The sequence below is a fragment of the Clostridioides sp. ZZV15-6597 genome, assembly GCF_020657815.1.
Classification (GTDB): domain Bacteria; phylum Bacillota; class Clostridia; order Peptostreptococcales; family Peptostreptococcaceae; genus Clostridioides.
Window position 1 is genome coordinate 1 of the sequence record NZ_JAGWCT010000011.1, and the last position, 57,671, is coordinate 57,671.

At 29.4% G+C, this 57,671-nt stretch carries 51 protein-coding genes and 2 riboswitches (1 of these 53 running past the window's edge); of the genes, 7 read left to right on the forward strand and 44 right to left on the reverse strand.

Annotation, left to right across the window (positions count from 1 at the left end):
• The coding region (locus tag KGF52_RS04310) for an arylsulfotransferase family protein (protein WP_227839253.1) at window positions 1–1,472 on the forward strand (1,472 nt) is incomplete at its 5' end.
• Window positions 1,473–1,979: 507 nt separating this feature from the next.
• On the opposite strand, the gene KGF52_RS04315 is transcribed toward KGF52_RS04310, so the two are convergent.
• From KGF52_RS04315 to KGF52_RS04345, 7 genes are all read right to left on the reverse strand, one after another.
• Window positions 1,980–4,904 (reverse strand): sigma 54-interacting transcriptional regulator, encoded by a 2,925-nt coding sequence (locus KGF52_RS04315; RefSeq protein WP_227839254.1) that lies wholly within the window; start codon window positions 4,902–4,904, stop codon window positions 1,980–1,982.
• Window positions 4,905–5,040: 136 nt separating this feature from the next.
• Window positions 5,041–5,691, reverse strand: coding sequence for a fructose-6-phosphate aldolase (gene fsa, locus KGF52_RS04320; RefSeq protein WP_003423115.1), 651 nt, complete (start codon window positions 5,689–5,691; stop codon window positions 5,041–5,043).
• Window positions 5,692–5,748: 57 nt separating this feature from the next.
• Window positions 5,749–6,321, reverse strand: coding sequence for a xanthine phosphoribosyltransferase (locus KGF52_RS04325; RefSeq protein ID WP_227829237.1), 573 nt, complete (start codon window positions 6,319–6,321; stop codon window positions 5,749–5,751).
• Window positions 6,322–6,508: 187 nt separating this feature from the next.
• A riboswitch (purine riboswitch) is annotated at window positions 6,509–6,610 on the reverse strand.
• A gap of 106 nt (window positions 6,611–6,716) precedes the next feature.
• On the reverse strand, window positions 6,717–7,868 hold the full coding sequence (locus KGF52_RS04330; RefSeq protein WP_227829238.1) for a mannitol-1-phosphate 5-dehydrogenase: 1,152 nt from the start codon (window positions 7,866–7,868) through the stop codon (window positions 6,717–6,719).
• 18 nt (window positions 7,869–7,886) lie between these two features.
• A complete protein-coding gene (locus KGF52_RS04335; protein WP_227432702.1) occupies window positions 7,887–8,309 on the reverse strand; it encodes a PTS sugar transporter subunit IIA in 423 nt (140 codons plus the stop codon).
• A 30-nt stretch (window positions 8,310–8,339) separates the two neighbouring features.
• Window positions 8,340–10,469: a BglG family transcription antiterminator gene (locus KGF52_RS04340; protein ID WP_227839255.1), complete on the reverse strand. Its 2,130-nt coding sequence runs from the start codon at window positions 10,467–10,469 to the stop codon at window positions 8,340–8,342.
• A gap of 36 nt (window positions 10,470–10,505) precedes the next feature.
• Window positions 10,506–11,927: a PTS mannitol transporter subunit IICBA gene (locus KGF52_RS04345; RefSeq protein WP_227829240.1), complete on the reverse strand. Its 1,422-nt coding sequence runs from the start codon at window positions 11,925–11,927 to the stop codon at window positions 10,506–10,508.
• 621 nt (window positions 11,928–12,548) lie between these two features.
• Here KGF52_RS04345 and KGF52_RS04350 point away from each other — a divergent pair.
• Complete coding sequence (locus KGF52_RS04350; protein ID WP_227829241.1) at window positions 12,549–14,048, forward strand: IMP dehydrogenase; 1,500 nt, start codon at window positions 12,549–12,551, stop codon at window positions 14,046–14,048.
• Window positions 14,049–14,125: 77 nt separating this feature from the next.
• On the opposite strand, the gene KGF52_RS04355 is transcribed toward KGF52_RS04350, so the two are convergent.
• The 9 genes from KGF52_RS04355 to KGF52_RS04395 all read right to left on the reverse strand — a co-directional run bounded on the left by KGF52_RS04355 (window position 14,126) and on the right by KGF52_RS04395 (window position 25,546).
• The gene (locus KGF52_RS04355) at window positions 14,126–15,283 is read right to left on the reverse strand and encodes a toxic anion resistance protein (RefSeq protein WP_227829242.1); all 1,158 of its coding nucleotides are present in this window, start codon (window positions 15,281–15,283) and stop codon (window positions 14,126–14,128) included.
• Between the two features lie 118 nt (window positions 15,284–15,401).
• Entirely contained in the window at window positions 15,402–16,319 is a 918-nt protein-coding gene (locus KGF52_RS04360) for a 5-bromo-4-chloroindolyl phosphate hydrolysis family protein (RefSeq protein ID WP_227829243.1), read from the reverse strand.
• Between the two features lie 283 nt (window positions 16,320–16,602).
• Window positions 16,603–17,721 (reverse strand): 4-hydroxybutyrate dehydrogenase, encoded by a 1,119-nt coding sequence (locus KGF52_RS04365; RefSeq protein WP_227829244.1) that lies wholly within the window; start codon window positions 17,719–17,721, stop codon window positions 16,603–16,605.
• A gap of 19 nt (window positions 17,722–17,740) precedes the next feature.
• A complete protein-coding gene (locus KGF52_RS04370) occupies window positions 17,741–19,048 on the reverse strand; it encodes an acetyl-CoA hydrolase/transferase C-terminal domain-containing protein (RefSeq protein WP_227839256.1) in 1,308 nt (435 codons plus the stop codon).
• 25 nt (window positions 19,049–19,073) lie between these two features.
• Window positions 19,074–19,349: a hypothetical protein gene (locus tag KGF52_RS04375; protein ID WP_227839257.1), complete on the reverse strand. Its 276-nt coding sequence runs from the start codon at window positions 19,347–19,349 to the stop codon at window positions 19,074–19,076.
• Window positions 19,350–19,476: 127 nt separating this feature from the next.
• Window positions 19,477–20,973: a 4-hydroxyphenylacetate 3-hydroxylase family protein gene (gene abfD / locus KGF52_RS04380; RefSeq protein WP_227839258.1), complete on the reverse strand. Its 1,497-nt coding sequence runs from the start codon at window positions 20,971–20,973 to the stop codon at window positions 19,477–19,479.
• Between the two features lie 175 nt (window positions 20,974–21,148).
• Window positions 21,149–22,540: an aldehyde dehydrogenase family protein gene (locus KGF52_RS04385; RefSeq protein ID WP_227829247.1), complete on the reverse strand. Its 1,392-nt coding sequence runs from the start codon at window positions 22,538–22,540 to the stop codon at window positions 21,149–21,151.
• Window positions 22,541–22,571: 31 nt separating this feature from the next.
• Window positions 22,572–24,116 carry an acetyl-CoA hydrolase/transferase family protein gene (locus KGF52_RS04390; RefSeq protein WP_227839259.1) on the reverse strand — a complete coding sequence of 515 codons (1,545 nt, stop codon included), beginning with the start codon at window positions 24,114–24,116 and terminating at the stop codon, window positions 22,572–22,574.
• Between the two features lie 26 nt (window positions 24,117–24,142).
• The gene (locus KGF52_RS04395; protein ID WP_227829249.1) at window positions 24,143–25,546 is read right to left on the reverse strand and encodes a hypothetical protein; all 1,404 of its coding nucleotides are present in this window, start codon (window positions 25,544–25,546) and stop codon (window positions 24,143–24,145) included.
• A gap of 427 nt (window positions 25,547–25,973) precedes the next feature.
• Here KGF52_RS04395 and KGF52_RS04400 point away from each other — a divergent pair, with 427 nt between their 5' ends.
• Window positions 25,974–26,846: a LysR family transcriptional regulator gene (locus KGF52_RS04400; protein WP_227829250.1), complete on the forward strand. Its 873-nt coding sequence runs from the start codon at window positions 25,974–25,976 to the stop codon at window positions 26,844–26,846.
• Between the two features lie 186 nt (window positions 26,847–27,032).
• On the opposite strand, the gene KGF52_RS04405 is transcribed toward KGF52_RS04400, so the two are convergent.
• The 11 genes from KGF52_RS04405 to KGF52_RS04455 all read right to left on the reverse strand — a co-directional run bounded on the left by KGF52_RS04405 (window position 27,033) and on the right by KGF52_RS04455 (window position 39,672).
• Window positions 27,033–27,641 carry a hypothetical protein gene (locus KGF52_RS04405; protein ID WP_227829251.1) on the reverse strand — a complete coding sequence of 203 codons (609 nt, stop codon included), beginning with the start codon at window positions 27,639–27,641 and terminating at the stop codon, window positions 27,033–27,035.
• 113 nt (window positions 27,642–27,754) lie between these two features.
• Window positions 27,755–28,834 carry a M24 family metallopeptidase gene (locus KGF52_RS04410; RefSeq protein ID WP_227829252.1) on the reverse strand — a complete coding sequence of 360 codons (1,080 nt, stop codon included), beginning with the start codon at window positions 28,832–28,834 and terminating at the stop codon, window positions 27,755–27,757.
• 353 nt (window positions 28,835–29,187) lie between these two features.
• A complete protein-coding gene (gene grdD, locus KGF52_RS04415; protein WP_227829253.1) occupies window positions 29,188–30,333 on the reverse strand; it encodes a glycine/sarcosine/betaine reductase complex component C subunit alpha in 1,146 nt (381 codons plus the stop codon).
• A gap of 10 nt (window positions 30,334–30,343) precedes the next feature.
• On the reverse strand, window positions 30,344–31,876 hold the full coding sequence (gene grdC / locus KGF52_RS04420; RefSeq protein ID WP_227839260.1) for a glycine/sarcosine/betaine reductase complex component C subunit beta: 1,533 nt from the start codon (window positions 31,874–31,876) through the stop codon (window positions 30,344–30,346).
• 252 nt (window positions 31,877–32,128) lie between these two features.
• Window positions 32,129–33,439 (reverse strand): glycine reductase complex selenoprotein B, encoded by a 1,311-nt coding sequence (gene grdB, locus KGF52_RS04425; protein ID WP_227839261.1) that lies wholly within the window; start codon window positions 33,437–33,439, stop codon window positions 32,129–32,131.
• A 31-nt stretch (window positions 33,440–33,470) separates the two neighbouring features.
• Window positions 33,471–33,944, reverse strand: coding sequence for a glycine/sarcosine/betaine reductase complex selenoprotein A (grdA, locus tag KGF52_RS04430; RefSeq protein WP_227829256.1), 474 nt, complete (start codon window positions 33,942–33,944; stop codon window positions 33,471–33,473).
• 134 nt (window positions 33,945–34,078) lie between these two features.
• Window positions 34,079–35,365 (reverse strand): glycine/sarcosine/betaine reductase component B subunit, encoded by a 1,287-nt coding sequence (locus KGF52_RS04435; RefSeq protein ID WP_227829257.1) that lies wholly within the window; start codon window positions 35,363–35,365, stop codon window positions 34,079–34,081.
• Between the two features lie 268 nt (window positions 35,366–35,633).
• On the reverse strand, window positions 35,634–35,951 hold the full coding sequence (gene trxA / locus KGF52_RS04440) for a thioredoxin TrxA (protein ID WP_227432681.1): 318 nt from the start codon (window positions 35,949–35,951) through the stop codon (window positions 35,634–35,636).
• A 76-nt stretch (window positions 35,952–36,027) separates the two neighbouring features.
• Window positions 36,028–36,975 (reverse strand): thioredoxin-disulfide reductase, encoded by a 948-nt coding sequence (gene trxB / locus KGF52_RS04445; protein ID WP_227432680.1) that lies wholly within the window; start codon window positions 36,973–36,975, stop codon window positions 36,028–36,030.
• Window positions 36,976–37,072: 97 nt separating this feature from the next.
• A complete protein-coding gene (locus tag KGF52_RS04450) occupies window positions 37,073–37,444 on the reverse strand; it encodes a GrdX family protein (RefSeq protein ID WP_227829258.1) in 372 nt (123 codons plus the stop codon).
• 103 nt (window positions 37,445–37,547) lie between these two features.
• Window positions 37,548–37,659, reverse strand: a riboswitch (glycine riboswitch).
• A gap of 318 nt (window positions 37,660–37,977) precedes the next feature.
• Window positions 37,978–39,672, reverse strand: coding sequence for a M3 family oligoendopeptidase (locus tag KGF52_RS04455; protein ID WP_227839262.1), 1,695 nt, complete (start codon window positions 39,670–39,672; stop codon window positions 37,978–37,980).
• 502 nt (window positions 39,673–40,174) lie between these two features.
• Here KGF52_RS04455 and yidA point away from each other — a divergent pair.
• Window positions 40,175–40,996: a sugar-phosphatase gene (gene yidA / locus KGF52_RS04460; RefSeq protein ID WP_227829260.1), complete on the forward strand. Its 822-nt coding sequence runs from the start codon at window positions 40,175–40,177 to the stop codon at window positions 40,994–40,996.
• A 136-nt stretch (window positions 40,997–41,132) separates the two neighbouring features.
• On the opposite strand, the gene saoL is transcribed toward yidA, so the two are convergent.
• The 12 genes from saoL to nadA form a co-directional block, all read right to left on the reverse strand.
• Window positions 41,133–41,774, reverse strand: a complete 642-nt coding sequence (gene saoL, locus KGF52_RS04470) for a MerB-like organometallic lyase SaoL (RefSeq protein ID WP_255642474.1) — start codon at window positions 41,772–41,774, stop codon at window positions 41,133–41,135.
• 12 nt (window positions 41,775–41,786) lie between these two features.
• Window positions 41,787–42,539, reverse strand: coding sequence for an ABC transporter ATP-binding protein SaoA (gene saoA / locus KGF52_RS04475; protein ID WP_227839264.1), 753 nt, complete (start codon window positions 42,537–42,539; stop codon window positions 41,787–41,789).
• The gene (saoP, locus tag KGF52_RS04480) at window positions 42,539–43,345 is read right to left on the reverse strand and encodes an ABC transporter permease subunit SaoP (RefSeq protein WP_255611287.1); all 807 of its coding nucleotides are present in this window, start codon (window positions 43,343–43,345) and stop codon (window positions 42,539–42,541) included. Before saoP ends, saoA begins: the two co-directional genes overlap by 1 nt.
• On the reverse strand, window positions 43,306–44,103 hold the full coding sequence (saoB, locus tag KGF52_RS04485) for an ABC transporter substrate-binding (seleno)protein SaoB (RefSeq protein ID WP_255642473.1): 798 nt from the start codon (window positions 44,101–44,103) through the stop codon (window positions 43,306–43,308). Before saoB ends, saoP begins: the two co-directional genes overlap by 40 nt.
• Before the next feature lie 4 nt (window positions 44,104–44,107).
• Window positions 44,108–45,196, reverse strand: coding sequence for an ABC transporter substrate-binding subunit SaoX (gene saoX, locus KGF52_RS04495; protein ID WP_227829267.1), 1,089 nt, complete (start codon window positions 45,194–45,196; stop codon window positions 44,108–44,110).
• A gap of 42 nt (window positions 45,197–45,238) precedes the next feature.
• On the reverse strand, window positions 45,239–45,697 hold the full coding sequence (gene saoC, locus KGF52_RS04500; RefSeq protein ID WP_227839268.1) for a Cys-Cys-COOH (seleno)protein SaoC: 459 nt from the start codon (window positions 45,695–45,697) through the stop codon (window positions 45,239–45,241).
• Window positions 45,690–46,775 (reverse strand): efflux transporter SaoE, encoded by a 1,086-nt coding sequence (gene saoE, locus KGF52_RS04505; RefSeq protein WP_227839269.1) that lies wholly within the window; start codon window positions 46,773–46,775, stop codon window positions 45,690–45,692. Before saoE ends, saoC begins: the two co-directional genes overlap by 8 nt.
• A 26-nt stretch (window positions 46,776–46,801) precedes the next feature.
• On the reverse strand, window positions 46,802–47,059 hold the full coding sequence (gene saoT / locus KGF52_RS04510; RefSeq protein ID WP_255642472.1) for a thioredoxin-like (seleno)protein SaoT: 258 nt from the start codon (window positions 47,057–47,059) through the stop codon (window positions 46,802–46,804).
• An 86-nt stretch (window positions 47,060–47,145) separates the two neighbouring features.
• Complete coding sequence (saoD, locus tag KGF52_RS04515; protein ID WP_227829271.1) at window positions 47,146–47,478, reverse strand: DsrE-related protein SaoD; 333 nt, start codon at window positions 47,476–47,478, stop codon at window positions 47,146–47,148.
• 255 nt (window positions 47,479–47,733) lie between these two features.
• The gene (nadC, locus tag KGF52_RS04520; protein WP_227839270.1) at window positions 47,734–48,597 is read right to left on the reverse strand and encodes a carboxylating nicotinate-nucleotide diphosphorylase; all 864 of its coding nucleotides are present in this window, start codon (window positions 48,595–48,597) and stop codon (window positions 47,734–47,736) included.
• The gene (locus KGF52_RS04525; RefSeq protein WP_227839271.1) at window positions 48,578–49,879 is read right to left on the reverse strand and encodes an L-aspartate oxidase; all 1,302 of its coding nucleotides are present in this window, start codon (window positions 49,877–49,879) and stop codon (window positions 48,578–48,580) included. Before KGF52_RS04525 ends, nadC begins: the two co-directional genes overlap by 20 nt.
• Before the next feature lie 12 nt (window positions 49,880–49,891).
• Window positions 49,892–50,806: a quinolinate synthase NadA gene (gene nadA / locus KGF52_RS04530; RefSeq protein ID WP_227839272.1), complete on the reverse strand. Its 915-nt coding sequence runs from the start codon at window positions 50,804–50,806 to the stop codon at window positions 49,892–49,894.
• A 419-nt stretch (window positions 50,807–51,225) separates the two neighbouring features.
• Here nadA and KGF52_RS04535 point away from each other — a divergent pair, with 419 nt between their 5' ends.
• From KGF52_RS04535 to KGF52_RS04545, 3 genes are all read left to right on the forward strand, one after another.
• Entirely contained in the window at window positions 51,226–52,683 is a 1,458-nt protein-coding gene (locus tag KGF52_RS04535) for a carbon starvation CstA family protein (RefSeq protein WP_227839273.1), read from the forward strand.
• Window positions 52,684–52,907: 224 nt separating this feature from the next.
• On the forward strand, window positions 52,908–53,336 hold the full coding sequence (locus KGF52_RS04540) for a hypothetical protein (RefSeq protein ID WP_227839274.1): 429 nt from the start codon (window positions 52,908–52,910) through the stop codon (window positions 53,334–53,336).
• Window positions 53,337–53,397: 61 nt separating this feature from the next.
• Window positions 53,398–53,706 carry a DUF1540 domain-containing protein gene (locus KGF52_RS04545; RefSeq protein ID WP_021385244.1) on the forward strand — a complete coding sequence of 103 codons (309 nt, stop codon included), beginning with the start codon at window positions 53,398–53,400 and terminating at the stop codon, window positions 53,704–53,706.
• Window positions 53,707–53,847: 141 nt separating this feature from the next.
• Here KGF52_RS04545 and KGF52_RS04550 read toward each other — a convergent pair whose 3' ends face one another.
• From KGF52_RS04550 to KGF52_RS04570, 5 genes are all read right to left on the reverse strand, one after another.
• Window positions 53,848–54,870, reverse strand: coding sequence for an AI-2E family transporter (locus KGF52_RS04550; RefSeq protein ID WP_227839275.1), 1,023 nt, complete (start codon window positions 54,868–54,870; stop codon window positions 53,848–53,850).
• A gap of 170 nt (window positions 54,871–55,040) precedes the next feature.
• Window positions 55,041–55,547: an NUDIX domain-containing protein gene (locus KGF52_RS04555; RefSeq protein ID WP_227839276.1), complete on the reverse strand. Its 507-nt coding sequence runs from the start codon at window positions 55,545–55,547 to the stop codon at window positions 55,041–55,043.
• Between the two features lie 60 nt (window positions 55,548–55,607).
• Window positions 55,608–56,309 (reverse strand): YczE/YyaS/YitT family protein, encoded by a 702-nt coding sequence (locus KGF52_RS04560; RefSeq protein ID WP_227829279.1) that lies wholly within the window; start codon window positions 56,307–56,309, stop codon window positions 55,608–55,610.
• A 217-nt stretch (window positions 56,310–56,526) separates the two neighbouring features.
• Window positions 56,527–57,597, reverse strand: a complete 1,071-nt coding sequence (buk, locus tag KGF52_RS04565; protein WP_227829280.1) for a butyrate kinase — start codon at window positions 57,595–57,597, stop codon at window positions 56,527–56,529.
• Between the two features lie 53 nt (window positions 57,598–57,650).
• Window positions 57,651–57,671, reverse strand: partial view of an indolepyruvate oxidoreductase subunit beta gene (locus tag KGF52_RS04570; protein WP_227839277.1) — the end only. It continues 555 nt past the right edge of the window; 21 of the gene's 576 nt are visible here — the last part of the coding sequence; its start codon lies off the right edge, out of view; the stop codon is at window positions 57,651–57,653.

The window sequence follows — 57,671 nt, forward strand, 5'->3', positions numbered from 1 at the left end:
GAAAAAATTTATTAAAGATAGTATTTTTATGTAGTATTCTATTTGTTTCTGGTATTTTCGTAAAACAAGTCTTTGCATCTCAAAGTAATTCGAAAAAAACACTTAATATAACTATAAATGGTTATGATGTAACACTATCTAAGGAAGGGATTTTTAATAGTCAAAACGTAAAACAACTTAATTCAACAAATCAAAATAGTATAACAATAAAAAATCCTAAAAATGTAAACAGTGTCAAAATAGATGATAAAGAAATTAATGTAAATAATAAATCTACTTTTAAGTTAAAAGAAATCAATAGCTCTTCTAAAATAAAAATATCTGTAATATATAATGGTGAAAACTCATATAGAAATTATTATATAAACTCTCTTTCAAAAGATTTTCCAAAGTATACTGTTACTGCAAATAGCCCTTATGATGGTGATTATTATCTTACTACACACAATGAAGAACATAATTTTGTATTTAAATTAAATAACCAAGGAAATATAATTTTTTACAAGGAAGTCGAATCAAATCCTTTTGATTTTAAAAAAATAACTACAGATGATGGTAAAATTAGATATGGATATTTACTTCAAGATAAAGACTCAACAAAGCGAATAAGTTCTGTTGGATACTCCCCATCATATCTTGTAATATTAGATGAAAATTATAATGAAATAAATAAAATTACTATGGAGAAAAGTAAAAACATAGAATCTGGTACTGAGTTAGAAAACCATGACTTTATATACATAGATGATAATCACTATATTGTTTCTAGTTATCAAAAGACTAAGGCGACAAATGTTCCTTCAAAATTGAGTAAAGGAAATTCTCCTTATGTAGTAAATAGTGTATTACAAGAAATAAAGGATGGGAAAGTTGTATGGCAGTGGGAAAGTATTGATTATGAAAAGCTATATGAAGAAAGTGCTGAACAAAATAATTTTAGCGAAAAAAGTGATACATCCTTAGACTATGTACATTTTAATTCTATGACTATCGACCCAAAAGACGGAAATCTAATCTGCTCATTTAGAAATTTAGATGAAGTTATTAAATTAGATAGAAAAACAGGAGAAATTATTTGGACTTTAGGAGGATTGGGTGATGAGTTTGATTTAACAGATAATCAAAAGTTCTCAAGACAACATAATGCTAGAATTACAGATGATGGATATATAACTTTATATGATAATGGTGTAAAAAATAAATCTACAAGAGTTATTAAAATAAAATTGGATGAAGAAAATAAAAAAGTTACTGAATATCACTCATATGACATAAATGACTACTACAAATATATGGGGTCAGTTCAAGAAATAGATAGTGAAAAAGATGTGTTTTTAGTTGGAACTGGTGGAAAGGCTGGAGAAGAACAAGACTTAGTGGCTATGGAAAAAGATTTTTCTAATGATAAAGTTTATTTTAAGTTTTCATTCAAAAGTGGTGAAAGCATGTATAGATGTTATAAAATCAAGTAGCACATATTTAGAAAATATAAATCTCTAAAATATACAATAAATCCTGCAATAACAATGAAAATGTCCATGTTTACCTGCAGGATTATTCATTTTTCATCAATCAGTATTTTTTATAAAACTCACACTTCCTTTAGCTTTCTTCCCTGTAACAGTAATTTTATATGTTCCACTTTCATCAACCTTTACTTGAAATGTACTTGTCTTGAGATTCTTCCCTTCGAAAACAGGCTTTTTATCATCTTCTTGTATGAAATTATTTTCTAAATCATTATGATGACCACTCTGTAATTTTTTAACATAATAACTTATCTTTATTATATCTTCTATATTTTAGTTTTAAAATAGTTTATATATTCTATTTATCAATAAAGAAGGCTAATCCTATAAAATCATATAAATCAATTTCATAGAATTAGCCTTATATCAAGTAATTAACTACTTAGCAATTAAATAATTTTAAATTTTATACTAAAGCAAATTTTTTGTGTCTATCTTTTCTATACTTAGTTAACTTAATATCTTTTTTATTTCGTTTTTATCTTCAGTATTTAATAAAACTTCTAAAGTATGTTGGTCATTAATCTTTGAAAATAAGCTTCGTATTTCTTTCTTATTATTTTCTTTAAGTGCCAGCAGTACCACTAAATCTACCATAAATTTATTGTCCCATACTATGGGCTTATTTAATCTTGCTATAGCTATTGCTGGCTTTATAACATTTTCTGGAAGTCCATGTGGTACAGCAACTTTTGAAGCCATTACAACACTTCCCATAGCCTCTCTTTTATACACACTTAATATATATTTTGAGTCTACATATCCACCTTCTTCAAGCTTTGATACAAGAGTATCGATTATATACTCCTTTGAGATTCCTTCAAAATCATATAAAATCAAATCTTCATGTATTAAATTATTCAATTGATTATCGCTACTCAAAGATGGTTGTTTATTATTTAAATGTTCTAATACCTTGTTAATTCCATTTTTTCCAAGTACCTCATTATAAGAAATAAAAGGTACATTTTTATAATCTATATCAATTGTGCCACAAATAGCAATAATATTATATTCAGCTTCAATGTCATTTAATTCATCTTCTAAATTATTATTTAAAAAAGCAATTGGCTTTACTTCAATTGAAGCATCATATTCCTCAATTTGCTTTTCTATATGTTCCTTTAAGTTTAAAGCTGTGCCTACCCCACTTAAACATAATGTAATAATTACATTTTTCTTTCCATATTCATTTTTTCTATAACTAAATTTATTTGTGTTTACCATAGCATAATTTTTATTTTTCTTTAAATCCGCTATTATACCATCTAAACTTTTTCCTTCAATTGTAGCCAATTTTCCTGCTTCCATTGCTAATAATGTATCCACCCTATTTACAGTCTTGCATCTAATACCAAGTCTTTTTTCAACCTCATCACCAAGGATTACTAAAGAACCCATATCAATTAGAACTAAAATTCCTTTTTGTGCTTCTATCTTTTTAAGTTCTTCTAATACATGTTCTATGCCTTCTGCTGGTGAATCTGTAAGTGCTATTTCTATACCCAATGTACATTCTATACCAAGGATATGATTTACAACATTAGACATTTCAATTCCAACCTTACCATGTGTAACTATAACTACTTTTACTTTATCTTTTATACTTTCTTCATTGTAACAAAATTTATTTATATAATACGCTAAATATCCAAGTTCATCCTCTGGGAATGTAACTTGTGTTAAATCTTCCACTATTCCCATTACATATCTGGATAATTCATATTCCATTGGCATTGATGCTTTTATCTTATCCAAACTTGGATTTATTATAGTTTTTCCATCTTTTATTCTATCTATAGCATGCTCAATATGAATCGCTAAAGCTAAATACAACCCTTGATTTACATGTTTAAATTGCTCTTTAATAAATACAATTACTTTGTCCATTATCTCTAGTGTGTATTCTTTTAACTGTCCTCCCCAATCTATTCGACTTCTTCTATCAGATAAGTTTTTATTGTTTTTAATAGCGTTAAATTTATTATCTAATTTTTCTATAAATGCATTTTTTAATTCTTCTTCTGAAAAACACTTACTTTCTAGAACCTTCAATTCTTTTTCTGCATAATTGTATATTTCACTTATCTCATTATCAGACAAAATTCTATTTTTTCCACTTACTAACTCACTAATATCTATATATATATCTTCAACTGAAAACTCAGAATACTTTTCATCTTCACAATTACAATCATAATATCCACTTTTTATATAATCTCTTAAGCTATCTAAATCTATAATTACCTTGTCACTAGAAAATATTGCCTTACTAAAAGCTCTAGCACAAGTTACTTGTATATCACTCTTTAACTGCCCTATATTCCCAGTACATTTATAATTCATAAGTGCACACATCACTTCTTTAGTTATTATAAAGTTTTTATTTACTCTTTTTGCTTCTCTTTCAAAGAATTTTATTATTATTTCATATCTTTCAGATTTCGGTCTTTCACTCATATTAGGTAAATTTATTACCATTGGTATACGTCTTCTAAATGTTTGAAGTAAATTAGAATCTGGATTTTCTGTTGTAGCACTTATTATGAGAACATTTGCCTTTCTATTAGAACTACTCTCTCCTAATCTCCTAAATTCACCTCTATCTATTAAAGAAAATAATATCTCTTGACCAGCAGCAGGTAATCTATGAATTTCATCCAAAAACAAAATTCCATTATTGGCTTGCTCTACAAGACCCTCTCTATTTGCATCTGCTCCTGTGTATGCACCTTTTACCACTCCAAACAGCTGAGCTATCAATAGGTTAGGATTTTCTGCATAATCTGCACAGTTAAATACTATGAATGGACTATTTTCTTCTTTGATATTATTTTTCACAGCATATTTGTACATACATGTGGCTAACTCACTCTTACCTACACCTGTTTCCCCATATATTATAGTATGAAGACCATTAGGAGGATACATGATTGCTGATTTAGCTAGGTTTACTTTCTCTTTCAAACTGCCTTTTATACCTATTAATTCTTCAAACCCATCCTCTTCTACAGCCTTACTAACTTTTACATGCTTTCCAGAGGATACTAGTTCTTTATCTTTTATTTCAGCTTTCGGTTGGCTTAAATTTTCTTCTTTTAGTAATTTTGATACTGCACTTCTTGATATATTATAGCCATTTTCGGTTAAAATTTCAGTTATTTTTCTTTCAGACATTTGTGGATTCTCATTTACAATCTTAGATATATCTTTTATTAAGATTTGTTTTCTTCTTTCTCTTGAATCTAAAATATTATTTTTTTTTCTAACTGCTATTACTTCAGACCTAGCTACATTTAATATTTCAGCAAGTTCTTGGTCAGTGTATGGATTTTTCTTGTCTTCTCTTTGTATCTCTCTTAATATTTTATCCATATTTCGCCTCCTTACTTTAAATTTTAGTTTATTTCAATATATTATACACCAAAATAAGACTAGGCAAAATAGCCTAGCCTTATTGCTTAGAATTTCCATAAGAACTTCTCTTATACTTATAATCATATTTCTATAATTATAATTTTAAAGAAGCACCTTCCCAATCCTTCATAAAGCTATCTATTCCTTTGTCTGTCAAAGGATGCTTAATCATTTGGTTTATAACTTTAAGAGGAACTGTTGCTATATCTGCTCCCATTCTAGCAGCTTGTAAAACATGTATTGGATTTCTAACACTAGCAACTATTATTTGAGCCTCAATACTATTTACACTAAATATATCAACAATTTCTTCAATTAAATCAAGACCATTTTGTGATATATCATCTAATCTTCCAACAAAAGGACTTACATATGTAGCTCCAGCTCTAGCAGCTAAAAGAGCTTGTCCAGCAGAGAATATAAGTGTAACATTAGTTTTTATACCTTTACTAGATAATACTTTTACTGCCTTTAAACCTTCTGCTGTCATAGGTATTTTTATAACTATATTTTTATGTATCTTAGATAATTTTTCTGCTTCTTCTATCATACCCTTGTGCTCTAAACTTATTACTTCTGCACTTATCGGCCCATCTACTATCTCACTAATTTCTTTAACTACTTCTATAAAATCTCTACCTTCTTTAGCTATTAGAGATGGATTTGTAGTCACTCCACATATTACACCTAAATCATTTGCTTCTTTTATTTCTTCAATATTAGCTGTGTCTATAAAAAATCTCATTTAAAAAATCCTCCATAATTAAAATATGTGCTAAACACAAGTATATAATATCATAAATTATCTAAATTTTACAGTTCCATTATCTATAGATTCAACTACTGCTAAAGATTCTAATCTTACATCATTGGCCTTTAAAAGTGCTCCTCCAGCTTGGAATCCTTTTTCAATAACAATCCCTACTCCAACTAAGTTTGCATTTGCTTGCTCAATTAAATCTTTAAGCCCAAGAGCTGCCCTTCCATTAGCTAAAAAATCATCTACTATCAATATATTTTCACCTTCGTTTATATACTTTTTAGAAACTTTTACTGCATATTCTTTTGCCTTAGTAAATGAATATACATTAGTTTCATACACATCTTTATCTAAATTTTTAGATTCTGATTTTTTTGCAAAAACTACAGGCGCATTATCAAAGTATTGTGAAACAATTGATGCTATAGCTATCCCCGAAGCCTCTATTGTAAATATTTTATCCACTTTTTCTCCACTAAATCTTTCTTTAAACTCTCTTCCTATTTCATTTAAAAAAGCTACATCAATTTGATGATTTAAAAAACTATCGACTTTTAGTATATCATTTCCTGAAACACTACCTTCTCTTAATATCTTTTCCTCTAAAGCCTTCATTGTACTCCCACCTAAACCTTTCTAAATTATATTAATCTTAATAAAAAAAATTATATTCTCTTTAATTTTACTATCTACATTGCTTGTATTTTATCTTAGAATACTAAAAAAGCTCCTGTCTATATCATAGACAGGAGCTTAAAATTCAAAGTAACCAACTTAATATATAATTTAAAATAAGTATAAACTATATCATCTTCACTCCTGTAGTTAAGCTATTATTGGTAGCTTAGTAGAAACATTTGAACCATATTATCAAAAGTATACAGGTAAACATATTAATTTATTCTTTTTAATTATATATTATAATTCTCTATTATTCAACAAATAATTCAAACTGTGTAGAATAAAACATTCATTAGTTACTTGACAAAATCCAACCTTTTTAAGTAAACTTATAGATTTTCCATAAAGATATAACTTTTTTCTATATTATCTAGAAGTACTTCATCATTGCTTATATTAGCTATTTTAGAAATAGCTTTTTTTACTCCATTAGACTTTATTAGTTCTTGCAATTCTACACTTTGAGCATCTTCACTATTATTATAATGAAGTGCTGCACCTATTCCAAGAATTAAATTATCAACTGTTAAACCATATGATTTTGCTGTCATTAGAGGCTTAATCAATCTGTCTTTATCGCTTAATTTTCTAAGCGGCTCTCTTCCAACTCTGACTACATCATCATTAAGATATGGATTTTTAAATCTGTTTAAAATCTTATCAATATATTTATAATGTGCTTCTGAATCAAAATTATATTTTTTGATTAATCCTTCTCCACTTTCTGTCATTGCATTTTTCACTATATTACAAATATATTCATCATTTATACTTTCTTCTATTGTTTTGTATCCTTTTAAGTACCCTATATAAGCAGTTATAGCATGGCCTGTATTTAGTGTAAACAACTTACGTTCTATATAAGCCATAAGGTTATCAGCTAAATTCATTCCAACTATATTAGGTATTTCTCCTTTAAATCCTTGCTTTTCAACATTCCACTCATAAAAATTTTCAACGGTTACATCAAGAGGATTCTCATTTTTACCAGGAGGAACTATTCTATCAACTGAACAGTTAGGGAAACCAATATATTTCTCTAAATAGTCTGCTTCTTCTTTATTTAGACACTTAAGTATTTCCTCTTTTAAAGAAGAACTTGCATATATCGCATTTTCACAAGCTATTATATTTAAATTATTTGTTAATCCTTTTTCTTTTCTAGTTTTTATACCTCTAGCAATTGTAGGTGCTATTTTAGTTAAAACTAAAGGACCAACTGCTGTGGTTATTATTTCAGCTTCTACAATCTCGTCTATTATTTCTTCTTTTATAGATGAAACTGCACTTATATTGTCAATTACTTCATCTACACATTCTACATCTCTTATGTGTATAGTATATTTTTTATCTTTATTTATTGAATTTAATATTTCTTCATTAACATCAGCAAATACAACATGATAACCTGACTTAACTAACAAACCTCCAATAAATCCTCTCCCAATATTTCCTGCTCCAAATTGGATTGCCTTTTTCATTTTAAGTTCCTCCTAAGATTAGTTGGCAAAAGCTTCCATAAAAGCTTGTTTGTCATTTGAATTTTTTAGTCTCTCTGTTAAATCATCATCTAAAACTATTGCTATATTAGATAGTATCTCTAAATGCTCATCTCCAACACCAGCTATTCCTATTAATAAATATGCCTTTTCTCCATCAAAGTCTATACCATTAGGGAATTGTAGTATCACTATTCCAGAAGATAATATTTCTTTTTTCGCTTCATTTACACCATGTGGAATAGCAACACCCATTCCCATATATGTAGTCATTACCTTTTCTCTCTCCAACATTGCTGGTATATATTCTTCTTTTACATATCCATTTTCAAATAATTTTCTTCCTGCTAAAGTTATAGCTTCTTCCTTTGAAACACTATCTAATCCTAAAAATATATTATTCTCATTTAATACTTTACTCATAATATCAACCTTCCTTTTTTAATGTAAATTTTATTTATCTATTAATGTTCTTAATTTATTTGTATAAAAATTAAAAACTATACCTTTTATTTCTAACGTTATCTCTTGTATAGAAAATTTGTTTATTTTATTAGTAAAAACAAAATTATCTATTAATGAGCCACTTATTTCACTCATTATTTGTCTTTGATAACTTGGTGAATTTTTAGGAAGTAACATAAAAACCACATTTTCAATTTCTTCCTTGGAATTTAGTTTTATGTTATTTTCTAATCTTATTATTGCTAACTTCATAATATCTATTCTTTCACTCATACAATGTAATAATAAAATCCTTGATTCTTCTATATATGGAATTGATATTTTTAATCTTTCTTCTAAGGATTCTTTTATAGATATTACATCTTCACTAGATTCTACAAATATTTTTGATGAATCCATAATAAGTTCATCTAAGTTTTTACTTTTAAATTTTTTAAATTGAATTTCATCTAAAAACTTAAGAATATCTCTTCCTATGTTCATGCTTTCTGTTATCTGTTCATATACTTTATTTTTATTTTTAGTATCATCTTTTACTTTTAAATCCATTAATTTGTTTTGAGCTATAGACTTTATTTTTTCTTTGATTATCAACTCATCATCTGAACTCATAAATGGACCTACACATATATAATCTAAGTTTGTATTTAGTTCCACTGTAGATACAATTAAATCGACTTCTTTTTCTTTTAAATATTCTTCATCTATGTTTATAGCTGAAATAGTTTCAAGTATATTTAGATTGGGAAATTTATTTTCAATTTTAGTCGATAAAAACCTTGAAGTACCTATTCCAGTTGGACATGCTACAACAATATTCAGATTAGTATACATCATTAGATTTTTTTCTATGGCTGATGCAAAATGCATTGCAATATATCCTATTTCAGATTCAGGTATTGAATTTATATTTAGCTTATCTTTTATGATTTTAGAAATTTTTTCAACTCCATTATAAGCATATGAATACTTAGTTTTTATTTCATCTAAAAGAGGATTTCTTATTTCTAATCCCATATTCAATCTGTTTATAGAAGGTCCCAGATGGTTTGCTAGGTCTTTAAATAATCTTTCATCATTTTTAAGACTTATCTTAAATTCATCTTCTGCTAAATCTATCATTTTATTTGTAATGTCCATCACTTCTATATCATCTAAGTTTAACTCTTTATGACTTGAAGATGACCTTTGCTTTGCACCTCTAATATGCATAGTTATATATCCAACTTCATCTAATGGTATATCCATACTAAAATCAACTGCCATACCTTTTACGATTTCTTGCGCTAATTTAAACTCTTCGGTTAAAGATAATTCCTTTAGAAAATCTTTCTCCATGGTTATATTCTCACCATTTTTTATCCTCTGTAAAGCTAGTGAAATATGAACTACAAGACCTATATATGCACTATCAGCTAAATTTACATCTAATTCAGAAAGCTTCTTTGTTAATGTACTTTCAACTTTTCTTATTATGCACTTGTCCATTAAATTTAAAAGTCTATTTTCACTTAAAATTTCTATTGCTTTATCAGTTTGTATATTCTCACTTATATTTCTAACCATGTCCAATATTTCTTTTTCATTAAATGAGTCATATATAAGGTTTACATATGCTTCTCTAAAGTTTTTTTCCTGACCTTTGAGATACACACCAAGCCCTGGTTTTCTAATAAGCTCAATATCAAATCTTTCTAACCATTCACTTGCTAATGTAAAATCATTGTTTAGTACCCCTTCAGATACCTTTAATATTTTTGCAAAGTAATAAGATTTTACTGGCTCATTAGAAACTAGTAGCTTTGATAATATAATTAAATTTCTTTCTTCTTTACTGTATTCTTTTTCTATTTTTTCTTCTTCTAACAACTCAATGATAAAATTTTGATTTTCTATATTTTCTTCTAAAATCAAACCTACACCTGGTTTTTTTACAAAATTAAAATCATTTTCATCAAACCATTTTTCAATTCCTGACATATCTCTAAGTACAGTTCTTGAGCTTAGCTCTAACTCTCCTGCAATCTCAGAAATGGTTATTGGAATATTCTTTTTGGAATTTTCTACTATCATGAGTATTATCTTTTTTTGTCTAGATGTAATCTTCTTTTTTTTCAAATTTATCCACTCCTAATCAGTGGTACTTTTTATTTTTTATTTAGATTCTAATCTTTTAAACAGTATATCTAAATTTGGGTCATTTAAAAAGTTATTTATTGAGACTATCTCAACATTTGAATTATTTTTGGCAACTCTTTCAACTAATGTATTGTGAGTTACTACTATTTGTGTATCATCTGGAAGATTATCAACAGATGAGTTTGTAATTTCTATATCTAAATTTAAGTTTTTTATTCTATTTTTAAATCTAGAAGCTCCCATTGCACTAGAACCCATTCCTGCATCACATGCAAATACAATCTTCTTAATTTCATTTAATTCAAGTTGCTTTTCTTCAACTTTTTTATCCGAACTTTTGCTTGCAGATTTCATATCACTCATCTTTGCTTTAGCTTCTTCTAAAGTACCATCTTCTTCACTTTGATTTGCTGAAGCTCTCTTAACAAATGGTGCTGCCACTAAGAATGATACAGCTGTCGCAACTGCAACCCCTGCTAATACTGGAAGTAATCCTCCTTTTGGTGCTAGTGCCATAAGTGCAAATATACTTCCTGGTGATGGTGCTGCTACAAGTCCAGCTCCTAATATTGAAAAAGTTAATATTCCTGCTGCTCCACCTGCCATTGTAGCTAATATTAAAACTGGATTCATTAATATATATGGGAAGTAAATTTCATGGATACCACCAAGGAAATGTATTATTACTGCTCCTGGTGCTGATTGTTTTACACTTCCTCTACTAAACATCCAATATGCTAATAGAACACCTAATCCTGGTCCAGGGTTACTTTCTAATAAGAACATTATAGATTTACCTGCTTCTTTTGCTTCAGCTATACCTATAGGACCTAATATACCATGGTTTATTGCATTGTTTAAGAACAGTACCTTTCCAGGTTCTATAAATACTGAGACTAAAGGTAATAAACTTTTACTAACTATAAATTGCACTCCTGATTCTATAAGAGCTGTACCTGCTACTATAGCTGGTCCAATTGCATAAAAACCTAATATTGCAAGAAGCATACCTATTATACCTATTGAAAAGTTATTTACTAACATTTCAAATCCTGTTGGTATTTTTCCATCTACAAGTTTATCAAACTTCTTGATTACCCATCCTGCAAATGGGCCCATTATCATTGCACCAATAAACATTGGTATATCAGCTCCAACGATTACTCCCATAGCTGCTGCTGCACCTATTACTCCCCCTCTTTGTCCTGCTATAGCTTTACCACCAGTATATGCTATCAACAGTGGTAAAAGATATTTTATCATTGGATCGCCTATAGTGCTTAATTTTTCATTTGGCATCCATCCTGTTGGTATAAATAATGCTGTTATAAGACCCCATGCTATAAAAGCTCCTATATTTGGCATTACCATACCACTTAAAAATTTACCTACTCGCTGTATAGATGTCTTTATTGTCGATTGATTAGAACTGCTCATAATTTTACCTCCATTTGAATTATATTCTATATCGATATGATTCCCTTTTGTTATACTTTTATTATAGAGTTTATATTTTATAGTAACAACTTTAAGAAATCGTTTCTATGTCACTTACGATAATGACATTTTTCATTTTAGTTTTTGTTTAATTTTATTTATGTAGTATTTTAGAATATCAATCTTTATAAATAATACTATATTTATAAAGTACTTGTGTATTTGATGAATATCATAAAACCTTATACAAAAGTGATTAAGAATTTTACGAAATAAATTTTTTAGGGATACTTTTGGACATACTAATATAGATTTAATTAATTTATACTTTCAATAAAAAATGCTCTATACCCAATATTAGTAACAGGAGTATATAAACATAATGCAAGAGATTATATACTAAGAATTAACTTCAAATTAGCTACTACATTAAATAAAACCTTATTTAATATACAGTTTGATTGTGTAAAGCAACATATATTAAACAAATTCAGTTAAAATAGTTTAAATTTTTCAAAAATCTCAATATCTGACAAAATACTTTAATAAAATTAAAGAATAAGTTATAATTAATACTATCAATTATAATAAAGTATAAAAATATTAAGGAGTGATTAAAAAATGGCGTTTTATTTTGATACACCATCGCATACTTTCAGTGAGTACCTACTTGTACCAGGTTTCTCTTCTATTGATTGTATACCTGCTAATGTAAGTTTAAAAACACCTGTTACTAAATTTAAAAAGGGCGAGGAAGCAGATATTCATATGAATATACCTTTAACTTCTGCTATTATGCAATCTGTTTCTGATGACAAGATGGCTATTGCGCTTGCTAAAGAAGGCGGTATCTCATTTATATATGGTTCTCAAACTATTGAAAGTGAAGCTGCTATGGTAGCACGTGTTAAATCTCATAAGGCTGGATTTGTTGTGAGTGATTCAAATATTAAACCTGACAATACATTAAAAGACATACTTGAACTAAAAGAAAAAACTGGACATTCTACGGTTGCTGTTACTGAAGATGGTACTTCAACTGGTAAATTATTAGGTATTGTTGCGAGTCGTGATTATCGTATAAGTCGTATGGATTTAGATACTAAAGTTAGTGAATTTATGACTCCTATGTCATCCATAGTTTATGCTAACAAAGATGTTACTTTAAAAGAAGCAAACAATATTATATGGGACCATAAGCTTAATTCTCTTCCTGTACTTGATGATAATGGTAATCTTGTATATATGGTGTTCCGTAAAGATTACTCTTCTCATAAAGAAAATCCACTTGAACTTTTAGATTCTTCTAAAAGATATGTAGTTGGAGCTGGTATCAATACTAGAGACTTTGCTGAGCGTGTTCCTGCTTTAGTTGAAGCTGGTGCTGATGTTTTATGTATAGACTCTTCAGAAGGTTTTTCTGAGTGGCAAAAGATAACTCTTGATTTTATTCGTGAAAAATACGGTGATACAGTTAAGGTTGGAGCTGGGAATGTAGTTGACCGTGAAGGATTCCTTTACCTTGCTGAAGCTGGTGCTGACTTTGTTAAAGTTGGTATTGGTGGTGGTTCTATATGTATCACTCGTGAGCAAAAAGGTATAGGACGCGGACAAGCTACTTCTATAATTGAAGTTGCTCAAGCTAGAGATGAATACTTTGAAAAAACAGGTATTTACATTCCAATTTGTTCTGATGGTGGTATTGTTTATGACCATCATATAACTTTAGCTTTAGCTATGGGTGCTGATTTTATAATGCTTGGTAGATATTTCTCTCGTTTTGATGAGAGTCCAACTAATAAGGTTAATATAAATGGTAGTTACATGAAAGAATATTGGGGAGAAGGTTCTGCACGTGCTAGAAACTGGCAAAGATATGACCTTGGTGGAGATAAGAAACTTTCTTTTGAAGAAGGTGTTGACTCTTATGTTCCTTATGCTGGTTCTTTAAAAGACAATGTGACACTTTCTCTAAGTAAAGTTCGTTCTACTATGTGCAACTGTGGTGCTCTTAGTATTCCTGAACTTCAAAAAAATGCTAAGCTAACACTTGTATCTTCTACTAGTATAGTTGAAGGTGGAGCTCATGATGTTATGCTAAAAGATAACAGAAACTTATAATATAAATAAAAGTGTAGTTAATTGTAAAACAATCAACTACACTTTTTATTTTAATATAAGTTATTATTTATAAGTTATTATTTAACTGTAAATTCAAGAAGCTTACTTTTTAGTTCACTTTCTATTTTTGATAATTCAACTTCGGCTTCTTGTCTCTTTATTCTACCATCATTTTGTATCTTAACTACTTCATCAATAGTTGATATTAAAGATTGATTAGTTTTCTTAATTGTATCTATATCTACAATGCCTCTTTCTGATTCTTTAGCTGTTTCTATTGTTCCCATTTTCAATGTTTCTGCATTCTTTAGTAGAAGTTCATTTGTCATGTTACTAACTTCACGTTGTGCTTTCATAGCTTGATTCAAATGAGATATTCCAAGAGCAAGTACTATTTGATTTTTCCATAATGGAATAGTATTTACTATAGTAGATTGAATTTTTTCTGCCATTAGATTATTGCTATTTTGAACCAATCTTATCTGTGGAGCCATTTGAAGTGACACCATTCTAGTTAATTCTAAGTCATGAATCTTCTTTTCAAATCTGTCACAAAGTGAAACCATATCATTTACAGATTGAGCATCTTCTGTTGAACCAGACAGACTTGCTTTTTCTCTTAATTTTGGCATCTCAAGCTCTTTCATATCTTTTAGCCTTTGTTTCCCTGCTATAATATACATTGTAAGCTCTTTTGAATAAGCTAAGTTTAATTCATACATTTTATCAAGCATTGCTATGTCTTTCAATATTTTAACTTGATGCTTTTGAAGTTCTTTACTTACTTTGTCTACATTTACTTCTGCACTATCATACTTAGTTTTTAAATTTGAAATTTTATTATTTGCCTTTTTAAAAATCCCTAAAAAACCACCTTGTTCTTTTTCATCAGCTGAAAATGATTTTAAATCAGTAACTAGATTTGTAAGCATATCACCAACTTCGCCTAAATCTCTAGTTTTAACACTCTTTAAAGCGGTTTCCGAAAATCCTGCTACCTTTTTTTGAGCCCCAGCTCCATATTGCAAAATCATATTTGTATTTGTAATATCTATTTTTTCTGCAAACTCTTTTACCATTTTACGTTCAGCTTCTGATAGTTTTTCTTCTTCTGGGTCTTTTTCATTCTTTTTCATTAATAGGTCAGAATTATTTATATCATTTGTTTTTGTTTCTTCACCAAATGGGTCAAGTGTCAGTGTTGGCATAACTGGTATATCATCTAAATTATTCATTCTATACTTCTCTCCTCTTCCTTCATAAAGTACTAATTATATACTTATATCTTGCACATTTTTATCCTTTATAACTAATTAACTGTTCAAAAATAACAGAATATTTTTTATATTACAGTTAAAACTTTCCACCTGTTAATCCCTCTTGAACTAACATATTTTCTAAGACAGTAATATCTGTAGATATGTCAATAGCTTCATCCTCAAATAGAGAATCCAGTTGGTTCTCAAAAGCCACTACAATTGTACTCATTGTACTTTCAATACTCTCCATAGTTGTTGTTATATTTTCTCTGTCTATGCCTTGTTCTTCCAATGTATGATATGAATTTAAAAGCTTCAAAGTAGTTGGAATATAATAATCCATAAATTTTTGTATCTGAGTAAGTTTTGATGGGTCATGTTTTACAACATCAAATATTTTACTCGTAACATCTTCTACTTGTACAATTTTGCTGCACATTGATTCTGATTTAATATTTTCATTAGCTTCTTTTATTTGTCTCAAATAGTCCATTCCCTTTTTAATAATCATATCAACTTCATTACTATTCTCAACTTCATCTTCTTCAACTTCACACACTACATCTTCATACACTGGTGGAATTCCATCTTCATTTGTCAAGACAATTTGATTGTTTCTTTTATCAATATAAGTATTTATAAAGTAATTTTTATCTATCATCTTTTGCACATCTTTTATTATAAATTTTAATGATTTAGATGTGCTTTCTGCAATAAGTTCTACTGGAATAATATTTTTATTACTTATGATTGTACAGTATTTTTTGTAACGAGAAATTTGGTCTCCTAATCTTTTACCTTTAAAAATGCAAACTCCACCTATTATTAAAAATAAAGCACATACTTGAATAGGAAGTATAACTGCCCACCCAATTATAATTGAAATAGTTGACAATACTAAAGCTGATAGTGTGAATAAACCTACTAAACCCCATCCAACTATCTTTAAAAATTTACTTAAAAACGAATTTATTAATACAGATTTTTTAGAAAAATTCTCTGGTTTATACATGATTTATATCCTTTCATTTTTACTAATATTATTATTATATTTCAGTTTGATTATACAATTACTTACTTATTACTGTCAAGGAATTTGAAATTCTACAAATTATTTCAAATAAGGTAATAGACTTAAATGTAAGTACATTTTCTAACTAAAAATGTACTTACATTTAATGCTATACAAAAATAAGAGAACTTAATTTTAAGTAAATTTAAGTCCTCTTACTTTTTATATTTATATAATTATCATTATTTATATCATCTATACTTAATATAAATAAAAAATTGTATCAATAAAGATTTGCAAATATCTCTCTTATTTCTTCTCTACTAAGTTCTACATAATTATTGGCAAGTAATCTCTGTTGATTTGCTATTGTGCTATCAGTAAATTCATCTATCTGACTTTCCACCATTCCATATTCTCTTAAAGATTTCTTAGCTATTAATTTGTTTAAGAATTTCTCTAATTCTCCATAAACATCACAATTAGGGTCACATTCAAGAGCATCTGCTAAAATTTTTGTACATTGTGTAATCTTTCCATTAGGATTTTTTCTAGAGTACATCTTAAATACTTCAGTAAAGAACTGATAATTTGCTTCACCATGTGCAACATGGAAAGCTGCACCTATCGAATAAGATAAAGCATGCACTGCTGCACAACCAGCATTTCCAAAAGCAATTCCTGCATAGTTTGATGCAAGTACAAAGTCCTTAAGATGATTGAATCTCTCTTCTTCTCCTTTAGCCACAATCTTTTTATATCCATCCATAATCATTTTTATAGCCTGTAAAGAATATATTTCTGTAAATGGACTTGCCTTTGGAGATAGATAAGACTCAATAGCATGTATAAGAGCGTCCACTGAGCTTGTTACAAAAAATTTATAAGGCAATCCTTTTACTGATTCTGGAATTAATACTGCATAATCTGCATAAGTTTCTTCTACTGCAAGACCCTTTTTAGTATGCTTAGATTTTAACTCTGCAATGGCTACATTTGTTACTTCACTTCCTGTACCACATGTTGTAGGAACTACCACCAATTCTTTTACTTTTTTAGGTGCTACTTCTCCTTCAAATAAATCAATAGACTTCTCTGGAACATCAAGTGCTAATATCTTGCATATATCAACTATTGTACCTCCTCCAAAGGCGATAATTCTATCGAAATTGTATTTCTTCATTTCTTTTGTCATAGAATCTATCATTTCATCAGATGGTTCACCTGTTCCAAATTTTTCTTGGAAAATTAGATTGGTATCTATTCCAAGAGGTTTCATATATGGTTCATATATAAATTCATTTGTAATTACTAAATCATTTTTTCCTATTTTAAATTCTTCGTTGAATTCTTTAAATGTATCAAAATAAAATATTTTTGGAACTACTCTAAGTGCTTCCATTCTTAACACCCCTCTATTATTAATATTTCTCCTTAAATCTTTTTTCAAACTCTAATGCTAGATTTTCTCTTACACTTGGATGAGCAATATTGATTAAATTTCTTGCCCTTTCTCTAAGAGATCTCCCTTTTAGTTCTGCTATACCATACTCTGTTACGACATAGTCAATATCATTTCTAGATGTTGTTATAGGAGCACCTTCATCAACAATTGAAACAATTTTTGAAATTACTGTACCATCTTTTTTTGTCGTTATTGAAGGCATGGCTATAATTGCCTTTCCATCTTCTCCCATAGATACTCCACGTATGAAGTCAACTTGACCTCCAACTCCACTAAATTGTCTAAAACCCATTGCCTCTGCAACTACCTGTCCCATCAAATCAACTTGTATAGCAGAATTTATAGAAACCATTTTATGTTGTTTCATTATAACTGCTGGATGATTTACATAGTCTACAGGCTTTACTTCAACTACTGGGTTATTATTAGCAAAATCATATAATTTTTTAGTTCCCATTAAAAATGTAACTGTCATTTTTTCTTTATCAAAATTTTTATATTTACCATTTATAACACCTTTTTCATAGAGAGCTAATGTTCCATCTGAAATCATTTCTGAATGAATTCCTAAATCTTTTTTATCTGTTAAAAATAGCATAACTGCATCTGGAATTCCACCAATTCCAAGTTGCAAAGTAGAACCATCTTCAATTAGAGAAGCACAATTTTTACCTATTGCTTCTTCTACTTCTCCTATCTTAGCAGGTTGCAGTTCATATAAAGGTTGTGACTTTTCAACTATATAATCAAACTCTGATATATGAACTACTTCACCATAAGTTCTAGGAAATTGGTCATTTACTTGAACAATTACTGTTTTAGCAGTTTTAATAGCTTCGTAGGTATAGTCAACTGATGTCCCTAGACTACAATACCCATGTTCATCTGGTGGAGTCACCTGTGCTAAAACAACATCACATTTTAATCTTTTTTCTCTAATTAATTTTGGTACTTCATGAAAGAATGCAGGAGTAAAATCTCCATCTCCATTTTCGATTGCCTTTCTTACATTTCCACTTACAAACATTGGATTTACTCTAAAGTGAGTTTCCATTCCCTCGCCAGTATATCCACCACTCCCTAGACTTACCATATGCTTAATCTCAACGTTTTTATACTGTTTTGCATTTTCAATCATAGCCTCTACTAGTACAGGAGGCTCACCTACACAATGTGCAAATACTACTGTATCCCCATCTTTAATATGCTTTACAGCGTCTATAGCAGTACATAACTTACTTTGATACAATTCTCGCCAATTCAATGAAATCACCCCATCTAACTCTTATTTAAGCTTCACAAATTGCTGATTCTATTATATTTATAGCTCTTTCTATATGACTAAAATCCCAAATTTTAATATATGATTTTTTAACTTTATATTGTTGGTAGGATGCACATAAAGTTGTGCATCCTCCAATTATAAGTAATAAATCATATTCTACATCTTCTTCTACTACACTAAAATCTACTCTACCATTGAAGTGCTCTTTGATTATTGCAAGAGCCTTCCCTCTTTCGTATCTAGGGTTACAGCCCCCACAAAATCTAACTCCACAGGTCATGTGTAAATTCTCCTTCTAAAAATCTCTTTTTATAACTCAAACTACTACTTCATAATTATTCTTATACGATATATTTTTTCATTAATTAGTATAAGTCGATATATCTTCCCATTTATATATCAACTTTTTATAAATTTAGAGCTTTCTCTTTTTTTATTCCTGCAATTGTCTTAGCTAATTCTTTCTTCTGATTTATATTTCCTTGTCTTGAAATCATTATTCTTTGTGCTTGTGGTGAACCTGCTCCATGCATTGACTCAGTTCTATAACCAACAGCAGCTGAACCAAGACATATATTTTCTAAGAATCTTAATATTCTCATTCTTTCTTCTGTTGAAGCTACTGAAGAAGCTTTAAAATATTTATTACATACTTCACCTATTGTCATTCCACTTGTTCCAACTTTAACATCTGATTTAAAGTCTTTTTCTGAAGGCATAGTAACCATAAGCCCACCAGCTATATCTTCTGCAAGTCTTACTATTTCATAAGGGAATCTAGTTACATTTTGTTTACATACATTTGCAAGAAGTAAATCTATTTGATAGTTTCCAGCCTCTGTCTTATGTCCTTCTGATGAACATGCTATACCACAACAATATAAGCTTTCATTAAGGTGAGTCATTTCTATTAATTTATCTTTTATATGAGAAGCTTTATTTGCTCCATTGTAATCAGCTGCTAAAGCTGCTGCTCCTATTATTACATCACCTACTCCAACTTTACATCCACCATAACTTTGTCTATGATAACCAGCAAATCTTTCTACCAACATACCAGAGAAATCCCACTCTCCACATAAGAAAATTCTATCATTTGGAACGAATACATTATCAAATACTACTAGAGCTTCTTGGCCTCCAAACTCCTTATTCCCTAAATCAACATCTGCTCCCTCTTCTAATTTTCTAGTGTCACAAGATTGTCTTCCATAAATCATAAGCACACCTTCAGCATCTGAAGGAACTGCAAATGATACAGCATAGTCTTTATCTGCTTCAGTCATACTTATAGTAGGCATTATAAGATGTTCATGTGAATTTATTGAGCCAGTTTGATGTGCTTTTGCTCCTCTTACCACTATTCCATCTTCTCTTCTTTCAACTATATGAAGAAACATATCTGGGTCAGGTTGAGCACTAGGTGATAATGCTCTATCTCCTTTAGGGTCAGTCATAGCTCCATCAACTACTAAATCGTTTTCTTGTATATAAGTTAAGTATTTTACAAAATTATCATGATAATTAGTTCCATGTGCTTTATCACACTCAAATGTTGTTGAATATACCGCATTAAAAGCATCCATACCTACACATCTTTGGAAACAAGAAGCTGTTTTTTGACCACATAGTCTTTGCATTTTAACTTTTTTTATCAAATCATCAGTACTTTGATGAAGATGACCAAATCTATTTATTTTTTCTCCTGTAATATTTGAAGTAACTGTCATTAAATCTGCATATTCTGGGTCATGTGCCAAATCATAAGTAGCTGCTACACAATTTATAGATGGTCTAATCATTGGATGGTCAACCCAATTTTTAACCTCTTCACCAAACATATAAACTTTAGTATTTAATTTTCTCAAACTTTCAATATATTGAGCTCCTGTCATTAATGCCATAATAAAACCACTCCTTCTTTTTTATAATAATTTTTATTTATGTTAATTTATAATACTTCCTTCTTTTGTTCATCTCTCAATTTTTTAAATTAAATTCATTTTTAGTTTAGATTCATTTTAGATTAAAATATATTTCTATTTTAATTTAGAATGAATACTTTTTTATACTTGAATTTTATCCCCAAAGCTCTTCATCTGTAGGTACTTCATTTTCTGGCATATAATAAGCAATTCTAGAAATATTAATTAAATGTTTGTAATCAAGATTTTCAGAAATACTATTATTTCCCCAAGAACCACAACCTAAAGTGTTTGTAGGTGCAAGACCATTAAAGAAGCTTCCTCCAGCACTTGTAGCACAACATTGATTGATTACAAATCTTGATACTTCTATATTTTCTCCTGCATATTCTATATTCTTAATTGTATTTGAATGTATAGATACACTATGTCCTTTTCCTTCTACATTTAGATTTGCTTTTGCAATAGCTACACCTTCTTCAAAGTCTTTATATTTATATGCAGATATAACTGGACACATTTTTTCTTTTGCAAGTATGTCTTCTTCACCTGGCCCATCTGCTTCTATCACTATTATTTTTGTATCTTTTGGTATTTCAACACCTGCAATGTTTGCAATTGCATGAACTGATTGCCCTACTGCATCTTTATTCATAGATTTATTGACAAACATGGCATTTCTAAAAGCTTCTTTTTGTGCCTTATCTCTAACTATAAAGCCTTTGTTACTTTCAAATTCATCCATTACTTTATCAAACATTTCTTCTGCTACTATCACTGATTGCTCACCTGAGCAAATTATACCATTATCAAATATTCTTCCAGCTATGATTTTAGGTACTGCTTCTTTAATATCTACATCTCTGTCTATGATACATTGGACATTTCCTGCTCCTACACCAAGAGCTGGCTTTCCACTTGAATATGCAGCTCTTACCATTCCCATTCCACCAGTAGCAATTACTACATCTGCTGATGAAATTAAATTTCTCGTATTTTCTCTTGATTGTTGGTCAAGTATTTGTATTAGATTTTCTGGTGCTCCGATTTTTTCTAATTCTTCATTAATCATATCAACAGTCTTAGTACTACATCCAATTGCTTTATGATGTGGTGTTATAATAATTGCATTTCTTCCCTTTAATGCAAACATAGCATTACTCATAGGTGTAACTATTGGATTTGTACAAGGAGTTATTGCTGCTACAACACCAATTGGTTTAGCAACCTTTGTTATTCCTGTTTCTCTATCTATGTCAATTATACCAACTGATTTCTTATCTTTTAAATTATTGTATATAACTTTCGCTTTGCTTTTATTTTTAGCTACTTTATCTTCATATACACCCATTCCAGTTTCTTCTACTGCAAGTTTAGCTAAATATTCAGCGTTATAGTATACTACCTTTCCAACTATCTTCACTATTTTATCCACTTGTTCTTGAGTATAGCATTCAAACTCTCTCTGAGCTTTTCTAGCTCTCTCAATGTATCCATTAATATATTCTTTGCTTAAATCTTCAAAGTTTTCTACTGCTTTTTCCATTTTTAATATTCCTCCAATTTATTAAATATTTTTATAATGCACTTTTAAAAGTTTCTGACTTCTTCATTGTACCTGTACTCATAAATTTACTATGCCATGATAAAGCTTCATCTAATATATGAGGAGTTTGTTTTGCTCCATTTTGACATGCTCTATTTAGGTAATCCATAAGTTGCTCTTTATAATCTGGATGAGCACAATTTTCTATTATCTTAACAGCTCTTTCTCTAGGTGCAAGACCTCTTAAATCAGCATACCCTTGCTCTGTTACAATTACCATTACATCATGTTCAGTGTGGTCTACATGAGATACCATAGGTACTATTGACGATATATCACCGTTTTTTGCAATTGATTCAGTACTAAATATAGTTATTGCTCCATTTCTAGCAAAATCACCAGAACCACCGATTCCATTCATCATCTTCGACCCCATGATATGAGTTGAGTTTACATTTCCGTAAATATCAACCTCAATTGCAGTATTCATTGCAATTACACCAATTCTCCTAGCTATTTCTGGATTATTACTAATTTCTTGAGGTCTCAATATAATCTTATCTTTAAAGAAATCTATATCATTCTCAAATTTTATTAATCCTTCAGGTGATGGACTTACGGATGTAGTTGATGCCATTGTGACTTTACCCATTCTTATTAAATCCAACATTGAATCCTGCACAACCTCTGTATAACAAGTTAAATTTTCAAACTCAGATTCACATAGTCCATATAAAACTGCATTTGCTACACTTCCTACACCAGATTGAAGAGGAAGTAAATTTTTTGACAATCTACCTGATTTTACTTCTTCTTTCAGAAAAGCAATAATATTATTTGATATCTTTTTTGAAGCTTCATCTACAATACCCAATGGACGTGTCTTATCCTGCATATTAGTGATTACTATACCTGCAATCTTATCTAATCCACAAGGTATATATGTTGTTCCAATTCTATCTTTAGGATGATTTATTGCTATAGGTTTCCTGTTTGGAGGATTTTCTGTGATATATATATCTGCCATTCCTTCCATTTCCATTGGTTTTGCAAGATTTATTTCAACTATCACTTTATCTGCACTTTTTATAAAGGATGGCGAATTTCCTATACCACTAGTAGGTATAATATCCCCATTTTTAGTTATTGCAAGTGCTTCTACTATAGCTACATCTATTTTAGGTATAGTCCCATAATTTAAAAATTGAGTAGAATGACTTAGATGCATATCTATATAATTGACATCACCTTTATTAATACTGTTTCTAAGTATTGAATTAGTCTGATAAGGAAGTCTTCTTTCAATTATACCTACTTCTGCCCATGCTCCGTCCACTTCTGGACCTAAAGATGCTCCTGAATACACAGTCAATTTTATCTTCTCTCCACTTTTAGCCCTTTCTGAAACCGCTAATGGTACTGCTTTTGGGTAACCTGAAGGTGTAAATCCACTAAGTCCAACAACCATCCCATCATTTATAATTTTGGCAGCCTCATCTGCATTCATAATTAAATCACATAATTTTTTATTTCTTAATCTTTCGCTTAATTCTTCAAATACTCCTTCATTATTCATAAATATCCCCCCATATAAAGTCTTATTTACATTGGAAGTTTGTGTAAAACTATAACCAATATAACTTTAGTTAACAGTGCAAATGGATATGTAGCACCATATCCTGCTGCTGGGTCATCGCTATCAAGAGCATCAACAGCAGCTCCAAGCCCTGGTGTTGATGTCATACCACCACAGACAGCTCCTGATAGTAAAATCCAATTTAGTTTGAATACATACTTACCAACTAAAAATCCAATCATCATAGCTGTAATTCCTACTACTATGGCTACTAAAGCTAGATGCATACCAGATGTCATAATTGAATCAACTACTTTACCACCATATCTTAATCCAACTATTGCTAAGAAAAATACTAGCCCTATTTGTTTTAGAATATTTAATACTTTTTCTTCCATTCTGAAATTTACTACACCTATCTTACCCACATATCCAAGTACTAGAGATACAATTAGAGAACCACCAGTTGCCCCTAATGTAAAGTATCCTAATGGCCCCATGAACACGTGTATTCCTCCAACCAAATATCCAGCAAGACATGTTAAGAAAAATGTTATTATATTAAATGGAACTTCTGGTATCGTTTTACCACCAACACTATCTCTAGCTTCTTTCATTTCTTTTTCATATTTTCTTCTTTCTTCTCTGAGGTCCATTCTAAATATTTTAGGAAGGAAATTTACTCCTAAAATTACTATTAATACTCCAAAAGGATATGCAACTGCATGCCCTATACCAACACCTGCTTCAGCATATGCGATATACTTATCTATTTGCTCTTGAGTTAGTGATGTAGTTGTAGCTACATCCAATTTTCCCTCTGGGTCAACTACTTTTAATATTTCTTTTTTATCTTCTATTGATGCTTTCTCAAACTCTTTTGATACATCTTCTGCATGTTTACCAGCTGTTTCTAAAGCAGCAGCTAGACCAGGTGAACTTGTTAATGCTCCTGTATAAACACCAGAAACCTCATACGCACTACTTCCTTTATTACTTGATAACAAAGTCATTGCATAAGTCATAGAGCCTCCTATAAAAGTTATAAGAACTCCTAAAACTACAAATCTAGCCCCATACTTCTTAAGTACGGCTTTCATATCCTTAGCAGCTAATAAACCAACTGCTGCAACAAATATAATTAGAAAAAAATCAAAGAAATCAGAAGAAATAATTCCATTACCCATCATGATAGTTGCTGCCTTATACCCTGCTGTTGTCTCTCCTTTTGCTATTACTGAATTTCCTAAGCTATACACAAACCATCCAATAAATAATCCTGTAAATAATGCTCCTGACACTCCAAAATTAAACTTCCCAAATTTAATTTTTCCAAATAATATTCCTGTAATTACAGCAGCAAACATAAGGACAAAAGGGTTCATTAAAAAATCCATTAACTCAAACTTCACCAAACCACTCCCTTTCATTTTTTGTTATTAAATTAACGATAATTATTAAAAAATATATCTCTCCCCTCTTTGCAAACTTTGCAAAATTATATTTTGTTATTAAATTAACATTTCTGATTAAAAAAATTTCATCTCTCTAATGTTAGTTTTTTATGTTACAATTTAGTTGACAATTAAATCACATAAATACTAATTATTTTTAGATAGTTAAATTTTTAATATTCATTGATATAACTACGTTTCAAATAGTTGTTACTTAAATTATGTCAGCTGTTATCTTTTGTTAATTTAATAATAGCACTATTCTTAATAGATTGAAAATATCAAAAACTTATGATATGATAGTTTAAAACTATTCTATTTTTTTACAATAATATACAAAACTTATATTGTTGTTAATTATATACTTGTCACTAATTACATAAATGAAAGGAACTATTAACCAATGAACATAAATTATCTATATTATTTCCAGACTGTTTGTAAATATAAAAACATGACTAAAGCAGCAGAAAGTATTCATATTTCTCAACCATCTATAACCTTAGCTATTAAAGAATTGGAAAAAGAACTCGGTTTTGAACTTTTTTTTAGAATAGGTAATAAAATAGATTTAACTCCTGAGGGGAAGCTCTTCTTAGATAAGGCAAAAAATTTCACGAGACAATTTGAAGATTTTCAAAGTGATGCACTAGATTTAGGAAAAAAAAGAAAAGCATCTCTTAAAATAGGAATTCCTACAGTTTTAGGTACTTTTTTACTTTCAAAGATACTACCTAGATTTAATGTAATTTATCCAGATATTGAGCTTAAAATTTTTGAAGTTCCAACCTTCGTTGGTGCCAAAATGATTGAAGAATCTACACTTGATTTTTGCATTGGTATAATTGATAGTGATATTTATGATGATATAGATTCAAAAACAATCTATAAAACAGAATTATATTTAGTTACAAATCCTAAAAATGAATTAGCAAAACAGTCCATTATTTCAAACTATATGTTGAAAAATATTCCTTTTGTCATACTATCTGAAGGTTCTTATCACTACAAAATTATTACAAAAAGACTTGAGAAGGTTAAACCAAATATAATTTTACACTCAAATCAGCTTTCTACTATTCGTTATTTATTAGAAAATGATTTAGCTTCAACGATACTATATAAAGAAATATTTCAAAATACCGAAAATCTCTGTTCAATTCCTTTAGAACGTGCAATTACTGCTAATATTGGTGTTCTTTGGAGAAAACATCAATATATATCTCATAGTATGAAACTTTTTATTGAATATATGGCTTCTATTCATATAAATTAATATTTCTACATATTATGTAAATACAGCATTATACATATTTTGATAAATATTATAAGTATTTTTGAGTATCAGTATAACAATAAAATATATTATCTTAAAAGAATTACAATGATATACACTCATAACTTAAATATTATTATACTGATACCTTTAATATTAATTTTATCTATTTTAATACTCATATTTTTAATTAGGTTTACTTGGACAACCTAACAAAAAACCCACACATCCAGATACAAAATCTCTCATCTGGGAAATAGTTCCTAGAGATGCGGTTGCTGGTGTTGTAAAATTTCTCACAATAAAAAGTACTATTAATGCTACTACACAAATCACAGTAGCTATAACAATTTGTAATTCACTAGTTTCTCCTTCTTCAATCTCTTCACCATTATTAACAGTCACTTTTTTATCATTATTTTGATAATTGTCACTTTCTAATTCAAATCCAATAGTATTTTTCACATTCATTATATTATTTTGACTTGGTAATTGACCTTTATTAGAAGAATTATCATCTATAAAAATATTTGAATATGCATCCGTATTTGTAACTTTTCTTGAAGCTCTACTTATAAAATTAGCACTTAAAAAGTATCCAAATATCGCTGCTGAAGTAGTTCTTACTACTACATCAATAGTGCTAGTATCTTGTGAATTAACTTCATTTACAAACAAATTGTATATAGATTCAAACATGAGTATTGCCATGACAATTATAAGACATCTATCTATTAATTTAATTTTATACCAGGCTTTTTTTATGTTTTTCATAAACTTATGTTTTTTATTCATAGATATTATCACCTCACATAATAAAATTAAGCCCTCTTTACTAAGATATGTAGAGAGGGCTTAATGGTGAGATTACAATATTATTTTGTGTAAAAAATTATATAAAAATCAAATTATTTGTCTAAAATCATCAAATCTTTAGGGAATTTAGTTAACCTTTCTGGTCCATTTTTTGTAATTAAAACAGTATCTTCTATTCTAACTCCTCCCCATCCTGGGAAGTAAATACCTGGTTCCATTGTTATTATACATCCTTCTTCTATTATTTTATCACCATAATTACCAATAAAAGGCTCTTCATGAACATCTCTTCCAACCCCATGTCCTATCCCTTGATAATAGTAATCTTCATATTTCTTAACAACTTTTCTTATTTCTGCATCTGGAATTGTAGCATGTACACCAGCCTTCATGTTTTCAACTCCAACATCTTGTGCTTCTCTAACTAAATTATAAATCTCTAATTGTTTTTCAGATGCTTCTCCCACTATAAAAGTTCTAGTTGTATCAGAAATATATCCATTGTACATAGCTCCATAATCTATAAGTACAAAGTCACCTTTTTCTATAACCTTGTCACTTGGTTTACCATGAAGTAATGAAGTTTTTGCTCCTGATATCAATATAGTTTCAAATCCTATATTTTGAGCTCCATTCATTTTCATAAAATATTCTAGTTTTGTAGCTAATTCTATTTCAGTAACTCCAGCTTTTATATGTGGAACCAATTCTTCTAACGCTTTATCAGCTATTTCACAAGCTTTCCTTGTATTTTTAATTTCTTCTTCGTCCTTTACATATCTAAGAGTCTCTACAATATTTTCTGTAGGTATCAATTCTCCTCCATCTTGTTCAACTAGATTTTTAAGTTCTTCATATTTATCAAATACGATATTTGTTCTTTCAAATCCAAGCTTTTTTATACCTACTTTATCACATACACTTTTTACAGCTTTTGCCACACTTCTATCAAAATTATGCCAGTTTACAATTTCAAAACCTTTACAAACATTTTCCGCAAGCTCCATATATCTACTATCAGTAACTAAAAAATTTCCATCTTTACAAATAACTGCATATGCTTCTTCATCAGGAAAGCCACTTATGTAATTTACATTCGTTTTTTTTGTTAAGTATAATGCATCAAGTCCCTTAGCTTCTAACAATTCTACTACTTTTTCTACTTTACTCATGATTTTGCCTCCAAAAAATATTTTTTATTTTAATTATATTATACCACTAATAATGTTATTTTTTATCTTATAGATACTTTACTTCTAAAAATTTTTCATATATTATTAATATTATTTATATATTTCCACTGATTTTTTACTTAGCATAAGTAACGACAAATAAAACAGAAATATTATTATGATACAAATTCATGATATTTCTGTTTTATAAGTTATAATTTATAAATATTTAATTATCTTTATATCCTTACTTTGGTAATAAAAATAATATAAGTTGAGTAACAAAAAGAACATATAGTTATAGCCTAAAAGACTATAACTATATGTTCTTCATTTACATGTATAATTTATATTTATTTTGCAGTGTATCCAGCCTTGATTAAAGTTTCAACAGCTAAATCACCTTTAGCATCATTTACAAGAACTATTGGCCCTGTACAACCCATACCACTTTCAGCATAGATTCCATTTTTCCATAGTTCAGATACTGCATCTTCTAAATCCATTATATCAACACCAGCTATTTGACGAGTAACAACCTCTTTATCTGGCATTTTAACTTCTACTTTTTCAGTTTTAACTTCTTTTTTAGTAAGAGAAGCTATAATATCATCAAATTTTGCACCTTTAACTTTTGCAAATTCACTTCTTGCAATATTATTTATTTCTCCCTTTACAACATCATAAGCATATTTTAATGCATTGGCTACTACTGGAGAACCTGATGCTCTCGATACTATAAGTACTCTTCTATCATAGTCTTCTCCAACTCCAGGGCCATACCCAAAGCCTTGAGCTTCATAGTCTCCACCTGTAGTATATGAAGAAAATACTTTCATAAATATATTTCCAGATAATGTATCAGTAACCATAACATCAGGTGCACCTACAAGTAAATCATTACCTCTCATAACACATCCACCATCTGCTCTAATTGAATCCGCAAATTCTATATCATATCCATTATCTTTTAACTCTTTTAAACTTTTTTCAACTTGTCTAGCTCCATCAACATTAAGTATTCCAACTTTTGGGCATTTATTTCCCATTGATTTGGCTGTAGCAATACCATAAATAGCATTTCTTACCATTGCTTCTATTCTATTAGTAGCACTTGTTCCTGTTGTTGTTGCAAGTATCATTTCTTTTCCTTTTGCTGGAGTTATTACTCTACCTACTGTAGATACTCCTATTGGAAAATTATAATGCATAGTAACACAAGCATCTATATATCCTGAGTCTAATAATTCTTCCATTTTTCCATGCATTTCTTTTTCATCATTAACTTCAACTACTTCAAGGTCAGTTTCCACCTTTGGTCCAATAAGTACTATATCAAATAAATTAGATTTTGCTAAGTGTGCACCATTAACCATGTTCTCTACACCATGTTCACTTCCAAGTGTAGTCACACCAATTCTTATTTTTTTGCCAAATTCGCCGCTTTCTATTGCATTAGCTACTTCTAAGAATACATCTGCGATTACTTTTTTTGACATATCCTCACCCCTATTCTTCTAACATATCTAATGCTAGTTTTTTCATAGATTCAGCTATTATCTTCTTAATTTCATCTTTAGATATTCCTGAAGTCTCTTCAGTAACACCTGTATTTCTTTCAGCTATAAAAGATACTCCATCAAATAAATTAGTCATTCTTCCTAAGAATAAACTACCTTTTCCAACTATCATAGCTCTATTTCTATCTCCTGTAGTTAAATCATCTATTAAAAATCCTATATAAGGAGCTCCTGATGGTATATGTCCTTGAGTTGGTGCCCATCCTGGTAATCCTTTATTAGCTACAAAATCTTTTAATTCTTTCTTCTCTAAGTCTCCACGTTTAACAGCAAGTGCACCTATCATTTTGTAGTTTGCTTCTGGAACATCTCCTGCTCCTGCTGGCTTAGTTATATCTGGATTTTGCATTTCAACTGAATATACATCAACATCTGTTATTTTTAAATTAGCTCTATCAAGACCTGAAGTTATAAGTGCTGTCATAACTGCTTGAGGTGAAGAACCAGTTCCCACTGTATGCTTACCTGTTAAGTCAGTTCTTATAACTGGGTTTATACCATCATTTTCAGATACAAGTACTGCAAATCCTCCAACAACATCTTCAAGTACAGGAAGACCTTTTTTAACGTGGTCTTTAGCATTCATTCCAAGTTTAGCGCTTGCTCCACCTGCTACTACCATTACATTTTTGTGTATTCCAGATTTTACTAAAGCTGCAGCTTGAATTAATGCATGTGTTGGTGCTGCACAAAATCCTCTTGTATCAGAACCAGTTGCGTTTTGAAGTCCAGCTATTTCAGCTATTGATTTAGCAAAGTTTCCTCCACCTCTTTGGTTTATATCTCCACAAGCTTCTTCTGAACACTCAATAACATAATCTATTTCAGCAGGGTCTATTTTGCTATGTCTTAGCATTTGAATAGCAGATAAAACTCCAGATGCTTTTACTACTAAATTTTCAAACATTGTATGAGCATTTAAGTTAACATCTACATCATGTGCTCTTTTTACATAGCCAACGAATTTTCCATCATGGTATAATCCTTCTGCTATGTGTGTTGCTACTAATTCCTTACCTTCTTCTATATCATCACCCTTTAATTTCCCTACAAATGGTGCAATTTCAGGGTAGTTATTTTCGATTTTTGGTTTTACTTCATCAATAAATTCTTGTGACAACTTTACTAAGTCAAATGCATCACTTATTTGCATTAAAGCTATAAACTCATCTTGAGGCATTATTTCACCAAATTTACCATTTCTAGTTCCCTCAACTTTTTGTTCACACCATGGCATTGGTAAATCTCTTAATTCTTCTGGTCTTCTGTTTCCTATGTAAACTTGATTTGGCATGTAGTTAACTACATCCTCGTAACTTCTTATATGACTACCTACTTCTTGTAAAAATTCTGAATCTGGATTTGTTGCTCTTTCAACTGTACAAGTACTTCCATTTTGCACTATCATATCTGGAGTATGAATAAGTACATAGCCTGCCCCTTTTAAAACTGGATAAGTCATTTTGTGCACCTCCATAAATTTTATGAACACCTAATTTTAATTTCATTAAAGACTTCAATTATTATATTTTTATTTTATTGTATATTTGATTTTATTCTTTTTTTATGTATTTTGGTATTTTTTAAGATTTCATGAATGAATAACTCACATTTACCCATTCATGAAATCTATATTATTTTTTTGTGTATAGTTATTTTTTATTTTTAGTGTGTGTTTATATTTTTATCTATATAATATATATGTGTGTTATTTTTATTTTTCAAATACTGTTTGACCATCTACTTCTGTAGTTAAAGCGTTTAATGCTTTTTCTACAAGGCCTCTTCTTAGGGCTTTTTCTTCTGTAGGGTCAAGTGCTGGATTTCCAAGTGGATGAGGTATTGCTATAGTTGGAACTATTCTGTTAGCCCCTACTGTTAACGAAATAGGTACTACTGTACACATATGAACTACTGGAAGTCCAGTTTTTTCTATTTCTTTTACCATCGTTGCACCGCAACGAGTACAAGTACCTCATGTAGAAGTTAAGATTACTGCATCTACACCATCAGCTACCAATGCTGCTCCAATTTCAGAAGCATATTTTTTAGAGTTTGCAACAGATGTACCATTACCTACAGTTGTATAGAAAGTTTCATGTAATTTTCCTATTACACCTTCTTTTTCTAACTCTCTAAGAACATCAACAGGTAATACTCTATCTGCATCTAAGTTTGCATATACTGGGTCATATCCACCATGTGCAGTTTCATAAGTTTCTTCTGTTAAATCCATAACTCCTGCTATAGAATAAGTTCCATATTTAGAAGCTGAAGAAGATTCTATTCTATCTGGATTTCCTTTAGGAACTATACCACCAGAAGTAACTAAAGCTATTTTGCATTTTGATAGGTCTTTTACAGGATTACTTGGGTCAACTCTATCAAAGTTTGGCATTGGATATTCAGTTTCAAATGGCTCACCTTTTATTTTCTTAACTAACATGTCAACAGCTCTCTTAGAACCTCTGTCTTCATGGAAGTAGTTAACTCTTATTCCTCTAGCTATGTATCCTTCTTCTTTAGGAGTTCCAATTTCTTCTTCTTTAGCAAGTTTTATTGCAAGTTTAGCTATCTTAGGAAGTGCTTTTCTCATACCTGCTGCAGAATCAGAAGTTTCTACTACATAAACATCCTTTTTGAACATATCTGCACCTGGATTTTCAATGTACATACCTGTTAAAGCTGGTATATTTAAAGCCTCTTTTACAACTTTAGTTATTGTTCCAGCAGCAACTCCGTATCTACCAGCGTTAAATGCAGGCCCAGCTATGAAAAGTTGTGGTTCAAAACCTTTTATCATTGCTAAAACTTCTTCACTTGCACTATCTATATTTTCATTGAAATAACTGTCTCCGCACACTACTGTACCAACTATTTCAATATCTTCACCTAATAATTTATCAAGTTGTAAACTTATTGGAGGTAAAGTTTCTGCCACATGTGGCTTAGTATCAGCTTTTTCTTCTCCACCTATACCAGCAAAGAACTGATTAATATAATGTACTGCTCTTAGTTTTCCCATCTCTTAGTTTCACCCCTTTTGCTTTTAGGCATTAAAATTTGCAAAATTCTTCTCTTATACCAGACATTTCTTCTGCTATTTCTTCAACTTCTAAAACCATTTCCATCATACTTATTTGATCTTCATATACAGTGTCATCAAATAATTCTTTCATTTGTTCCTCTACAACATGGTAAACACTTAATCCTAAGGCAACTCCAGCAAGTGGTCCAGCGAAAGTTGGATCCCCTGCAGTTACTGTTTCGGCTGCAAGACCTGCAGCTTCGGCTTCAGCAGCACCTAGTAAAATCACAACATTTTCAGCTCCGAATTTATCAGCAGCTTCTTTAACTCTGTTTTGATTTTCTAAGTCCATAGCCCCAGCAGCTGTTCAGACAAAGCATTCTGTAGATGAGAAAACAACCTCTGCTCCTTCTACTGTTTTTACACATTCTTCTATTGCAGGTCCTGGTATACCATCACGGTCACCTATTATAAGAACCTTTTTATTACTAAGTAAACTCATAATAATCCTCCTTATTATATTTCTAATTATTTATATATCTATAACATTCATTATGTTTTGATAGATTTATTTACAATCTTTTTAATTGATATTACTCAATCATAATATTACTAAATCGTTTAATGAAATAAATCTTAATATCCTTTAGCAGTTAAATGACCAAATCCTGTTTCATTAGTTGCACCTGTTATAGCTTGGATTTCAACTTCAATAGTTCCATCAGCTTTTAAACTTCCATCAGAACCACCAGCTATTACATCTACTACTTCTAAATGGCCAATTACCTTATCTAACTTAGGAAGTACTACAACTTGGTTAGCATTTCCACCTGTTACAACAGCATCTGCTCTTACATCTGCATCTGCAAGTGATTGAGAACCTCCATCACGTCCAGCATATTCATCTGTAACTATAACTGTTTTTACACCTTGCATTTCTATTTTTTTGCAGTTCATTATAAGGTCAGTATCTGGATTTCCAAAACCTTCTTGTGAAACTATAACTGCATCTAATCCTAAGTATTTACATAGCTTAGAAGTCCAGTTTGAAGATCTTTCTTTATCTGCTAGGTAAACATTTTCATTAGTTATAATTACACCTACAAAATTTATATCTTTACCATGTCTTGCATATAAGTCTTCAACAACTCCATTGTTTATATGAACATAACTTGGGTTTTTGTCACATGCAGAAACACAGTTACCACTTACAATTGCTCCGTCCATTAATTCTGTTGGATATAATAATGTTGGCACTATTTGTTTTGCATCTACACCATATACATAAGTGTCATGTAATAATCCTTGAGTTTGAAGCATGTAAACATATCCTACTTTTGGAAGTTCTGGATACTCTTTTATTGACTCAAGAAGAGGTTTAGTTTCATATACTGAAACTTCATCTGGAGTAAGATTTCTTGCTGCTTCTCCTAAATACATTGCTGCTTTGAATCCTATCATTCTAACAGCTTTCTCATGAGCATATTGTTTTAAACCATCAATAGGTTCAGCTACTACTACTACATTATTTAATTTAGAAAATGGAGTATATTTAGCTCCTTCTCCAGTCATATCTACTATACCTTCTTGGAAACCTACTATCTTTCCAGTAGTTACAACAGCTACACCTTTTAAAGCATGAGTTTTTCCTTCTCCTACAGTGTCAACCTTTGATATGATACCTGGGAATATTCCCCCATTACCTTCAACTTTTACTCTTGGCTCAATAACATCTTTTACAGGTGTTATTCTTATGCTTTCACCTGGACGAGCTAATTCTATATCTATAGACTTAATATGCTCATCTCCACCAATTTCTTGTAGCATCTCTTGCTTATTGATGAATAATACTCCATCTTTCACTTCTGTTACATCACCAAATTGAATATCTTTTATAAAGATTTTCCCTAATTCAAGACGCATACTTGCACCTCCTGTTATTTAATTTTGTATATATGCATTTGAGTTTTTCTCAAAGTTATATCAATATTTTCTAACTTATTTTTAAAGATGTTTCCATATTATGTTTTTATGTCTTGATATTTGTTTTATTACTAAAAATTCTTTATCGTAAAAAAAATATTTTATCTAAAATTATTTTTTTAACAAACTTAGACATAAAAACCTTTTTATTTTACTTCTAGACTCAAATAGATTTTTTCTTTGTTTTTGTTAATATTATATCAACATATTAAAGATATTTTTTAATCATGTCTTCTATATTAGTAATTGTAGCATCATCCTTAGTAACTTCGTCTACTTTTTCTCCATCTTTGTATATAGCCATAGTTGGAAGTCCTAATACTTTTTGTTTTATCGCTAATCTTCTAGCTTTTGTTGTATCCATTTTACAGAACTTTATTTTATCCCCATAAGTTTCAGCTAATTTATGAACATCTGGCATTAAAGCTTTACAAGGTTCACAACCTTCACTCCAGAAATCAACAAATACAAAACCTTCTGCATTTAAAACTTCTTCATCAAAAGTACTTTTATCTAAATCTAACATTTTCATGTTCCCCCTTAAAATTTTTATTTTATTTTAATATTTTAAATATTATTCATTGACTTTACCTTACAGCTTTTTAGTTTTCAAACTTTTCATCAATATATTTTTCAGCTACTATAGATGCAATTGCTCCATCGTTAGTTGCAGTTACAACCTGTCTTAGAGTCTTAGATCTACAATCACCTGCTGCAAATACACCTGGTATATTAGTTCTCATGTCTTCATCAGTTATTATATAACCTTTTTCATCCATATCAACTTTGCCTTTGAATAAATCAGTTTGAGCATCTAATCCAACGAAAACAAATACTCCCATTGTTCCATCTTCTTCATCTGCAAAGTACTCATGAGTTTCCCCAGTAACTTTGTTTTTAAATACAACTGATTCTAATATTCCATCACCTTTTATTTCTTCTATTACTGTATCTAGTAAAAACTCTATCTTTGGATTAGCCTTTGCTTTTTCTTCAACACTTTTAGCACATCTAAATCCTTGTCTTCTATGTACAATTGTTACTTTTCTAGCAAATTTAGTTAAATACATTGCTTCCTCTAATGCACTGTCTCCTCCACCCACAACAAATACTTCAAAGTCTTCAAAGAAGTCTGCATCACAAGTTGCACAATATGAAACCCCTTTACCAGTAAGTTCTTTTTCTCCTGGACAACCAATTTTTCTTGGTGTTGCTCCTGTTCCTATTATTACTGCTTTTGCTCTATATTCTGCCTTTTGTCCTTTTAAAACTTTTATATCTCCATCTAGTTCAGTATCTACAATGTTGTCTCTTAACATTTCTGCCCCGAACTCTTTACATTGCTCAACCATTCTAGCTATTAGACTTGGTCCTGTTGCATTTGGAACTGACCCTGGATAATTTGCAATTTCATGTGTTATTACAATTTGCCCACCAGTCTTATCTTTTTCTAGGATTAGAGTTTTCAACTTTGCTCTTGCTCCATAAAGACCTGCTGCAAGCCCTGCTGGTCCTGAACCAATTATTACTAAGTCATACACATTTTCCATTTTGACTTATCCTCCCCAATTAAATTTCTTAATTTTTATTTAATATTAAATCAGATTTAATATTTAGGCTATTTTAACAACTTTTTAACAAATTCATTTATTCATACTGCATTCTTTGTATTGTATTATAAAATATGTCATAATCGATTACTCTAAAGTCATCTTGAACGCTTTCTGTCCATGCTGGAGTCTTTTTATTATTCTGAAATTTACTTGCAGTGATGATTGCTTCTTCAATTAAGGTTAAAGAGTTTATATCCAAACGATTTCCTTGTTTTAGTATAATTGTTCTATAAGGTGTTTCATTTGGTTTTACACTCCCATATAGTGGATGAGATAAAAGTTCATATCCTTCGTGTATCAAATCTCTACTTGTTTCTAAGATTCCAATATAAGTTGTATCTTTAAATAAAACTTCTCTGTCTTGAACTTCTTCTTTTACTTTTGGATTATTTGTAATTATTATCATCTTTTTACTCTCTTTCAAACTTTTATTTATTACTCGATAAATAAAAAACAGGAAAAACAAATCTCCCAATTTGTCTTCCCTGTTAAAATCATTTTCAGAGACCCGTCCAAGCACAGTCATCTTTACCTGAGAATTTCATTTAATCTTCTGGGTATGTAAGATTAAATTTGTCCCTTCGGTCGCTTTTTTATAAAGCAGTCTCCCATACTCTTCGCCCGGATTATTATATTTTCAGAAAATTGAAAAGTTAGCAATTTATCTTTTATTTCTATAAATAGCTTTTTTCTATCTCTGTTGACTTAAGTATATAAACATTCTATAAAATTTGCAATAGTTTTTTCATATGTATTTTGTATACATTTTTACCTTTTTTTCCAAATGTTGATATTACATATTTCCTGTATTTTCTTTTTTTTTTAAGTACAAATCTTTTTTGGTTTATTATTTCGTATTGATTAAAAATATAACTATTTTTGTAAGAAAGATATTTTTTTTAAATTTTTGCTCTTACAGAATAAATTTCTCATAATTTTTTACAAATTGATGTCATTTATTTCATCAAACCATGATTTTACATCGTCTATAACAGATTTTATACAGTCATTATCAAATGGAGAATATAGATTTCCTATACTTACAATATCTAAAAATGACTTTGTTCCACCTACTTTACAGATGTTTATATAATCATTCCATCCAGATTCTTTGTCTTTAATCATTTTTTTCCAGAATTGTAATGCGCAAATTTGAACTAATGCGTAGTCTATATAGTAAAAAGGATTTTTAAATATGTGACCTTGTTTAAACCACCAGCAACCTCGTTCTAAAAAAGAATTATCATCATATTTTCTATGTGGTAAGTATTTTTTTTCTAAAAATCTCCATATTTCTTTTCTTTTTGATTTGTCGATATTAGGATTTTTATAAATATAATGCTGAAATTCATCAACAACTACTCCATATGGTATAAACTTAATTGCAGATGATAAATGAGTAAACTTGTACTTATCTGTATCTTCCTTAAAAAATAACTCCATCCATGGCCATGTTATAAATTCCATACTCATTGAATGAATTTCGCAACTATCCAGTGTAGGAAAATTAATCTCTGGCATTTCAATCCATCTGGACATATACAATTGAAATGCATGACCTGCCTCATGCGTCAATACATCTATATCATCAGATGTTTGATTAAAGTTAGAAAAAATAAATGGTGACTTATAATCCGGTATATAAGTACAGTATCCACCAGCCCCTTTTCCTTTCTTTGTTTCTAAATCCATAAGTTCATTTTTCAACATAAAATCAAAAAATTCATCAGTTTCTTTAGATAATTCAGCATACATTCTTTTTCCATTTTCAATTATGTATTCTGAATTACCCTTTAAAGTTGCATTTCCTGTTAAAAATTCTAAGTCTTCATCTATGTAACTCAAAGATTCTAGACCTATTCTTTTAGCTTGCTTTTCATAAAGTTCATCAGCCAGTGGCACAATATATTTTAGTACTTGTTTTCTAAAATTTTCAATCCTATCTTCTCTGTAATTACTTCTCATCATTCTAATATATCCAAGCTCTACAAAGTTTTTAAAACCTAGTTTTTTTGCTATTTTATCTCTCAGTTTAACTAACTCATCAAATATATCATCAAATTTAGATTCATTTTCTTCAAAGAAATTATAATATGCCTTATTTGCTAATTTTCTTGTTTTTCTAGACCTAGAACACATAAACATTCCCATTCCAGATAAGTTTCTTTCTTCTCCTTCAAACATTATCTGTGCAGATGCTAAAAGTTTAGTATACTCTGAACACAATTTATTTTCTTCTTGTAATTCCTTTATTATCTCTTTGGAAAAACTTTTTAAAGAGTAATCCACTATTGTAAAAAATTGTTCTCCAAATTCTTTTTTTAAATTAGATTTAAATTTTGAATTTGCTATAGAATTATAAAAATATGAATTTAATTCTTCATATAAAGGCATGTATTCATCCCAATAATTTTTTTCCTCTTGATAGAGTTTATCAAGAGTGTTTATACTGTATCTTATAGATGCTATGTTTGACAACGTTTCTATTTTATTTCTCAACAAATTAATTTTATGTATATTTTCTTGTTGTTCATCATAACAACAAGAATTATCTATTTCTTCTACACACTTTAAAAACTCTTTTTTTATACTATTATAATTTGGTCTTTCATACTTAAACTCTGAAAACTTCATTTAAAACTCTCCTTTATAAATTTGTTCTTTATATTTATAAATATAGTTTTATATGTATTACATGCTATTATTTACATGTATTACATACTACTATGACTTTATAACTCATTATTTTGAATAACATTTACATTGTAATCATGTTGAATAATAACATATGATTATTGTAATTACAATATTTTATAGAATAAAACTAATTACTGTACAAACTTTAATAAAGTTTGTATATAAAACTATTAACCTTTATAATAGACTTCTATATCAAAATGCAAACGATACCATTTTTTATAGATAACATTTATATACTCATAAAAGATACAATATTACATGAATATGTTGTATAAATAATAACTTTATCAAAAAATTAATACTATTAAACTTTCTAAATTGCTTATCTCTTGGTATAATAATATACACATTAAATTTTCTACTGAAATTTTGTTCAACACTAGCTGTGTCAACGTTTTCATTAGAAAATTGAGGATATAAATTACTGGAGGTTGATATGTACAGATTAATCGCACTAGATATTGATGGAACAATATTAAATACAAAAAGAAAAGTTACTCCTGAAGTATTTGAATCTATTCAAGAAGCAAAGAAGGCTGGAGCTAAAGTAGTTATAACAACAGGTAGACCCCTTCCTGGTGTCAAAGGACTTTTAAATCAGTTAAATCTAACAGATGAAGGTGATTATGTTATATGCTTCAATGGAGCTATGATTCAAGAGGTTAAAAGTGAAAAAATAATACATGATGTAGAGATGACTTTAGACGACTTTGATTTTATATACAACAATGTTTGTAAAAAATATAATACCAAAATACACATAAATACAATGACAAATTTAGTTACGCCAAACGAAACTCCTGGTAAGTACACACTTCATGAAGCTAAATTGAATGATATAGAAGTTAAGTATATACACAAAGATAAAATTGATAAATCTATTAAAATCTGTAAGGTTATGATAGTTGATGAACCAGAAAGATTAGAAGAAATTATAAAACAACTTCCTAAGAATTTATTCAATAGATATACTATAGTAAGGTCTGCCCCTTTTTATTTAGAATTTTTAGGTAAAACTACTAATAAGGGTACTGCACTTCAAACATTATGTAATAATCTAAATATACCTATAGAAAATGCTATTGCTGTTGGTGATGAAGAAAATGACCAACATATGATAAAATATGCAGGACTTGGTGTGGCTATGGGAAATGCACGTAGTAGCATAAAAGAAATTGCTGATTATGTTACTGATACCAACAATGAAAATGGAGTTGCAAAGGTTATAAACAAATATATACTTAATAAAGCTATCTAAATACCTAAAAAAACTAAAAATATCCCTTTAGATTTAAATCCATCTTGTATATATGTCAAATACTAATAATGTATATTACTGATATTATATGGTGTTTTTGTCTAAAGGATATTTTTAGTTTTTGATAGATGTATTCTTATACTAATACTTTTTGTTCAAGTTTAAATATTTTATATGACTCTACTATTGCTTCATTAATATCCAAACAATATATATCTTCATCATCTGATAACCCTGCTTCTTTTGTCCATGCATCAAAATCATTCTTCGTCCAGAAGAAATTCATTACATTTCAGCAACTTGCTGCCCAATTTGAATGCTTATCAAGATTTATATGAAGCACTCTTAAATCTGGATTGTTTACATATTCAATTTTTTCATCTTTTATAAATATTTCTATTTCTTTACCTGTGGCACTACAAATAGAATTTATTCTTACATCTTGATTAAATGTACAAGAAGTTCCTATTGCATCTATAGCACACATTGCACTAAAGCTTCGATTATCACTTAATGTAACTTTATGATTAGTAGGTAATGCTGATACTGGATATATAAAATTTATACTATCTTCATCAACAACCATTATATTTTTATCAATAAAATGTTTTAGTGTAGTTTCTAGATATTCTTCTTCTAAATTTAAATTTTCACTTATATGTTCAATTACTTCTTTAAGTGTAACACTAGAACATTTATCTATTATCATATCCATAATATATATTCTTATTTTTCGTTGTGTATCATCTAAACTATTGTATTTTTCTATTTGACTCATTTCTACTCCTCTTTAAACATCATAACATTTTGACAAAATGTCAGTTAATTTATTCTTATATTCTTCATATTCTTGGCTCCCTCTAGCCCTAGGTCTTGGAATATCTATATTTATATCGTCAAGAATCCTTCCCTTATCTCTTGACATTACTATAACTCTATCACTCATATATACAGCTTCATCAACATCATGAGTTACCATTAATGCAGTTATTTTCTTTTTTATCCATATTCTTTCAAGTTCTTCTTGTAAGTTTTGTCTCATTTGAAAATCAACTGCTCCTAATGGTTCATCCATCAATAATACTTCAGGATTACATGCTAAAGCTCTTATCATAGCAACTCTTTGTTTCATTCCTCCAGACAATTGATGAGGAAACAACTTTTCTTTCCCTTTTAAATCAGACATAACCAAAAGCTCTTCCAACATCTCTTCTCTCTTTTCTTTTGGTATTTTTTGTTGTTTCATAGGAAATAGAACATTGCCTCTTATAGTCTTCCACGGAAATAGAGCGTAGTTTTGAAATATAAAAGCTCTATCTATACCTGGTTTTTTAACTTTTTTATCATTTATAAAAACATCTCCACTCTCTGCCTTTTGAAATCCACCTATTATAGTAAGTAAAGTTGTTTTTCCACATCCTGATGGTCCTAAAAGACAAACAAATTGACCATTTTCTATATCTATACTTATATCTTCCAAAACCTTTGTATCTACTTTGCTATTTACAAATGTTTTATTTATATCTCTCACACTTAATTTCATTAATCTGCAAACCTCCATCTACAAAGGATTTTATTTATAAATTTTAGTACTCTATCTATTATAAATCCTATTAAAGCTGCAAATATCATAAGCCCAATTAATACATCTGTATGCATCAATGTCTGAGCTTGTACCATGGAGTAACCGAGACCGGCACTCGTAGCTATAAACTCAGCTCAGATAACAGACATCCATCCTGTACTTATAGCAATTCTTGAACCAGTCAATATATCTGGAAGAGATGCTGGTACTATTACATTTGCAAATATTACAATTGGTGATGCTCCCATACTTCTAGCTGCATTATAATAATCCTTTGATATTGCTCTTACACCTTGAATAGTATTTAAAATTATGGGAAAAACACCTGAAAAAGCTATTAAAAATATTGTTGGACCATCTCCTATACCAAACCATACTATTGTAAGAGGAACCCATGCCATTATAGGAACTTGTCTTACAGAATCTACTACTGGAGATAAAAGCTTTTCAAAAGTCTTAGAAAATCCCATAATAAATCCTATTGGAAGTCCAAACAATAATGCATACATAAATCCTTTAAGCACTCTTTGCAATGTTATAAACAGATTAGTCACTGTCTCTGCATCTGTCACACAGTAAAAGAAACCTTTTATTACATCTACTGGCATTGGGAGTAATAAAGAACTCCCTATATCTTTTGCTGCAAAATGCCAGGCTAAAAATATAATAACTAAGAGTATTATTTTATATAAAATGTCCATACTACTTTTAGATTTTTTCTTAGCTATTCTATCTCCTCTATCTTTAGAAATTTTAATTTCCAACTTCTTATTTCCTCCATATCTATATTTCTTATATTCTTATACTCTTTTAATGATTTCTTAAATATAGCTTCATTCTTTAAATCATCAACACTTTTATTGTATAGTTTTATAAAATCACTATACGACTTGCTTTTCTTAAACTCTTTATTCACAACTAATACATATGTATCATAGTCACCTAATTCAGCTGTAGATTTTTTTTCGCCTTCTAACCCAATTGCTTTTATGCAATCTATTACAACACCATCTACTAAATTACTTTCTAGTCCATATGCTAGCGCTGTCCCTAATAATGGATAAACTTTTATATTTTCATAGTATTTTTTTACTAATTCAGATTGATAATTTCTATTTTGAATTATTCCTATTTTTTGAGGATTGTTCTTCTTTAATAAAAATATATCTGAATTTTGAACTACTGTACCAACAATTTCAAACTCACTCGTTGCATTTACATACTGCTTTGCTGCATCTTTACATATGATTGCTATATCTATTTCCTCTGAACTCAGAGCCCATTGCATTGTACTTGCTCAGCAATCATTAATTGTAAAAGTCTCCATTACATCGCTTACTTTTATGTTTTCAAAGTAATCTTTATTTATCATATAATTTATTACAAAACCAGAGGTATCATCAGATACCCCTATTCTTAATTTTCCTCTTATTTCTTCTTTATCTTCAAAATTAAAAAATATTATAAATATACTTCCTAAAATAATGATAAAAAGTATTATTATATTTTTTATTCTCTCCATTTACTTATAATACCTTTGCCTTCCAATCTTCATAACTCATGCCTTCTGGAAACTCTGGATTAACTTTTTCTTTTATAAACTTATCGAAATCGTCTGCCCCACAAGAATCTAATAAACTTGTATCAATTGTATCTTCATATTTAGGTATATCGTCTAATGCCTTTAAATCTTTATACATTTGTAAATTGTTTTTATATTCTTCTCCTGTAACTTTCCAAGTAAGCGTTCTACCTTCTCCAACTGTCTTTTTATAAATAGTTCTAAGTGCAACTTCTTCTTCTACATTATAATATTTTGCAAATATTTTAGCTGCTTCTGCTGGATTCGTATATATATATTCTATTGCTTTAGTATGAGCTAAAACCAATTGTTTTGCTAAATCTGGATGCTCTTTTATAAAGTTTTTATTCAATGAGAATGAGCAACAGTTATATTCTTTATCATTAGCTTTTTCTTTATATTGAGTTGATGCTATTATTTTTCCTACTCCATCATTTTCAGCTACAGAACCCCAAGGGTCACAAGATGTAAATGCTTGTATCTTTCCAGTTTTAAGAGCTAAATATTTATCTTTATCTGAATCCATATTTACAACTTCATATTTTGATGAATCAGTTGGTAATCCTGTTTCTGGTCCATAATCACTTGTCCATAAGAAATCACTCATATCTGTTGCAATTTTTTTACCCACTAAATCCTTAGGCTCTTTTATATCATTTGAAACTATTAGATATTCAGACCCACCTGTGTGATTATTTGCTGCTATTGTTATTGGTGAACCTTTAGGTATGGCTCCTACTAGCCCCTTTGTTCCTATATAACCAGCATCCATCTTACCTGCTGCCATGGCTTCAGGAACTTTACCATTCCCAACAGTTTTTACATTAAGACCTAAATCTTTATATATTCCTGCTGCTTCTGCTACTGGTCCAGCTGTCATATGGTCACAATTATAATACCCTACTGTTATCGCATAATCATCATTTCCAGCTTTTTTCCCCTCTTCTTTCGGTTTACTGCTACATCCAGTTAGTATAGATGCTCCCATTACACTAACTAAGATTAATGCTTGAATCTTTTTAGATACTTTCATTTCAATTCCCCACCTTATTATGTATTATTTTTATTTTTATTTTTAGCAACACTTGTCCATATCTTCTCCAAATAAATCAACAAGTTTTTTACCCTCTACTCTGTAAATAGCGTATCCTACATTGCCATTTTTAGAACCTGACACTATTACTTCTATTGGTGGCTTCTCATCAATATTTTTAAAAGTTATAGTTTGATTCTCTATAGGTGCTGGTATTGGTTTTGTTATATAATGACCATCTTTATCAGAAACTACCACTACCATTTCATTTGAATTATTACCTTTTTTATATATAACTACTAAATCTTTTTTTCCATCATTGTTTAAGTCTTCTTCAGCACAAGTTATTATATCTTCCTTATAATTTTTCTTGAAATATTTTAATGTTTCTTGATTTACATTTGGAATAGAGCCATTTTGTTTAAGGTTATCATCAACTACCCTTGATAAAACTATTAATGCAATCACTACACATGATATTATAAGTACCTTTTTAAGCATGATTTCCTATGACCTCTTTCATCTTTGGTATTACTGCTTTAAGTGCAAATAAAATAATTAAAATAGTACATATATATTCAAAACTATCTGGTATATTTAACATTAGTTTATTTGCTAATTGTATTGAAGAATTTGTTGTCTCTAAATTCACAGTATTGTTGTTTGCCAAAAGTAAATTTGTTATATAACCTATTATTATTGAACAGAGTGTTAGTGTAACTGAATATATAACAACAGTTCTTTTTCCAATAAGTTTACACATGCTTATAAGTTCTGGTAAGTTTGTCGCTGCCCCAGCTATCAAAAATGTTATGGCTATCCCAGGAGATGCTCCACTTGCAACAAGAGCTGCTATAAATGGAATATGTCCTACAGCACATACATACATAACACATGCAAGTATTGAGATACTTCCAAGAGATAGTAAACCTGGATTGCCTAAATATTTTTGAATTATACTATTTGGAAAAATTGTTGTTATAAATCCGGCAAAAAGCATCCCCATTATTACATATTTACTAATAGTAAGTGCTAACTCTCCAAAAGACCATTTAAGCCCATCAATCATATTTTCTATAAAACTTCTCTTTTCTTCTTCTAATTCTATAGCTTCTTCATCTGAGTCATTTTGCAGAAATAATTCTTCTTTTCCAAAAGTATTCCCCAAAACTCCTACTAAAAATGGTACTAAAAATCCAGATATAAGATAAATGATTGTAATTTTAGGTCCCAAAAGACCTAAGCAAAGAACTACAGCTATTGGATTTATTATTGGAGTTGATGTCATAAAAGCAAGTACTGGACCTAAGTATGCTCCCGAATAGTACATACTTATCCCCAATGGTATTACACCACAACTGCAAATTGGTAAAAACATCCCTGAAATAGTGCTCTTAATCAAAGAAGAAAACTTCTTATTTCCAAGTTGTTTTTGAAACCTTTTTGGCGTTAAAACATTGTGAAGAACTCCTGCCAATACAAAACTTATCATAAGCCATCCCGATGCTCCATTTAGTGTAACTATGGAAGCTACTACAGTGTTTTTCACTCCACTTAAAACAATTTCTAATATATTCATTTTTACTGCTCCTAATTTTTAAACTTTTAACTATTATTTATAGCTTCTACTATTGCCTTTTCGATTGTATCTTTATTTAATCTATCGTACTTCTTTTTTTGGTTTATTATTAATGTTCCTTTTGTTATGATTCCATACTTCTTGACATATGAGAAATCCTTACCTGCTTGGTAAAGTTTTACTTCTAATTTATCAGTATACTTCTCAGATATTTTTTTTATAAACACTCCATGCTCATCACAAGATGGTCAAGTATTTATGAATTCAACTAAAATTTTAGCCATTTGTCCATCCCCTACTCTAAACAATTTATCTTTTACTTAAAATAATCCATAGAAAATTTTTTCTATGGATTGTATACCTCAAGATTTTATAATGTTATAACTTGGTCCACACCTGCACCACCTAAACAAGCATATAAATTTGGGAAACATCCAATTGTAGCTCCATCAACCAAGTTATCCTCTATACCTCTTTCTATAGCACACTGGTCACAAGCCATTATTATCATATCTGTCTTTTCATGTAATTTACTTAATCTTTCTCCTACTGGATTATCTTTAGACAAAAATAAGGTGTTATCCATAAAGAAAAACATACCTAAGACATCTACTCCATGAGTTCCTTGTTCTAATTGTGGTATTATCATTTTGTCTAGAATTTTGTGTGCGTTAGTACTACTAAAAATATAAGCTACTTTCATTTTTATTCCCCCTATACTTTTTCATCTAAATTTTATACAAAATTTTACATATGTAATTATATTATAAGTTTATTCGTATTTATCTGTAAAATTGATAATAACTATATTATGAAAGTTGTATATAGCGTTTATCTATATTTATTCAATTACTTTTTTATTATTTTGTCTTTTCAGTTAACTTTAATAAATAAAAAATAGATTACTTAAATTTATCTAACTTATTTAAGTAATCTATTTTAATTATTTATCATATTATTAAATTAAATCTATTTTAATACTTTTATATATATTTCTTAAGTTTTTCATACTTATATCAAGAGCTTTTACTGAGTGTGTAAGCGCTCCCACAGAGACAACATCAACACCAATTTTTCCTATAGATTCTATTGTATCTAAATTTACATTTCCAGAAAACTCTACAACTGCTCTCCCATCTATCATTTCTACAGCCTTTTTTGCTGTCTCTAAATTCATATTATCTAACATTATTATATCTGCTTTAGCCTCTATAGCTTCTTTTACCATCTCTAGAGTTTCCACTTCTACCTCTATTTTTCTGACAAAAGAAGTGTTTTTTCTAGCTAATTCAACTGCATTTTTAACACTACCTGCAGCTCCAATATGATTATCTTTGAGTAATATTCCATCAGATAAATTAAATCTATGATTGCATCCTCCACCTACTTTTACAGAATATTTATCTAAAATTCTAAGATTAGGTATTGTTTTTCTACTATCCAATAGTTTAGTATTTGTACCTTCAAGTTTTTCCACATACATGCTTGTAGTAGTAGCTATTCCGCTCATTCTTTGTAAATAATTTAAAGCTACACGTTCTCCCACAAGTAAGTTTCTAGTATTTCCAGTTAATACAGCTATCTTTTCACCATTATTTACCCTATCGCCATCATTTTTATACAACTCTATCTCTACATCTCCAAGTATTTCAAAAACCCTTTTAAACACACCTAAACCTGCTATTATACCATCTTGTTTACAAATTAAATCTACAGTAGACTTAGAATTTTCATCTACAATAGAATTAGTTGTTATATCCTCACTTGGAACATCTTCTATTAAAGCATCTTGTATCATTTTATCAATAATCAAATAATTCATCGCCAAAATCCTCACTTGTTCTTTCTATTTCTTTTATAACTAATATTTTATTCTCTTCCTTTACTTTTTCCACATCCACATCTATATTTGGTACATCTATAAACTTCACTTCTATACTACCTATAACTGAGTTTATATTTTTAGCTGCTCTTTTTGAAAATACAAGACCTTCAAGTAGTGAATTGCTTGCTAGTCGATTAGCTCCATGAACACCTGTACAACTAATTTCACCTACTGCATATAGGTTCTCCATAGATGTTTTTGAATCTAAATCAACATGTATTCCCCCCATAAAATAATGTTGTGCAGGAGATACCTTTATGTATTCTTTGGTTATATCTGTTCCTCTATTTAAACATTCATTGTATATAAAAGAAAATCTATTAATTAAATATTCACTATCTAAGTGTGTTGCATCTAAGTATACATAAGGTAAATCATCTTTTTCCATTTGTTCAAAAATAGCTTTTGAAACTACATCTCTTGGAAGGAGTTCATCTACAAATCTTTCTTTGTTTTTGTTTAAAAGCTTAGCCCCTTCTCCTCTTAAAGATTCAGATATAAGCATCCTTCTGCCTTCACTATTTTCTTCATAGAAAGCTGTTGGGTGTATTTGAATATATTCTAAATTTTCTATTTTAATATTATTTCTTAATGCTATGGCAATTCCATCACCTGTAAGGTGTCTTTGATTAGTAGAATTTTTAAAAAGTCCACCAATTCCACCTGTAGCTAAAACTACTACCTTTGAAAAGATATGAATTTCTTTTTGAGACTTAAAAATTCTAGCTCCTACACACTTATTACCATCTTTTAATATATCTAAAAGATAAGCATCTTCTATAAGAGTTATATTTTCTCTAGTTTTAGCTTCTTTTAATAGAGTCTTAAAAACAACCTCTCCTGTATTATCTTTGCTATGAACTATTCTATTTACGCTATGAGCTCCCTCTCTTGTATAATCTATCTCTCCATTTTCTTTGTCTAAAGGCATACCATAGTCTACTATTTGACCTACATTTTCTATAGATTCATCTGCAAGAACTTTGACTGCTTCGACCCTATTTTTATACTGACCAGCCTTCATTGTATCTTCTACAAAAGATTCTATATCATCAATATTTCTAGCAGTCGAAATTCCACCTTGTGCAAGATATGTATTATTGTTTTCAATTGTAGATTTTGATACTACTAACACATTTAAATTTTTATCCAAATTTAATGCACAATATAATCCCGAAACACCACTTCCAATTACTAAAACATCCTGTTCTAAATTCATAAGTCTATCCCTCTATCCTTCTGCTAATCTGTGCATATTAAGCAGTGAATTTAAAGCTTTTTCCATAATTTCATCTTCTACAATAACTTCGTTTTCCATATTTTTAAGAGTACTATGCAAATTCTCTAATGTCGTTTTTTTCATATCTGTACATAGTATTCTTCCACCTGGAATATAAAAATTTTTATTAGGATTGTTTTTCTTTAATTCATGTAAGATACCCTCTTCAGTTGCTATTATAAAATCTGTATTTTTGCTGTTAGTAGCATATTTTATTATTCCTGATGTACTCCCTACATAATCTCCTAAGTCTCTTATTTCTTTTTTACATTCTGGATGTACTAATACTTCTGCATCTTTATACTTTTCTTTTAATTCAATTATTTCTTCAACTTTTATATTGTTGTGATATTTACAATATCCATCCCAAAATATAAATTCTTTATTAGGGAATTTTTCTGCAATATATCCTCCTAGGTTCTTGTCTGGAAGGAATATAATTTCTTTATTATCTATGTTTTCTAATATTTTAATTGCACTAGATGATGTAACTGAAACATCACAATGTGCTTTAACTTTAGCTGTAGAGTTTATATAACATACAACCAAAGCATTTGGATACTGTTGTTTTAGTTTTATCACGCCTTCTTCATCTACCATATCTGCCATAGCACATCCAGCATTACTTACTGGCATCAATACAGTTTTTTCAGGTGATAATATCTTAGCACTTTCTCCCATAAATCTCACACCACAAAATACAACCACTTCTTCTTTACAATCTCTAGCAATTTCACTTAAGTAATACGAATCTCCAACTGCATCTGCTAATTCTTGTATTTCTGGTGGTTGATAAAAATGAGCAAGTATTATTGCATTTTTTTCTTTCTTTAGCTCTTTGATTTGATATGTTAAATCTTTATCCATAATTGCACCGCTTTCTATATGTACTAGTGTATATACACCTGTAAATTCATTATATCACTTGACTATTTTTTCTTCAAGAATTTTAGACCTCTTAATATTGTTAAGATATAGACACTTACACTATCAATTGATTTATCATTTTTTCATAGCTATTTAAATTATTTTTTTGTATTTTTTAATTTTTTGTAGAATATTATCAGAATATTTTTTATATTCTTTCTCGTTATAATATTGAATTTTTTTCCAAATACATGTATACTAAGTGCATGATTATGTATATGTATTTATTTCTGAAATTATATTAGTTTTAATACTTTATAGAATTTGTAAGCACTTTAAGTATAAAATCTTATAAAAACTTACACATTCAGATAATATGTATACAGAATCCAAAAAAATTTTATAAATGGGGTGATGTTATGACAACATTCTTAATTGGTTTGGCTATTTTACTAATAGGAGGTGCTTTATACGGCGCTTATTGTGAAAAAGTATTTGGCCCAGATGACAGAAAAACACCTGCACTTGCTCAAAGTGATGGAGTAGACTATGTTCCAATGAAAAAATGGAAAAATAGTCTTATTGAGTTGCTTAATATAGCTGGTACAGGACCGATTTTAGGACCTATACAAGGTATTTTATTTGGTCCAATTGCATTTATACTAATTCCTATTGGTTGTGTATTGGGGGGAGCTTTACATGACTATATGAGTGGAATGATTAGTATAAGAGAAAAAGGAGCACAGATGCCTTCTCTTATCAGCAGCTTTTTAGGTAATAAGGTCTTTCAAGTTTATAATATCTTCCTTTGCTTATTAATGCTTTTAGTTGGTGCAGTTTTTATTTATACACCTGGAGATTTGGTAGTTACTCAAATTTTAAATATGAAATCAACTATCAATAATCCAGTCGTTTGGATAGTTTATGGAATCATCTTTGTATATTATTTATGTGCAACACTATTTCCAATTGATAAAATAATAGGAAAAATATATCCAATATTTGGAGCCATTCTACTTTTATCTGCTGCTGGCGTTGGAATTGGAATATTTACACAAGGTTATGACTTAGCTAATTTAAGCCTAGCAAACTGGAAGGGCATCCATCCTAATGGAATTCCTCTTATCCCTACATTCTTTGTTACAGTTGCTTGTGGTATTGTTTCTGGATTCCACTCAACTCAAGCTACTCTTATAGCAAGATCAGTTTCAAATGAAAAAGAAGGTAAGAACACTTTTTATAATATGATGATTTTAGAAGGTTTAATTGCAATGATTTGGGCTGCAGCTGCTATGGGTATTTACAATAAAGGAATACCTAGTGAATTAATAGGTTCTCCTGATGTAATAGGTTTAGTTGCTAGAGACTTACTTGGTTCTGTTGGCGGTATTATAGCTATAATAGGTGTTATTGTTTTACCAATAACTTCTGGAGATACAGCTTTAAGATCTTTAAGATTAATGCTTGCAGATTACTTCCATTATGACCAAAAAGAAAAGAAACATCGTGTTATATTATCAATCTGTATATTTATTCCTGTTATAGCCATCCTTATATTTGCAAAACTTAGCGCTTCTGGATTTAATATATTATGGAGATATTTTTCTTGGAGTAACCAAACTATTGCTATATTCGCATTTGCTATGATTACAGTTTATCTTATAATCAAAGAAAAAAATTATATCATAAGCTTAATCCCAGGTATGTTTTATTCTTTTGTAATTTCTAGTTATATATTCAATGCTCAAATTGGATTCAACCTAAGTATAAACATATCATATATTTTAGCTACCATTTTTACTGTTTTATATGCGGTTTTAACTGTATACTATGGTAGAAAACTAAAAAACAAAACGGATACAAATCTAGCTAGTTAAATATAAATATTATTAGATTTTTATTAAAACTTTTAATTTTAAATAATTCAATAAAAAGAGGCTGTCTCAAAATAGAGATTAGCCTCTTTTTTATTAGACACATTAATAAATAAACAGATACCTTTTATTGGAATATTTATCCTATATATCTAATATAAATAAATAAAAGATTTAAAATAATCTACTTGTTTATATACTCAAAATAATTTTTTGGAGGAATACTTATGAATAATAAATTACATGAACTAGAAAAAAATTTACCAGAAACATCTTGTTCTTTTTGTACACACCTTTCATTGAAGGGGCCTAGCCTAGATTACAGATATGATATTAAATGTGTTATTTCAGATACCAAACCTGATTTTAGAGGATGCTGTGAATATTTTGAACCAGAATATACAGACTTAAATACAGGAGATTTAGACAATCTATACATAAACTTTCTTGAAACATGCCTTAAGGTAAACTATAATGATTATATTAATTCTATATATTGGAAGTTGTTTAGAGAAAGAGCTTTGCTAGAAAATAACTTTAAATGTTCTATATGTGGTTCAACTGAAAATATTGATGTGTATCATGTTAATAAAAATTTAGGAAGAGAAACTTCTGAAGATGTAATTGTTAAATGTAAGAAATGTAATTGTAAATAAGTGTATAAAATTTAAATAACTTCACATAATAAGTTTAAATAAAAAACTTAGGAGGTTATTTATGAAAAATAATAATTTAAATTGTGACGCTACTAACTGTGCTTATAATACTAGTGGATATTGTTATGCTGGTAGCATAAAAGTAGATGGAATGCAAGCAACTACTACAGGAAATACTTATTGTGCTTCTTTTGAAGACAAATATACATCTGGTATAACTAGTCGTTCTAATGACACTAACCAAGTTGATACAGATAATATTCACTGTGAGGCTGTAAAATGTAAATACAACAAAAATGAACTTTGCAAGGCTGAAAAAGTTCATATAAACTCAGGAAATGCAAGCTGTGAAACTTTTGAAATGAAATAATTTCATTGATACTTAACTATATAGTGTTTATAAAAAATAAAATGGAACCTATAAAACAGACACCTTTTAAAAGATATCTATTATAGGTTCTTTTTTACAATTAAATCATTATGTATTAGTAAATTAACATCATATAAGTTATCATCTTGAGGTAAACTTCACACCAAATATATCCATAAGGAACATAAATATTGGAACTCCAATTAATAATCCCCATACACCTAAATAATGCTCTCCCACAAGTAAAATAATGAAAACAAAGCAAACTGGAAGTTTTGTTCTATTTGACATCAACTTAGGATTTAATATATATGTTTCCACTGCATGCACTATACAAATCATAGCCAAAACACCAAATACTTTTGCTACCCCTCCTATATTAAGTGCTATTACTGTTAATGGAATTAGAGACACTATAACTCCAGCTACTGGAATAAGACCCAAAACAAAAATCATAAGCCCTAAAGCCCATATTTGAGGAAAACCCATAAATCCTAAAAAAATCATAGAAACAATAGAATTTATAAATGCAATCATTACTTGTACTTTCATTACATCGCCAAAATTTTTCACAAAACTTTTTCCAAAAAATACAAGAGAATTATAGATGAAAGATATCTTACTTTCTGCAAGTTTATTTCCAAATTTTTTAATATCATTTTTTTCAAGTAAAAGCAGTAAACTCAGTAAAAAAGCTAGTAATATATTTATCCCAAAACTTCCAACTTTGGTTGCTGCCGATGCTATTAACAATCCTGCCTGTGAAATATACTTATTAAAATCCAACTTTGAAACAATAGGATAAATCTTTGGCCCTAAAGACTGAGCAAATTGATTTACATCAAAATTACTTAAAATCCTGCTTAACTCTGTAAGTTGAACTATAATTATTGGCACAACTGCATAACTAATCAATACTAATAATATAGCAAATAATGAATATAATACTATAATTATCAATGAATCAGGAATATAGAAAGAAAATAATTTCCTAATTCTTTTTCTTATGGAAACCAATAAATTATAAAAAACAAAAGTCATTATAAATGTTAAAAGCACCATATTTAACATATACCAAAATGTAATTAAAATAATCACTACCACAGATATAGAAACAATCTTATATTTTGAACTCTCAGATGTCAATTCTTTGTTATTCTCCACATCATAATCCTCCCCAAATTTTTACTACTTAACAATCAAACTTATTACTCTAATTCTAAAATCTAATTAGGATAACATTAAAAATAATGTATTAATTCTCCCTAATAAAACATTAAATTTTAGAGAAGATAATTTTAGATAGTACATACTTATATCTAATTCTGTCTACATTATATATTTAAATCATAATTATCTATATCAGATAGTAAATCATATATCTCTGGATATTCAAAAAATAAGCCTTCTTTTAACAATTGTCTTATTTCACCTGTACTTACCCATTTTATATCACTTACTTCTTCTTTTTGCAAAATTGCATTTGATACATCATACTCTTTTTTAACTAAATATACATCCCAAAGAGTATCTCCATGAATCATACTTCTAAAAATCTTTATCTCATCTTTGGATATATCAATTCCTATTTCTTCCTTAGCCTCACGAATTGCACCATCTAAACTTTCTTCTCCAGAAACAATACATCCAGTTGTCATACCCCATATATTTGGCAATGTCTTTTTGTTTTTAGACCTTTTCTGAATTAAAATCTGAGAATTACTATTTACAATCCACACTTCAACTGCTAAATGATAATATCCTTCTTCAATAGAATTATCTCGCTCTATAACATTTCCTGTTTTACTTCCATCAGCATTATACAAATCCCATAATTCCACTTTCAAATCTCCTTACTTTCATTATAAATTTAAATAAAATATAAATATATTTTAGTATAATTAATTTTGTTCATTTTTTATTACAATGCTTGATTTGCACTCATGTGTATCACTTTTCTTTTCTTTCCACTCTTTTATGTCATCTATAATGAATCTATGTTTAAGAGATTTTGTATCAAACTTAAATATCCTAAACACTATTTGTAATACATATCCTAACCCTAAAGCACTTACAAGTGTCCCTATTCCTACAGAACCTCCTAATAGCCAACCAGCCACAAGTGCTAATATTTCAAGAATTGTTCTAACAAGACGTACAGACCTATTAGTTTTTTTCTGAAGGGCAATCATAAGACCATCTCTTGGACCACTTCCAAGGCAAACACCTAAATATAGAAAGCTTGCTATAGCAGCTAATATAATTCCTATAACAACCATAAATACTCCTATATACGTATTACTTGCATGAGGTATCACTCCTGAAAATATTACTAAATCAATAAAAATTCCTATAAAAGTCATATTTAACAAGGTACCCCATCCTATATTTTCGCCAAAAACTGCATCCAATATAACGATTATAACACCTACTATTATGGATGCCTGACCTATAGTTATACCTAATTTTATAGATAAACCTTGGTGAAGTACATCCCAAGGCATCAGACCAACATGTGCATTAATCATAAGCACCGAAGAAATTGCAAATATAAAAAAACCCGAAAACAACCTTATCATACTTTTTAAATTAATTTTTCCCATTAAAAATCACTCCCCATAATAATAATAACAATAAATACCAATAAAATATATATATAAGTACAAAATTTTACAGAATTTTTCATTATTTTAATATATAATTTCAACTATAAAAAAAGTGGCAATCCATATTTTACACATCCCCACCTATATTCTAAGCTTTAGTGTAAAAAACAGATATACCACTTTTCTAGTATTTAAACATTTTTAGTTACTTTAATTAATTTTCACTATAAATTCTAGCTTCTTCTTCTCCATTTAGCACTCTAAGAGTTCCAAAAGCAAGTGATTCTAATTCATTTTCTCCTGCCATAATTTCTACTGGTGCTATAAATTCAACTCTCTTTTTAACCATTGAAGTAAACATTTCAGAATATGCAATTCCACCTGTTATAATTATAGCATCAACTTTTCCATCTACTACAGTTGCTAATTCCCCAATCCCTTTTGCTAATTGGTATGCCATTGCTTCATAAATAATTTTGGCTTCTTCATTTCCCTCTGCTATCATCTTTTCAACTTCTCTAGCATCTACAGTATTTAAATATGAAACTATACCACCTTTACCTCTTATCTTTTTAGTCATTTCTCTTTCTGAGCATTGACCTGAATAACAAGCAGCTACTAATTTTGTAGCAGGAACTCTTCCTGATCTTTCTGGTGAAAATGGTCCTTCATCATCAGATAACATATCAACCATTCTTCCTTTTTCATGAAGATAAATACTTACTCCTCCACCAATATGAGCTACTATTAAGTTTAAACTCTTGTAATCTTTACCTCTATCTTTAGCATATTTTAAAGCCATTGCTCTAGTATTTAGTGCATGCCCTGCGCTTGCTCTATCCATTCCACAAAGCCCAGATACTCTTGCTATATCTATAAGTTCGTCTACTGCAACAGAATCATAGATATATGAGTTTATTCCAAGTGGTTCTGATATTGCATGTGCAACAACTGCTCCTAAATTTGAAGCATGCTCAAGTACTGGTCTATGTTTAAGTACATCAATCATTTCTTCATTTACTAAATATGCTCCTGATTTTACTGGTGGTAAAACTCCACCTCTTCCAACTATTGCACTAAGAGATTTTAAATCTATATTATTTTCTTCAAGAATACTTAAAACTGCCTCTTTACGCATTTCAAATTGGTCTTGAATTGTATTATATTTTGCAATCTCCTCAGCTGGATGGTCTATCGTCTTCACAAAAATTTGTTCTTCTCCATCATATACTCCTATTTTTGTAGAAGTAGAACCTGGATTTATGGCTAATATTCTATAAGTCATACTTTTCTTCCTTTCACATTAATTTCTATAGTTTATCCTATATATATTATAAACTATTTGCCAATCATTTCCAT

Excerpts from the sequence above, each read along its gene's own strand:
- KGF52_RS04315 (WP_227839254.1), bottom strand. The coding sequence starts at position 4,904 with ATGGATAAAATATTAAGAGAGATACAAAGAGAAGACAAGAAAAATCCA.
- fsa (WP_003423115.1), bottom strand. The coding sequence starts at position 5,691 with ATGAGATTTTTTATAGACACAGCTAATATTGAAGAAATAAAAGAAGCA.
- KGF52_RS04325 (WP_227829237.1), bottom strand. The coding sequence starts at position 6,321 with ATGAAGGCTTTAGAGGAAAAGATATTAAGAGAAGGTAGTGTTTCAGGA.
- KGF52_RS04330 (WP_227829238.1), bottom strand. The coding sequence starts at position 7,868 with ATGAAAAAGGCAATCCAATTTGGAGCAGGAAATATTGGGAGAGGATTT.
- KGF52_RS04335 (WP_227432702.1), bottom strand. The coding sequence starts at position 8,309 with ATGAGTAAAGTATTAAATGAGAATAATATATTTTTAGGATTAGATAGT.
- KGF52_RS04345 (WP_227829240.1), bottom strand. The coding sequence starts at position 11,927 with ATGAGCAGTTCTAATCAATCGACAATAAAGACATCTATACAGCGAGTA.
- KGF52_RS04350 (WP_227829241.1), top strand. The coding sequence starts at position 12,549 with ATGGCGTTTTATTTTGATACACCATCGCATACTTTCAGTGAGTACCTA.
- KGF52_RS04355 (WP_227829242.1), bottom strand. The coding sequence starts at position 15,283 with ATGAATAATTTAGATGATATACCAGTTATGCCAACACTGACACTTGAC.
- KGF52_RS04360 (WP_227829243.1), bottom strand. The coding sequence starts at position 16,319 with ATGTATAAACCAGAGAATTTTTCTAAAAAATCTGTATTAATAAATTCG.
- KGF52_RS04365 (WP_227829244.1), bottom strand. The coding sequence starts at position 17,721 with ATGGAAGCACTTAGAGTAGTTCCAAAAATATTTTATTTTGATACATTT.
- KGF52_RS04375 (WP_227839257.1), bottom strand. The coding sequence starts at position 19,349 with ATGACCTGTGGAGTTAGATTTTGTGGGGGCTGTAACCCTAGATACGAA.
- abfD (WP_227839258.1), bottom strand. The coding sequence starts at position 20,973 with ATGGCATTAATGACAGGAGCTCAATATATTGAAAGTTTGAGAAAATTA.
- KGF52_RS04385 (WP_227829247.1), bottom strand. The coding sequence starts at position 22,540 with ATGGAAAAAGCAGTAGAAAACTTTGAAGATTTAAGCAAAGAATATATT.
- KGF52_RS04390 (WP_227839259.1), bottom strand. The coding sequence starts at position 24,116 with ATGAATAATGAAGGAGTATTTGAAGAATTAAGCGAAAGATTAAGAAAT.
- KGF52_RS04395 (WP_227829249.1), bottom strand. The coding sequence starts at position 25,546 with ATGAAAGGGAGTGGTTTGGTGAAGTTTGAGTTAATGGATTTTTTAATG.
- KGF52_RS04400 (WP_227829250.1), top strand. The coding sequence starts at position 25,974 with ATGAACATAAATTATCTATATTATTTCCAGACTGTTTGTAAATATAAA.
- KGF52_RS04405 (WP_227829251.1), bottom strand. The coding sequence starts at position 27,641 with ATGAATAAAAAACATAAGTTTATGAAAAACATAAAAAAAGCCTGGTAT.
- KGF52_RS04410 (WP_227829252.1), bottom strand. The coding sequence starts at position 28,834 with ATGAGTAAAGTAGAAAAAGTAGTAGAATTGTTAGAAGCTAAGGGACTT.
- grdD (WP_227829253.1), bottom strand. The coding sequence starts at position 30,333 with ATGTCAAAAAAAGTAATCGCAGATGTATTCTTAGAAGTAGCTAATGCA.
- grdC (WP_227839260.1), bottom strand. The coding sequence starts at position 31,876 with ATGACTTATCCAGTTTTAAAAGGGGCAGGCTATGTACTTATTCATACT.
- KGF52_RS04435 (WP_227829257.1), bottom strand. The coding sequence starts at position 35,365 with ATGCGTCTTGAATTAGGGAAAATCTTTATAAAAGATATTCAATTTGGT.
- trxA (WP_227432681.1), bottom strand. The coding sequence starts at position 35,951 with ATGTTAGATTTAGATAAAAGTACTTTTGATGAAGAAGTTTTAAATGCA.
- trxB (WP_227432680.1), bottom strand. The coding sequence starts at position 36,975 with ATGGAAAATGTGTATGACTTAGTAATAATTGGTTCAGGACCAGCAGGG.
- KGF52_RS04450 (WP_227829258.1), bottom strand. The coding sequence starts at position 37,444 with ATGATAATAATTACAAATAATCCAAAAGTAAAAGAAGAAGTTCAAGAC.
- KGF52_RS04455 (WP_227839262.1), bottom strand. The coding sequence starts at position 39,672 with ATGAAGTTTTCAGAGTTTAAGTATGAAAGACCAAATTATAATAGTATA.
- yidA (WP_227829260.1), top strand. The coding sequence starts at position 40,175 with ATGTACAGATTAATCGCACTAGATATTGATGGAACAATATTAAATACA.
- saoA (WP_227839264.1), bottom strand. The coding sequence starts at position 42,539 with ATGAAATTAAGTGTGAGAGATATAAATAAAACATTTGTAAATAGCAAA.
- saoX (WP_227829267.1), bottom strand. The coding sequence starts at position 45,196 with ATGAAAGTATCTAAAAAGATTCAAGCATTAATCTTAGTTAGTGTAATG.
- saoC (WP_227839268.1), bottom strand. The coding sequence starts at position 45,697 with ATGCTTAAAAAGGTACTTATAATATCATGTGTAGTGATTGCATTAATA.
- saoE (WP_227839269.1), bottom strand. The coding sequence starts at position 46,775 with ATGAATATATTAGAAATTGTTTTAAGTGGAGTGAAAAACACTGTAGTA.
- saoD (WP_227829271.1), bottom strand. The coding sequence starts at position 47,478 with ATGAAAGTAGCTTATATTTTTAGTAGTACTAACGCACACAAAATTCTA.
- nadC (WP_227839270.1), bottom strand. The coding sequence starts at position 48,597 with ATGAATTATTTGATTATTGATAAAATGATACAAGATGCTTTAATAGAA.
- KGF52_RS04525 (WP_227839271.1), bottom strand. The coding sequence starts at position 49,879 with ATGAATTTAGAACAGGATGTTTTAGTAATTGGAAGTGGTGTTTCGGGA.
- nadA (WP_227839272.1), bottom strand. The coding sequence starts at position 50,806 with ATGGATAAAGATTTAACATATCAAATCAAAGAGCTAAAGAAAGAAAAA.
- KGF52_RS04535 (WP_227839273.1), top strand. The coding sequence starts at position 51,226 with ATGACAACATTCTTAATTGGTTTGGCTATTTTACTAATAGGAGGTGCT.
- KGF52_RS04540 (WP_227839274.1), top strand. The coding sequence starts at position 52,908 with ATGAATAATAAATTACATGAACTAGAAAAAAATTTACCAGAAACATCT.
- KGF52_RS04545 (WP_021385244.1), top strand. The coding sequence starts at position 53,398 with ATGAAAAATAATAATTTAAATTGTGACGCTACTAACTGTGCTTATAAT.
- KGF52_RS04560 (WP_227829279.1), bottom strand. The coding sequence starts at position 56,309 with ATGGGAAAAATTAATTTAAAAAGTATGATAAGGTTGTTTTCGGGTTTT.
- buk (WP_227829280.1), bottom strand. The coding sequence starts at position 57,597 with ATGACTTATAGAATATTAGCCATAAATCCAGGTTCTACTTCTACAAAA.